The sequence below is a fragment of the Bacillus sp. BP-3 genome (genome assembly GCF_028401955.1).
GTDB lineage: Bacteria > Bacillota > Bacilli > Bacillales > Bacillaceae_G > Bacillus_A.
In genome coordinates, this window is the sequence record NZ_JAQOTJ010000001.1 from 276,809 (window position 1) to 334,479 (window position 57,671).

The window sequence follows — 57,671 nt, forward strand, 5'->3', positions numbered from 1 at the left end:
AATGGTGATTGAGAAGTATGTCGAAGCGTTAGGAGCGTCTAAAAGTGTTGGATGGGAAGGAAATGTTTTTCATACGACTTCATTTCGACAGCTTGTAGAGGAGAAAGAGGGAACGATTTGGCGTGATGAAAGAGATAAAAGCGTCCGAAAAGCAATTGCACAGACGGCAATCGGTCAAAAGGACGTCCGCTTATCACCGCTAGCTGTTGCGAATATGATGGCAACCATTGCAAGGGGCGGTGAAAAGAAAGAGATTAAAGCTGTTCGGGACATTACATATAAAAATGGAACGAAAGTATTTCGTTTTGAAGATCATGTATTACATGGGAAAACACTGAAAAGAAATACGATTAAGAAAGTACAGCAATTGTTAAGAAGTGTTGTAACGGCACCGAATGGTACAGGATATGTGTATCAATCATTACCATTTACAATAGCGGGAAAATCAGGAACTGCACAAACAGGGAAAGGGAATGATGAAAATCGTTGGTTTGCTGGTTATTTTCCGTATGAAAATCCTCGGTATGCGTTAGTTGTCGTGGATTTAGAAACGAATAGGAAAGACAATGTGGTAACACGCATTTTTACTGATTATGTGAAGGCGATTGCTAAGAGGGAACAATAGCGAAAGTGATAAGAAATATTTTCATTTTGAGAAAAAGTGGTCCTACTCCTTCAACCTTTGGGCATTTGATGTTACAATAACAAGTATGAAAATTGTCATGGAGGTTTGAATAATGGCAGGAACTAGATTTCAACAAAAACAACAAAGGCGTCGCCAAAATGGTATATTGAATATTGCAATTGGTATCGTGTTATTAGCGGTAGTAATTGTAGCATATCAACTATTCTTTACTTCTGATAATACAGAGCAGGCTGCTTCTAGTGATAAAAAAGTAACGCAGCAAACTGAAAAAGAAAAAGAAGCCGTGAAAAAGAAAGAGAAAGAAGAAGCAAAAGCAGCGGAACAAAAGAAAAAAGAAGAAGAAGCTAAGAAGAAAGAGGAAGAAGAAGCGAAAGCAAAAGAGAACGAAAAAGTATCCGCAGAGAAAACAATTCCACAAGCGAAAGAAGCATATACAAAACCAGCTTGGAAACCAGTTGGTACTGAGCAGGGGCAATCACCTGCAATGACATTCCAGAAAGGAAGCGTTGACTGGAATGAGATGAATAAAGCGATTGCTTATGCAATTGATATCCCAGTGGAACAGTTGGTAATTCAACGTATTGGAAATAACGGAAAACAGAAAGCATACGGCAGAGTAACAGATAAACAAACAGGAAACAAATATAATGTAAATATTGATTGGGTAGAGAATGAGGGCTGGAAACCAACGCTTGTTCAAACCCTGAACTAAAAAGGAGAGAGGTGATAAAGCCTCTCTCTTTTTTTAGCGTGATTTTTTCAATTTAAAGTGAACAACAGCGCTATAATATGGTCGTTTGCTTTCAGGATCCATCATCATTTGATACGAAACGTGATGCACCTCTAACATCAGTGCCTTATTATTATCAACTTGTTCATTAACTTTCTTTTCTAGCAATGCTAAGCTAGCTGCCTCAAAAAACTCAACTTTATCTTCTATCATTTCGAATGTAAACGACATGAAGAACACCTCTTTCTGCATGTTCATAGTATAGTTTATCAAAGAAAACTAAGAAATACCATGTGCATTTTTGTTGACTTTTTGACGGATCAGGAATATTATACTGATAAATCCGATAAGAAAAAGGGGGATTTTCTATGGGGACAGAATTTAATGAACTATTTGATCAATGGGCTCATACGTACGATTCTTTCGTACAGGGCGAAGATATACAATATAAAGAAGTTTTCGCTCATTATGAGGAGATTTTAGAGGATGTTGTAAATAAATCTTTTGGTAATGTTTTAGAGTTTGGTGTTGGTACCGGCAACTTAACAAATAGATTATTAGCTGCTGGTCGCACTGTTTACGGGATAGAGCCATCAAAAGAAATGCGTACGATTGCCAAGCAGAAGCTTCCGAAAGAAGTATCGATTACAGAAGGTGATTTTTTGAACTTTGTCACTCCTTCGCATGTGGATACAATCGTCAGCACATATGCGTTTCACCACTTGCTTGATGAAGAAAAAAATGTAGCAATTGCGAAGTATAGTCAATTGCTAAACAAAGGTGGTAAAATAGTGTTTGCTGACACGATATTTGTAGATCAGGAAGCATATGATAAAACTATTGAGGTTGCACAGCAGCGAGGGTTTTATGAGCTAGCAAATGATCTACAAACGGAATATTATACGCGTATTCCAGTCATGCAATCTATTTTTGAAAACAATGGCTTTCATGTCTCATTTACTCGCATGAATCATTATGTTTGGGTAATGGAGGCAACGAAGCAATAGAAAGAGGGATTAGATTGAGAATTGCTGTAATTGGAGCAATGGAAGAAGAAGTACGTATTTTACGTGACAAGTTAGAACAAGCGGAAACAGAAACAGTTGCGGGTTGTGAATTTACGAAAGGTACATTAGCAGGACATGAAGTAATCTTGTTGAAATCTGGTATTGGTAAAGTAAATGCAGCGATGTCCACGACGATTTTATTAGAACGTTATCAGCCGGAAAAAATTATTAATACAGGTTCAGCTGGTGGATTCCATCATTCTTTAAACGTGGGCGATGTTGTCATTTCAACAGAAGTTCGTCATCATGACGTAGATGTAACAGCATTTAACTATGAATACGGTCAAGTACCAGGAATGCCAGCAGGATTTCCAGCTGATGAAGAACTTGTTGCATTAGCTGAAAAATGTATGCAAACAGCAGAAGGAATTCAAGTTGTTAAAGGTATGATCGCAACAGGTGATTCTTTCATGAGCGATCCAAACCGCGTTTCATTTATTCGTGAGAAGTTTACTGATCTGTATGCAGTAGAAATGGAAGCTGCGGCAGTTGCACAAGTATGTTATCAATATCAAGTGCCATTTGTTATCATTCGTGCACTTTCTGATATTGCTGGTAAAGAATCAGATGTTTCGTTCGAGCAGTTTTTAGATCAAGCAGCTCTTCATTCTACAAACTTTATCGTAAAGGTATTAGAAGAATTAAAGTAATGTAGCAAAAAGGCAACTGTTTCATATAAAGAAAATACATACAGTTGCCTTTTTCTTTTGAGGGGTTAGGTAAGGAGGAAATACGATGAAAGTGTATCGCAGTATTCACGACCTAATCGGACATACACCACTCGTTGAGATTACGCGCTTTTTACTTCCAGAAGGTGTTCGGATTTTTGCAAAGCTTGAATTTTTCAATCCAGGCGGCAGTGTGAAAGATCGATTAGGGCGAGAATTAATTGAGGATGCTCTTGCCAAAGGGCTTGTAAAGCCAGGGGGAACCATTATTGAACCGACTGCTGGCAATACAGGAATCGGACTGGCACTGGCAGCACTTGAGCATGATTTACAGGTTATCGTTTGCGTTCCAAAAAAATTTAGTATTGAAAAACAAGAACTTATGAAGGCTCTTGGTGCAACAATTGTTCATACACCAACGTCACAAGGAATGACAGGTGCTATTGCAAAAGCAGAAGAACTTCTAAAAGAAATTCCAAATTCGTATTCTCCATGTCAATTTGCAAATGAAGCAAATCCACGTGCATACTATAAAACATTAGGGCCTGAACTGTGGGAGGCACTAGATGGGCATATTGATATATTTGTCGCTGGTGCTGGAACAGGCGGAACATTTATGGGAACAGCATCATATTTGAAAGAGCAAAATCAACAAATTAAAACAGTCATTGTTGAACCAGAAGGCTCTATTTTAAATGGGGGCGAAGCCGGTTCTCATGAGACAGAAGGAATTGGGCTTGAGTTTATACCACCATTTCTTATTCCAACATATTTTGATGCCATTCATACGATTTCAGATCGTGATGCGTTTTCACTTGTGAAACAACTGGCGCAAAAGGAAGGGCTCCTCGTTGGCAGTTCTTCGGGAGCAGCACTACATGCAAGCTTATTAGAAGCTGAGAAAGCAAAGCCAGGAACAAATATTGTAACTATTTTTCCAGATAGCAGCGAACGTTATTTGAGTAAGAACATATACAAAGGATGGGAATAAAATGAGAACAAAAGCAAAGTTAATTCAAGGTATTCACATCGGATAACGTAACTAAGATAGGAACAAATATTGTAACCATTTTTCCAGATAGCAGTGAATGCTATTTGAGTAAGGATATATACAAAGGATGGGAATAAAATGAGAACAAAAACAAAATTAATTCATGGTATTCATATCGGAGAACCTTCAACTGGAGCTGTAACCGTACCGATTTATCAAACGAGTACGTACAAACAAGAAGGTGTAGGAAATCATAAGGGATATGAATATTCACGTACAGGAAATCCAACTCGTTCAGCTCTTGAAGAAACAATTGCTGTTCTTGAAAATGGTTATGCGGGATTTGCATTCGGATCAGGCATGGCAGCAATTACAGCAGTAATGATGCTTTTCTCTAAAGGAGATCACGTTGTTTTAACTGATGATGTGTACGGCGGAACGTACCGCGTCATGTCAAAAGTATTAAATCGCTTTGGGATTGCACATACATTTGCTGATACAACAAACTTAGAAGAAGTAAAAGCAGCGCTTCTTCCAAACACAAAAGCAATTTATGTTGAAACACCGACAAACCCGCTTTTAAAAATTACGGATATTAAACAAATTGCAGCACTTGCTAAAGAACAAGGTTTATTAACAATTGTTGATAATACATTTATGACACCGTATTGGCAAACACCAATCTCTCTTGGTGCAGACATTGTACTTCATAGTGCAACAAAATATTTAGGCGGTCATAGCGATGTTGTTGCTGGGGTAGTAGCTGTAAATAGTGCAGAGTTAGCAGAAGATCTTCACTTTGTACAAAATTCAACAGGTGGTATTTTAGGACCACAGGATAGCTTTTTATTACTACGTGGCTTAAAAACATTAGGAGTGCGTATGGAGGAGCATGAAGTAAATGCGCGTGCAATTGCTGAGTTTTTACAAAATCATCCGAAAGTAAATAAAGTGTATTATCCAGGGCTTAGCACTCACCATAACCACAACTTAGCAGCAGAACAAGCAAAGGGATTCGGTGCAATTATTTCATTTGATGTGGATAGTCAAGAAACATTAAACACTGTACTTGAGAAGGTACAATACTTTACACTTGCTGAAAGCTTAGGAGCAGTAGAAAGCTTAATTTCTATTCCTTCGCAAATGACGCACGCTTCTATTCCAGCAGAACGCCGTGCAGAGCTAGGAATTACAGATACATTAATTCGTATTTCAGTGGGAATTGAGGACGGGGAAGATTTAATTGAAGATTTAGCACGAGCGTTAGCATAAGGGAACAAGCACTACGAAATAAAGTAGTGCTTGTGCTATATAATTTCAAATAAAAAAACAATATAAAACCATTTTTTTAGATGGTCGAGAGCATCTGGTCATGCATAGAAGTGGTTAGGGCCTTTTTCTGCTACATGCGCAGTTAAAACCAAAGAGAGCAAGTGAGTGCAGTTTCCTTTTTTCTGCATAACAGCAAATTATATCTTGAAAGATGAACACATATAATTTGTGAAACATTTCACAAATTTGACACACACATATATAAATATCTGGTGTATAGTAAAACACAGGAAGCGAGATGCTTCGCATAAAATTATGTGAAATATTTCACAAACAATGAGATTCATGTAGAAAAGGTAGTTCTATTTTTTTAAGCTAATAGGGACACATTTAGACCCCTAGGGACTGTAAAAGTCCAACAGCAGAATAGGAGGAAATTACATGGTAGTCAAAGAGAAAGTTGTAAATGAAATGCAAGAAGTAACAGACATGATTGAAGCGTTAGCAAAGAACGGTCAAAAGGCTTTACAAGCATTAGAAGGGTTTACACAAGAACAAATTGACAACATTGTACATCAAATGGCACTTGCGGGTGTGGATCAACATATGCCACTTGCAAAAATGGCTGTTGAAGAAACGGGCCGCGGTGTATATGAGGATAAATGTATTAAAAATATTTTCGCAACTGAATATATTTGGAATAGTATAAAAAATGATAAAACAGTGGGGATTATTCGTGAGGATCCACATGAGGAAGTAATAGAAATTGCAGAACCAGTCGGTGTAGTTGCTGGGGTAACGCCAGTAACAAATCCAACTTCAACAACGATGTTTAAAGCGATCATTGCGATAAAAACGAGAAACCCAATTATTTTTGCATTCCACCCTTCAGCGCAAAAATGTTCTATCGCAGCTGCAAAAACAGTACGCGATGCTGCAGTAAAAGCTGGTGCACCAGAGAATTGTATTCAATGGATTGAAAAGCCTTCTGTGGAGGCAACAAAACAATTAATGAATCATGAAGGGATAGCACTTGTTCTAGCGACGGGAGGAGCTGGAATGGTAAAATCAGCATATTCTACTGGTAAACCAGCCTTAGGGGTAGGTCCAGGTAACGTTCCATGCTATATGGAAAAATCAGCGAATGTAAAACGCTCTGTAAATGATGTGATTTTATCAAAAACGTTTGACAACGGTATGATTTGTGCTTCTGAACAGGCAATTATTGTAGATAAAGAAATCTATAATGATGTGAAACAAGAAATGATTGCAAATAATTGTTACTTTGTAACAGAAGAGGAACGAAAAAAATTAGAGAAGCTTGTTATTAATGAGAATACATGTGCAGTAAATAGTGATATTGTTGGGAAATCCGCACATTACATTGCAGCATTAGCAGGGATTACAGTGCCTGAAGACACAAAGATGCTTGTAGCTGAAATTAAAGGAGTCGGTGCAGCTTATCCGTTATCTCGTGAAAAATTAAGTCCAGTATTAGCTTGTCTAAAAGCGAATTCATTAGAAGAAGGATTACAGCATTGTGAAAATATGTTAGAGCTTGGCGGGTTAGGACATTCTGCTGTAATTCATTCTACAAATAAAGAAGTACAAAAACAGTTTGGATTACGTATGAAAGCATGTCGTCTTATTATAAATGCTCCGTCAGCACAAGGTGGAATTGGTGATATATATAACGCTTTCATTCCATCGCTTACACTTGGATGCGGATCATACGGAAAGAACTCTGTTTCTCAAAACGTAACGGCAACACATTTAATGAACGTAAAGAGACTTGCAAATAGAAAAAAGAATATGCAGTGGTTCAAGTTGCCACCAAAAATTTATTTTGAAAAACACGCTACGCAATATTTAGCAAGTATGCCGAACATTTCACGCGCATTCATTGTAACAGATCCTGGAATGGTGCAGCTTGGGTATATTGATGTAGTGACGCAATATTTAGCTCAACATAGAAATGATGTAAAAGTAGAAATATTCTCTGAAGTAGAACCAGATCCGTCAGATGAAACTGTATTTAAAGGTGCAGAAATGATGAGAAGCTTCAAACCAGACGTGATTATTGCTCTTGGTGGCGGATCGGCGATGGATGCAGCGAAAGGAATGTGGCTCTTTTATGAGCACCCAGAAACAGAATTCTTTGGTATAAAACAAAAGTTTTTAGATATTAGAAAACGTACATGTAAATATCCAAAACTAGGAGACAAGGCGCAGTTTGTTGCGATTCCGACAACATCTGGAACAGGTTCAGAAGTGACACCATTTGCGGTTATTACAGATAAAAAGAACAATATCAAATATCCGCTCGCTGATTATGAATTAACACCAGATGTTGCCATTGTGGATCCGCAGTTTGTTATGACAGTACCGCCGCATATCACTGCTGACACAGGAATGGATGTTTTAACACATGCAATTGAAGCGTATGTATCGATTATGGCAAATGATTATACAGATGGATTAGCCTTAAAAGCAATGGAGCTTGTGTTTAAATATTTACCACGTGCATATAAAGATGGCAATGATGAAGAGGCTCGTGAAAAAATGCACAATGCATCAGCAATGGCTGGTATGGCATTTGCAAATGCATTTCTTGGTATTAACCACAGCTTAGCACATAAATTAGGACCGGAATTCCATATTCCGCACGGACGTGCCAATGCCATTTTAATGCCGCATGTTATTCGCTATAATGCAATCAAACCAAGAAAACATGCACTATTCCCAAAATACGAGTACTTTGTTGCAGATGAGCGCTATGCACATATTGCAAGAATGCTTGGACTTCCAGCGCGTACAGTGGAAGAAGGCGTAGAATCATTAGTACAAGCTATTATCGCCCTTGGAAAAGAATTAAATATTAATATGAGTATCGCTGGCCAAGGTGTTGAAAAAGAAGCATTTGAAGCAGTTGTGGATGTACTTTCTGAACGAGCATTTGAAGATCAATGTACAACAGCAAATCCAAAATTACCGCTTATTTCAGAATTAAAAGAAGTGTATATGCAAGCATATAAAGGTGTGTAAGTTAGAAAGAGCCGTACTATTACGGCTCTTTTTCTTTTCAACATTTAAGCCACTGCTATACAGAACAAAAAGTGACTTGTACTCGCTTTCTTTGTCTTCATATAGCACGTGGCAGGAAAAGGAATTGACCGCTTCTCTGCATGGCTAGATACTCTCGCCCCTTAAAAAGAAAAGGTTTTTATCCCTTTTTTTCAATTTGTATTCATGGAAAACTTCCCCCTCATTGGCTGTATTTACTTGCCTACGAAACGATGAAAATATGATACAGTGAAAAGGAGGAGTGAGTGAAGAATGAAAGAATTACAGCAAAAAATTGCTGATTATATTCGTTTCGGTCAAGTCATGTTAGCACTAAGTGGATTTTTAATGCTCGGTTTAATACTCCCAAATGGACAAAAAGAAGCGGTGCAAATGTTTGCTATGATGGGTGTGATTGCTGCTTTTTTAGGCGGCTCATTTTATTTTTTCTACCGCGTGAAAGAGCTGCGTGACAAGTTAGAGGAGAACGAGCATGAACAGCCACTATAAATAGAAACGTTACTTAAAGAGTGTCTTTGAGTAACGTTTTTTTAGTTAACACTTGAATGTCGGCGTAAGATGTAATGATAAAATCAGCATACGGTGTTAACTCTTCTATTGCATGTTTGTGATTTGCAATCCCTACAGCAATACTCCCTGCCTCTTTGGCCATTTTTACATCTACAACAGTATCCCCAATCATAATAAGTTCATTTGTCTCAATGCCAAGTTGTGTACATGTTTTTATAATCATCTCTTGGTTCGGTTTTCCGCATGTTACATCTTCTGGAGTAAGGAGAAAATGCAGAGATGGCACGTCAAGAAGTTCAATACACTTTTTTGTTCGTAATTTATTATCTGATGTTAAAATGCCTGTATAAATTCCTTCGCTTTGCAAGGAACTTATACAATCAGCTGCTCCTTGAATCGGATGAAAAGCTTTTTCGATACATAACTCTTCATCGCTTTCTTTAAAAATAGCAGCGGCAAGTTCTTTACAGCGATGCCATGGATATTTTGTAATTTGATATAACAAGCTCGCGGTAACAATGATTTCATCACTTTCAGGGGCAACTGCTAATAATCCTTTAAAATCAACTTGATCAGGATGTACGAAACCAACTGCTTTTTCCCAAAGTGACTCGTATCCCTCTCCGGCGATTTGTGAAAATTTATGTTTTCTCAGTCTATCAATTTCATACCAAAACGGGATAGCTTGAAATAACGTACCGTCCTTATCAAAAGCAACAGCTTTTGCACGAATAATTTCTCCTGAAATTTGAATTTTTCCCATATTTAAGGTCACTCCATTTATAATAGATATATAACTTACTATATACTGTACATTCTGAAATGCGTTACAGGTCAAGGGGGAGATTCAAAATTTCTACAATTGAAGATATCGCCAAATTAGCTGGGGTTTCGAAAGCGACCGTTTCTCGTGTAATCAATCGTCATCCGTATGTTCGAACAGAATTAAGAGAAAGAGTGCAAGCGATTATTGATGAAAAAAAATATGTCCCTGTAGCGGTAGCAAAAGATTTACGACGCCTTCAAACGAATTTAATCGGTGTAGTAGTACCGAATTTATACCATCCATTCTTTAGTCAATTCATTCAAGAAGTAAGTAATGTTTTAAAAGAAGATTGTTATGACGTTGTGATATTACAATCAAATTATGCACCAGAGAGGGAAAGAGAATTTATCCATTACGTAAGAACGAAGAAGCTAGATGGGCTTATTTTTGCGACACTTTCTTTGCCGGTAGAGGAGGTCGAATGTGTAAGTACTTCAGGTGCGATTATTATATGTAATGAGCATATAGAAACAGAATTGATATCAACAGTTCAATTTGATGAAGAACGGGCGGGGTATTTAGGAACAAAGCATCTTTTAGAGAAAGGATATACACGCATTGGATTTTGTTACGATACATTAAAAAGTAAGGCGCAGCGAAAAAGGTATAAAGGATATAAAAGAGCTTTATGTGAGCATCATCTATCATTGCGACAGGAATGGATATTTCCTAATTGTTATGGATTAAAAGATGGGAAACGGGTGCTACAGATGATGCAATCTATGAAAAATGCCCCCGATGCGATTTTTACAGGTAGTGACGAAATAGCTGCCGGAATGATTATGGAAGCACAGCGAATGGGAATTTGTATTCCGAAAGATTTTGGTGTGATTGGATTTGATAATCAAGAAATTTCGATGATGATGAATCCGAGTATAACAACTATTTCTACCTCGATTGCAAGTATGGCAAGGTATTCTATTATTTTATTGCATAAACAATTACAGGGAAAACATGTGCAACAGATACAATTACCTATTTTAGTTATAGAAAGAGAATCGACAAGAAGGGAGGAAGGATATGTTTCATACAGACCGTGTACAGTTTCGTAAATATACAATGGAAGATTTAGATTTTTACGCTTCTTTATGGGGGAATGATCAAGTAATTCGTTACATCGGGAAAGGGACTCCCAAAACGTATGAACAATGTAAAAAAAGTCTTGAGAGCTGGGTTTTACCAGGATACGAATGTGGAATTGGTTTATTTTTAATGTTACATAGAGAAACGGGAGAACCAATGGGACATGCGGGACTTGTTAAGCAACGCGTTGATGGAAAAGAAGAGATTGAAGTTGGCTATTGGCTTCTTCCAGAGTACTGGGGAAATGGATTTGCGAAAGAAGCGGCAGCAGCTTTTCGTGATTATGGCTTTCAAGTATTAAAGCTTCAGAAACTTATTTCTCTTATTAATCCGAATCACCCAGCTTCTATTTTTGTAGCAAGAAAGACAGGTATGGTTTATGAGAAGACAGTTGTATTCCATGATATGGATGTTCTCGTATATGCAATGAAACGAGCAGGTGAGTGAAAGAACAACCTGCTCGTTTTATGCTATTTATAAAAAGCGCTGCAAACAAATTTGTTTACAATGCCTCAATATACATGTTTTCGATTTTCAGTATGGCTTGAAATAAGGAGAAGTGCAGCTTCATCACCAATATTACGAACGATATGTGGTACACATGCGCTCCAAGAAAACGAATCTCCTTCTTCAATGATGGCAATGTCCTCTCCATGTTGTACTTCTAATTTTCCGCGCAAGACAAGATGGCATTCTTCACCTTCATGAGCATTCGGTGTGTTTTCTTTCGGAAAGCCGACAGGAATTTCTACTAATGATAAACGCAGTCCGCCTTGCTCGGCTACATGTTCAATTTTTTGTTGATCTTTTCCATAAATACTATATTTCCGTTCTTCTTTTTTTACAATTTTCATCCGATCTTTTTGCTCTAACAATAAATAAGGAAGAGGAACATTTAAAAAATGAGCGATTGTTTCAAGAGTAAGAATAGACGGAGATGTTTTATTGTTTTCCACTTGACTCATAAATCCTTTAGAAAGCCCTGTTCCTTCACATATTTGCGCAATTGTAATTCCTCTGCGCTGGCGAATTTCACGTATTGTCGAACCGATATTCATAAAAACCGTGCTCCTTTTTAATAACAGATATTTGTATCATAGCAAATCTTTTTTATTTTTTCTCAATAAAAATTAATTGACGAATAAAAAAAATTATTGTATGTTTTGTAATGTAAATAAAAGTTTTATATAATGAAACAAAAGGAGAGTAAAGATGAATCAATATATTGGTAATGTAATTATTCGAGTTGTATTAGGAATTATATTTTTTGCTCATGGTTTAAAAAAGTTTCAAGCAGGAATCGATAATATTGCAGGTTGGTTTACAAGCATTGGTTTACCAGGTGGTCTTGCATATGGCGTTGCAACAGTCGAGGTAGTTGGCGGTGCGTTATTAATTATCGGCTTAGGTGTAAGATACGTAGGATTATTATTTGCACTTATTTTAGTTGGAGCAATTGTAAAAGTGAACGGACCATTTGGCTTATTAGGCGATGGGAAACATCCAGGATATGAATTAGACTTAGCGTTATTAACAATGGGTCTTTATTTATTTGTTGTAAAAGCAGAAGGTTTTGTGGATCGCTACTTAAAAGCTAAGATTTTGAAAAAAGACTAATTTAAACTAGAAAATAGTATAAATTTTTGATGTTACCTTAATACAGAAATTTGTAGTGTAATTTGGTCATCATATTCTGTTCATTATGAAATGTCGAAAAGGAAGCATGAGGTAGGCTTCCTTTTCAACATTCTCTTATCGTACTATCGCTTTTTCATTCTGTAAAAACATCTCATCAAACTGCTTTGCCATTTCAAAATCGAGTGTTGTTAATCCTTTTGCATTCCAGGATGACAATGTGATAATAACTGCTTTATACTGAATTAAGATAAATGGATGGTGATTGCGTTCTTCTGATAGTTTGGCGGCTTCAGAAACAAATTCGACACCTTTTAAGTAGTCGGAGAACATGTATTTTCGTTCAATCCATTTTTCGTCCTTTATTGTCCATTTATCCAACTTCATTAACTCTTCTTGTACTTCTTCATTAGTTAGTCGTTGCATTATTTTTCACATCCTTTATTGGGAGTAAGGCAAGTCCGTTATTAATTAATCGCTGCACCGCTTCATTATTTGTAAAGGAAGAAAGTTGTTGTAATAATGTTGCGCGTTCTGGGATCTCTACTTTATGCCCCGCTAACAACTCTAAAATTTCAAGGCGCAGTAGCCATTCTTGTTTATAAAATCGTTCTAGTGCGTGATAAATGGCTGCAAGCTGTTCTATATGCTGTTCATGTAGTGAACTTTCACCCCGAATGTTGCGAACTGTTTCGTACATGTTTTCTAGTTCTGATTGCATACGCGGTGCGGGTGTTGCTTCTTCTTCGTCATCCACCGGGAAGAATGCTGCTGGATCTGCTGCCCCGGGGAATACAGAAGCAATAGCCGAACCAACTGCCATGTCAAATGTACCCCATGATGTATCAAATAATAAGCGGTCTTTCAGTGTTACAGTACAGTTTGTAAACGAAATGACAGCGACTTTTTCTTTATTTCTAATCATATCGCTTACTATTCCTGTGACATGTACACCGCTTTTAAAAATAAGCTCGGCTTTATGACCAATAACGATTCCTAATGCACGTAATTCTTCATCTGTACAAGATTCTAATGCAATATCATGTTGTAATAGTCCAATTGGTGTACCGAAGCCGTCTTGATGTACAGCTGTGGAATGATTTTGTAATTGCGCATGGTGAATTGCTAATGCAGTTGGACTATTTGTTTTCATATAAATTGCTTCGCCGTTTTCATCTTTTACGATTTCAGCGAGCGTTCCTGTAATTTGTAATCCACTGTTTAGCTCGACTGTTGCTGTATTTTCAGAGCGGAGCGCTTTATCTAAACTCTCTGTACCGCCTAGTTTGAATGCCATCGTTTCTGAGAATGCTTCAATTGAATCAATAAGCTCTTCAAACGATTGACAAACAAAGAGTTGCGGCTGCATTTTCGTTACATCGTAAGTCGTTTGAATGCATGCTTCAATTGAGAAAGGTACTTTTTTGACTGCATCAGTTAAACAATACTTACTTTCACCAACAGAAGAAAGGAGACCGGCGCCGTAAATTTTCGGGTTTTGTAGATCGCCAATTAGCCCGTATTCTACTGTCCACCAAAATAGACGTGAAATTTGTTCTGCTTCTGATAGGCCGGAAATATGTTTTTGTTTTTCTACTACTTCTTTTTCCGCTGCCACAATTTCTTCTTGTGTAGATGTTCTGCTTTCTTTTACAATCGTTAATTGGCGAACTGCTTCAAATAATTCGTGTTCTTCTTTTGTAGAAAAAGCTTTAGCTCCAATCATTCCAAATAATTTCACGTACTTTGCATATGTAGGGTCGAGTAAAATTGGGGCGTGACCAGCTGCTTCATGAACGATATCTGGAGCCGGTGTATACTCAATATTTTCCACTTTACGAATATCTGTCGCGATGGGCAGAAGTCCGTGTCCTTGGAAGTCAAAGAATGCTACGCCAGGAATCAATCCGTCAATTGTAACAGCGCCCCAACCACTCGGTGCTAAACAATCATTCATTTCTTCTACTTTTGGAATGGCATCTATGTTAATCCCGGAAGATTGCAATCCATTTACATAAGCTGGATGTGCAACGTCTTTTAAAAAGTTATGATTTTGTCTCATAATGTAGCGCCATACGGCATGATCAACTGGTGTGTATTGATCGTAATGCTGCTTTGATACATACGGTTTTAAATGTGATGGAATTTCTGTTTTTTTTGTCATATATACATCCTCCTTTTAAGTGAAAAAATAAGATGTTACATGTTGTACACGCATCGATCCTTTCAAAATGATGTAAGCGCTTTTAATTTTATCACAAGATTCCGAATTGTTTAACATTTCTTTTGGTGCAAATAAAAAAATTGTAGTACTAACCCACTTGTGATTTTTTAGGTGAACGTGATAAAGAGTTGTTTTTAATAAATTTTGTATACTCTTCGGTTGAGTAGCGAAATGCTATAAGAAAAAGGTAGGGGATAATTATGGCAATGGAGCAAGAGATAGTAGCATTATTAATACACGGGGCAACAATCTTTTTATTGTTATCTTTTGTTATTGCTGCACTGTTATGGTGGAAAACAAAATGTAGTGTATATGGCTGGTTTTTTAGTCATCTTATATTTCTAAGTTTTGGGATTGCAGCTTGGGTACATATTTTACAAGAACCGTCTGTTGGAGAGGGGAGGGGAGTCGGAATATAATTCACTTTATATTGGACTTGCCGGCTCATCATGGGGAATTAGTATGCTATTTTTCATAAAAGGAATGCAGAGAATTGCAAAGCTTATAAAGTGAGGTATTCATATGCTTAAGAGTATGTTTCAGTTTTTTATATTTGTTTTTGTTTTCTTTGGCGCGGTTTCAAGTAGTTATGCGGAAAGTGTGCCAGTACAAGTTGCTTTTATTCGTAATCATAATCTTTGGATAAAAATAAACGGAAAAGAAAAGCAGGTAACAAAAGGAGAACATATCGCGAATCCAGAGTGGTCATATGATGGGAAGTGGCTTGCTTATGTAAAAGGAAAAGAGGCAAACCGGCTTGAATTATATCGAATTTCAGATGGGAAAAAGGTGATACCTTTCCAAGCGGATGCAACAAACCATCAATGGTCACCAAAGCAAAATATCATCGCTTTTCAATTTGGCAGTGTTTTGAATATATACGATGTAGAAAAAACACAACAGGGTTTTGAGAATGTATCAGTAGGGGTTGGAGATTATGGCTGGTATCCTGATGGGAAGAAATTTCTCGTTTCTTCTATGTCTCATTTACTACCAACAGGATGGACAGGTGCTGAGTTATTTCAAGTACCACTTAATGCAAATTTAGATCGAAGTAAGATTAAACACTTTTACACCTTACCGAAAGAATCACCACAATTTTTTGCAATTGTAGCAAGTTTATTCCAATGGTCACCTGATAGAAAATGGATTTCCTTTTTAGCAACACCAACTGCCTCTTGGTCAATGGATAGTAATACTTTATGTATAATCGGAGCAGATGGAAGTCGGTTTGAAGCAGTTGATCACATGTTGATTCAACCAAAATGGTTTCAATGGGCCCCATCAAAAAATATTCTTGCATACATAGAAGGAGAGGGGCGTTTTATCGTCGAAAATAAACATTTAAAATTAAAAGAACTTCCTGCTTTTAAGCAAATTACTTTTACTCCAAAAGGTTATGTTGATTGGGATTTTATTTGGAATAATAATACTTTGATTACAATTTCCAGAGCAAAGGAAGCGAAGTGGTCCAATGATCCAAAAAAACGTCCCAAGCCTTCACTATATCAAATCAATGTTACGAATGCACAGCAACTTCAAATAACAACCCCATCAAAAGGATACGGAGATTATTATCCATACTATATTACACACACAAATCAAATCATATGGATACGCTCTAACGGAGAGCAATCTGATATGTGGATTGCCAATGCAGACGGTTCACGAGCGAGAAAATGGATTCACAATATAGACGAAGCAGCAAACTATTATGAGAAACGAGATTGGGAACATGTTGTATCGGTACAAGAATAAAATATGCGTTCTCTGTTTGCAGAGACGCATATTAAAAGAGTGTATAGTTTGGCATAGATTTTTCGGCATTTATGCAGCGTTGTATCCATTGAACTTCATATTGTGAATGAGGTAAAATCCGATGCTGTAAATGACCGATATGAAAGATCTTTTCTGATAGACACCAATTTACACATAATTTGTATAAGTCATAATGTAATGGATCATCATCCCAATACACAGGAATCTCTTTTATATTTGCTTGCCAATATAAATATGCACGGGTATGACCATCTGTAAAAATAATTTTATTTTCTAATTTTTTTACGGGTAATGGTGTATGAAAAGCAAATGCCGATGGTGAAAAAGTCTGTTGCAATCTCATGATTTTGTCATTGCTTAGAAACAATTGACTCGGCTGTACTTTACATATATCGATAAAAAAAGAATTCATTTCGCATCACCTAAGTCTATTATAAGATTTTCGCCATATAGTATTCATTTCTCGGCTGTCCATCAACAACTACACCATGCGCAGCTTCACCTTCAATCACAAACCCCATCTTTTTATATAGTGCAATCGCTATCTCGTTATGAGACATGACAGTTAATTCAAGACGCAGTAATTGTTGTGTGCGAGCCCACATTTCAATTTCGTGAAGTAATTGTTTGCCGATTCCTTGACCTGCATACTGCTGGAGCACACCAATGACTAAATATGCAGTGTGTTGCTTTCGCCTTACTGCTCCGCCGCGAGCGATTATATATCCAACAAGTTGCTCATCTTTCTCAGCTACTAAAAGTGTTGAATTATATGGAGAGAGAAGAGATTGAATCATAGATTTTTGCTTCTCAATCGTAAAGTTCCGCTCATCCGGCTCAAATAACATAAAATCTGTTTCTTGATCAATGGTTTGACATAGTTTCAAAAAGGGAGCTGCGTCTGCTTCTGTAATTTCGCGAATCATTGTTATCACTCATTTCTATTTTTATGTAACGTATTACATTCGTTGGATAGATGGTAAACTCCTATGAGAATGGAACGATCTAACTATGTTTCTCCTTTAAATTTGTATATACGTTGATCCTCTCTTTTATATAAAGAGAGGATTTTTTTGTAAAGAGGAGAAGGATAACAGTGAAGAAGGGAGTTCATTTCAATACGAGAAAGGGATTTTAATATGAATATTATTTTTGTAAGGCACGGAGAAGGAGAGCATACAAACGATCTGCTAGATAGTTTGCGAATAGAGCATCCATCTCTTACGGACAAAGGGAGAGAACAAGCATTAGCACTGCGGGAAAAACTTCCCCTACATGAGAATGATATATTGATTGCAAGTCCGGCAGTCCGAACATTACAGACAGCTGCGCTATGGAGTGAGCAAGTTGCTTGTAGGAGAGTTGTTCATCCGTATATTTCGCCGCGTATCTTCCCATATCGAAAAGGAGCAAGAACGTTACCTTGTGATAAGATGTTAAGTCAAAAGAACGTTCAGCATTTATTTCCGCAATTTTTATTAGCAGAAGAACATGATGAAGAGTTATGGAAAAACGGGATTAATACGATTACAGAGCCTGCATTTTGTACAGCTGCTCATAGTTTCATGGAATGGTGTAAAACGTTAAAATCTTCACGTGTGATAATCGTGTCTCATGATGGAACGATTACATCATATAGGCAATATGTGATGAAACAAGCATTAACAAGGGAAGACTTTTTAGAGGAAACAGGGATATATGAAATTCAATTATAGTAGAAATAAATGTTGCATGAACAAGAGGAGATAACTGTGTTTTATATTTGAGTTATCCCTCTCTAGGGGTAGTAAGACCCCCACCTCAAAATAGAAAGAAACAGAAAAAGGTAGGTGAGGGGTAAGTGTTTATAAGATCTTTTTCATGGAATAAGAAAATTTTGCATTGAGAAAATAATTTTTTGTAAATAGTAATGAAAATCATTATCGTTTGTGTTATTATAGGTTCAAGTTTTTATTTGCAAATAAAAGTAGTTATATAGCGTACGTTTAAAGTATTTTGTCAAAATTGATAAAAAGCATTCATAATGAATGAACCAAAAACTAGTTACGAATGTTGTTGTATTCATGTAACGTATTTAATTACAAAAATCAGGAGGACTGTATGGTTATTCAGTTTTTAAGAGAGAATAAAGCCGTTTCCTTTTTATTAGCAGTAGTGCGTATTTATGTTGGATATACGTGGCTTATGGCAGGGATGAAAAAGTTAACAGGTGGTGGATTTGACGCAACAGGTTATTTAAAAGGAGCAATTGAAAAAGCATCAGGAGCTCAGCCAGCAGTGCAATCATGGTGGGCATCCTTTCTAAAAGAAGTAGCAATTCCAAATGTAGAGCTATTTAATTTTTTAGTTACATGGGGAGAAATTTTAGTTGGAATAGGGTTAATTGTTGGTTGTTTAACGAAAACAGCTGTATTTTTTGGTCTTGTAATGAACTTTTCCTATATGTTTAGTGGGTCAACGGGCGTGAATCCGCAATTAGTAATTTTGTCTATGTTGATTCTAGTTGCAGGTTATAATGCTGGCAAATTTGGTGTAGATGGATTTATTTTATCAAAAATTTTCAATAAAAAATCACGCAATTATAAAAATCAAGCCGCCTAGTATATAAAAGGGTATCTCATCATGAGATACCCTTTTAACGCGTTTGTGGTGATTTTGCTATAAATAAACTAAGAAGGAGCATCGTAATTGCTGATAGAAAGAAAATGATGATTCCTAAAAAGGCTGAACCGAAACAAGAGTCATCGTTTGGAAGACTCATAAAGTAGCCGAAAAAAAAGAGGTTTGGAATTACGCCAATTAAACCGATAATAAACATACTCCAAATCGGCTTGTGGGTAACATATTGGCGGTACTTCTGTAATAATCGAATCCATAATATAAAGTAACCGATCCCTGATAGGAATAAGAAGAGTATTATAATCGGACCAAATAAAAGAGTGAAACTACCTTTTATTTCAATGGAACTAAATATCCAAACAAATCCAATTAATAGAGCACCTGATCCAAGCATATAGCATAAGTTATAAATGCTTAAATACAATCCATTTTTATATGAATTATTTTTAGTGGATCTCAGCAATACATCTCCTCCTTTTTCCCCCGATTGTATCACAAGTTTTCTTTTGTTAGGAATTTTTGTAAAAAATTATAACTTAGTAGGATACTTCGTGAAAAACTCATCAACATACTGTATAAACTCCTTCGGCTGTTGACGAAACGGTGCATGTTCGCCTTCTTCGATAATATGAAATGTACTGTTTTTTAAGAATTGGTGATATGTTTCGCCTTTTTGCCAGGCAACGCTTTGATCATGTCTTCCCCAAATAAGTAACGTTGGTAATTGGATTTCATCTGCGTTAATGCGTAAACGACGCGGCCACATTTTACCGAGTTCATCATGGTGTGCTGTATCGTCACGATTGTTCTTTACTTCTCCTTCGCGAAATTCTTTCGGAGTAGAAACTGTACTTAAATCATTTGATAATTTTGGTTTTGGAGATCCTTTCCCGTGTTGTAAAGTTTCTGCTCCTATTGCATCCGATAAAATAAGGTGAGTTACTGCATCTGGATATAAGTATGTTAAATTTAAAGAAATTTCTCCGCCCATAGAGTGTCCTAATATAGCGAATGTATCATAGCCTAATTTTTTCATTAATTTATAATATAAGTTTGCTTGGTTTGGGAAGGAGTAGCGAAAATCCATCGGTTTTGAAGAATGACCGAAACCTAAAATATCAACAGCGATAACGGTATGATTTTTTCCTAAATCGGGATAAATATCACTAAATCCATTTGATGAACCTCCAAAGCCGTGAAGCATAAGTAAAGGTGGTTTATTTTTACCGATTTGTTTAAAGTAAATAGTTTGTCCGTCAATTTCAATCATTTTTTCTTTCGTTTCTAGTTTTGTTTCAATTGTTTCTTTTACTTGTGTTGCTTTTTCTGTTTGTTTTTCGATTGTACTGCAGCTCGTTAATGTTGTGAGGACAAAACAGCTGAGCATGTAAAGCTTCCATCGTTTCAAAATGTTTTCCCCTTTCTAGCATAGCGCTGCATCCATCATGGCATATATAAAATCTCGCTTACCAGGGAGGGTTTCTCCGTTTTTTATCATGAAAGGAGAGAGCAGCGTTTCTTCAAACTCAAATGGTAACAGTTTATCTCTAAAGCTTTTTTGTATATGTGGAACATCAATGCGAACAGTTCCATTCCATTGGTTACATATGGATAGCAGTAAATACAAGGCGTCCTCTTCGTTGCTAGCGATAAGTGGAGTAACACATAACGTATCTCCTTTTCGGATACATAACGCGAAAGCTTCAAGTCTATCATTTCTTTCGACTTTTAATGAAAGGTGTGCTCTATGTAACAGCTTTGAATATAGATCAGGGCGATAAGCGCCGCTTGCTTCGTAATCGAATTGAATAAGTGTATTAAGGTCCTCACTTGTGATTGTACGAGTAGCAAAGGAACCAGGTTTTGCTGTTGTTCTATTTCGTTCCAATCGATGAATGGAAGTAACTGTGTTAAATCCGTATGTATGATATAAAGGCGTACCAGCATCCGTTGCAATGAGTGTAACAGGTTGCAATGGGGGAGCATTTTTTATACAAATATCTAGTAAAGAACGTCCTAATCCCCTTCGCTGAAAATCCGGATGAACAATAAGCATACCAATAGAAGTAAACCCTGTTTTATATGGAAAAACAGCAATACAAGAGACGAGCTGTCCTTCGTTATCATGACCAAATAAATTACCGACGGAAAGGTACGTCTCGAATTGCCCCTTCATAAATGAAATATTGTGTAACCATCCTACAGCATCGCAAAGAGATAAAAGCTGTGATATATCAGAGTGATTTAATATTTTTACTTTCATATATCATCCCCCCTTAAATTTCCATATGTTAATCCATTTTAGCATATGAATTCAAAACATTCCGTTTACATGAAAAAATAATGCTAGGCAAAGAAATAAAACGACAAAGAAATGCACATTGTAACGATAATCACCAACAATTAACAAAACATTTACATTTTTCTAATTTCCCCTTAACAGTTTTCCTTTACATTAGGTAATGGGGATTGAATTAACTAATTAGGGGGACTTATAAAGTGAAAAAATTTATGAAGAAAGCATGGCCATTTGCAGTTGTTTCATCGTTAGCACTTACTTCGGTTGTTACATGGAATATGACACGTTCAGAGGTCATTAAAGCAGACGAAAAAGAGAGTGATGCAAAGATTAAAAATGTAATTGTCTTAATAGGAGATGGGATGGGCCCTTCTTATATGACAGCACATCGTTATATGAAAGATAACCCAAAAACATTTGAGATGGAGCAAACGGAATTTGATAAACACCTTGTAGGAACACAGGTTACATATCCAGAAGACGAGCATCAAAATATTACAGACTCAGCTTCTGCTGCTACTGCAATGTCATCAGGGATTAAAACATATAATGCAGCTATAGCGGTGGATAATGACAAAACAAACGTAAAGACAGTACTAGAGCAAGCGAAAGAACGCGGGAAATCTACAGGTTTAGTTGCAACTTCTGAAATTACGCATGCAACACCAGCAGCTTTCGGTGCACATGATGTAAGTCGGAAAAACATGGATGCCATTGCAAATGATTACCTCGATGAAAAAATTAATGGTAAGCATAAAGTAGACGTTCTTCTTGGTGGCGGTGTAAATAACTTTGTAAGAAAAGATCGCAATCTTACAGAAGAATTTAAAAAAGATGGTTATAGCTATGTAACGGATCGTCAGCAATTATTAAATGATAAGAGTGACCAAATTCTTGGTTTATTTGCACCAGGCGGTTTTGATAAAATGATTGATCGCAATGATAAAGCGCCTTCTTTAGCAGAAATGACGAACACAGCGATTGAGCGTTTAAATAAAAACAAAAATGGTTTCTTTTTAATGGTAGAAGGTAGCCAAATTGACTGGGCTGGTCATGATAATGATGTTGTTGCAGCGATGAGTGAAATGGAAGACTTTGAAAGAGCATTTAAGGCAGCGATTGAGTTTGCGAAAAAAGATAAACATACATTAGTTATAGCAACTGCTGATCATTCTACTGGCGGCTTCTCTCTTGGAACAAAAGGCGAGTACAATTTTGATGTAAAACCAATTAAAGCAGCAAAACGTACACCTGACTTTATGGCGGCTGAAATCGCTAAAGGGGCAAGTGTTGAAGAAACATTGAAAAAGTATATTGATTTAGAATTAACAGCAGAAGAAATTAAATCAGTAAATGATGTAGCGCCGTCAAAAGATGCAACAAAAATTGACAATGCAATTGAAGCAATCTTTAATAAGCGTTCTTATACAGGATGGACAACAGAGGGTCATACTGGTGAAGATGTTGGTGTCTATGCATTTGGACCAGGGAAATATTTATTTGCTGGCGTTCAAGAAAATACAAACTTAGCAAAACGTGTATTTGATATTATTGGCGGCGGTGACCCAAATAAAGGTCGACGCTAATATGGAGAAAAAGCGGGGCTTCTTTGCCTTGCTTTTTCTTTTTTATTTTGGAGGAGAGAGATATGAAACGAATACTAAAGAGATTAGGAATTGTAGGGATCATAAGTCTTCAATTATGCGGATGCAGCTCACAAGAAAAAGTGCAAGATACAATGAAAAAGGAAGAAAGGGTTTATAAAGAAGAGAAAAATAAAAAGGTGACAAATCCTATACCAGAAAAAGAAGAACAAGCAATTAAAAAGTTAATAGATTCCTATATTCAAACAATAAATGAGAAAGATTTTGAGGGACATATGGCACTCTTTTCAACGAAATCATTAGGATTAGAAGATACAAAAGCACAAAAACAAGCAGAGTTTAAAAATAAGAATAAAAAAATCGACCTATTGGATTTTAATGTAGAAAACTTTGAAGGAGAGTATGCTGTTATAAAAACAAAAGAGAAAGAAGAATCCATTCAAAGGAAATTGCGTTACACCGTAGGAAAAGAAAATGGTGTATGGAAGATAGAAGATGTTCGTGTAATGGGGGAAGGATAAAGTGAAACTTCCATCAGTGGGGGATCTTACTGCACACGAATAGCGGGATAAAAAGAAGTTCTCCAAATAGAGAACTTCTTTTACACAGGTAATAAAATGCGCTCGGAACACGCTTCGATTTCATCGATATCTTGACGGATAGATGCCATCTTATTATCAAGTTCTTCAGCTTTCATAGCAGCATCATGTAATTCGTTTTTTAAATACTCAGGGATATTTCCTTCATATTTATAGTACATTTTATGTTCTAAACTCGCCCAGAAATCCATTGCTAGCGTACGTAATTGAATTTCTGCAAAAACATCTTGTGTTCCAGAATTTAATGCTAATGGATACTTAATAATCATATGGAGACTTTTATAGCCATTTGGTTTTGGCGTATTAATATAATCTTTAACTTCTACGATTTCCATATCTGTTCGTTTTTCAATCAATTTTTTTAAATAATAAATATCTTCCACGAAACAACATGTAATTCGAATGCCAATGATATCGAATAAATGCTGTTGAGCGTTTTCAACAGTTGGTGTTAAGTGTTTTCGTTCTAGCTTTTTAATAATACTTTTTGGTTGCTTTAATCGTGTTTTTATATGTTCAAACGGGTTGTAGTCTTCTAGAAACTGAGCTTCCCGGTTCATAATTTCGAATTTTGTTTTCAGTTCTTCAAGAGCAAATGTATAAGGTAATACAAATGCTTTCCAGTAATTAACTGTTGTTTGGTTATAATCCATTTTCTACACACCTTTTTCTTATTTGGAAAATAAGGTTGCTTACACTAAATACCATATCATATACGCACATGCTGCGAATGATGAGATCATAAAGCGATAACGTGTTTTCATGAGAGGTCCCTCCTTTGTTATGGAATTTATTGTATGTAAACTCTGTATACTCTTATACTAATCGATTGATGTGAATTTCGTATGAACAAATTGTTTCAGTTTGTTGTCTTTTTTGAATCGTTTACAAAAAAATAAGGAGAATGGTGTTTTTTTAATATGGAATTGACAAAGCGTATAATAAAGTTTGTGATATAAATCATAACGATTTCGTTTTACGAAACGGAATGAAATTTTTAGGAGTCACACACTTATGCGCGTAAATATTACATTAGCTTGTACAGAATGCGGTGCCCGCAATTATATTACAAAGAAAAATAAACGAAATAACCTAGAATGTATTGAACTAAAAAAGTACTGTCCACAATTAAAACGAGTAACATTGCATCGTGAAACGAAGTAAACGACTAGGGATTTTAGTCATTTTTTTGTTGGATAGGGATTACGACCTTTATTAGGTAATCAGCTATAATTTCGCAAATTCCTACTAATCCCATTTATACAAAATAAAGATAATTTCGTGTGATATGATATAGATGTATTTTTTACCATAGGGGGAATATGATGAATCAAGTAGATAGGAAAAGAATACAACAGGTAGCACATATTGTTGAAATTCCACATGATTATACACTTGTTGTTGATGATGAAAGCGTAAATGAAGATGTTCATTTATTATGGTGGGAGAAACAGGAGAATCCTGAAGAATACATTCAAGTTTGTTTCCGAAAAGAAACAGGAGAGTTAATGGAATTATCTATCCATAAAGAAGGTGTTACAAAGCAGCTAAGTATAAGTAAAGAGCAAGGAAAAGGCATTGCGGATGCATTCTTGCAGCAGCATGCACCGCATACATATAAAGAATGTACGGTTATTTATATAAATGAAAGAAAGGCAAGTATAGTGATTGAATATAGGCAGGAAGTAAATGGCTATTCGTTGCCTCGAACAGGTTTTGTAGTAGAAGTTGATTTAGATGGGAATGTTAGGAAATTTAGAAACAATGGCATAAAGGAAAAACCATTGTGGCCTAGTTCTATTGTAGAGAAAGAAGTTGTGACAAAGCAGTTGAAGCAAAGGCAGAGTATGGAGCCTGTCTTTATCCAGCTTTCGAATTCGTTGTTTGAGTGGGAGGATGGCGAAATAGAACAAGGTTATTATCTTGTATATGAACCGATTCCTGCACATGCTTTTATTGATGTACATACTGGAGAAGACTGGCATGATCGTAATCATTATGTGATTGAAACAAAAGAATTGCCAGCTTTAAGTGAGAAACCGCAACTAGCAGCAAATATCGATCGTTTATTTCATATAGATAAGAACGTTATGAAGAAAGTACACGAAGAAGAGGGAGAAACAGATAAGAAAATTATTTGGGCAAAGGTACCAGATCAACAAGAGGATGCAGAAGAAGATGACAAATCTTTTGATGCGTACTGGAAGAAAACGTTTCATATATTCCAGTATGAAACGTCAATTACTGTGAAAGTGGATAAAGAAACAAATGAGTTGCTTGGATATTATGAACGGGGAAACGACGTAGGAAACCCTGTATTAACTCGTGAGCAGTGTTTTGAAAAGGCGCTACAATTTTTAGGGAAGGTATTTCCAAATTACGAACAATATCTTCGTGTTTGGAGTAATCAAGATGATCCTGATGAAGAAGATCCAGGGCACTTTCATTTTTACGTATATGTAAATGATGTTCGAATAGAAGGTGAGTTGGTACGCGTCGTTGTGGACGGAGAAACCGGCCACATAAGAGCGTATAGTGGTACGTCGCAAAGTCTTATTCAAAAGCTGCTCACTTATGACAAGGAAGTGAAAGTGAGTGGAAAGCAAGCGTTAGAGCGGTATTGTCAATCGCTTCGGGCAGAATTAAGGTGGTTTGAGGAAAGTGAACAAGAGCCTCCACAGTATCGACTTATTTATAGTCAAACAACGGCAGAAAACAATAAAGAATATAATGGGGATTATAGCAATAGACGAGAAATTCGCTATATAGATGCGAGTACGGGAAAAGCAATTTGGTGGAAAGTTTGAAACAAATGCATTTAAATAATGAATGTTTTTCGCTTTGTCTATAAAGCTGTACAGACACAAACAACCACTCGCCCACATACATATAGTAAAGACCACTATTTTTGCGGGGGTGAAGAGGTTGAGTCTGTTCGCCGCAATTGGATATATGATTCGTGAAATGTTTGTATTCGTATCGTATGTCAAAAATAATGCATTTCCACAGCCATTGTCGCCTGATGAGGAAAGGAAGTACCTGGAGCTTATGGAGCAAGGGGATGCGCACGCAAGAAATCTCCTCATCGAACATAATCTGCGTCTTGTAGCACATATTGTGAAAAAATTTGAAAATACAGGAGAAGATTCAGAAGATTTAATTTCCATCGGTACGATTGGCTTAATTAAGGCAATCGAAAGCTATTCGCAAGGAAAGGGAACGAAACTAGCAACATATGCAGCTCGTTGTATTGAAAATGAAATCTTAATGCATTTACGGGTATTAAAGAAAACGAAAAAAGACGTTTCTCTTCATGACCCAATTGGACAGGACAAGGAAGGGAATGAGATTTCCTTAATCGATATTTTAAAATCAGAATCAGAAGATGTAATCGATACGATTCAACTAAGTATGGAGCTTGAGAAAATTAAAGAGTATATTGACATATTAGATGAACGAGAAAAAGAAGTGATTGTAAACAGATTTGGTCTTGGTATGGAGAAAGAGAAAACGCAGCGCGAGATTGCGAAAGCACTTGGTATATCAAGGAGCTACGTATCACGTATCGAGAAGCGGGCATTAATGAAGATGTTTCATGAATTTGTTCGTGCAGAGAAGGAGAAGAAGGGGAAATAGTAAAGAAGAAAAGTGCTTGCTTTTATTCGAAAGCAGGCACTTTTCTTATTGGATAAAACGAAACTCCTATGATAAATCCATGTTCACGGTTGAAAATGATGGGTTCTATCTGTAATATTAAAAGGTGCTAATAATTTATGATATAGAAATAAGAATAGGAAAAACTACATGTAAGGGTCTTATTACAACATTATATATCATGGTAGGGGGTTTCGCAGTTTGCGACGTACGTTATATCGATTATTGATTGAACTTACAAACGGTCGTTTTACGTCCTATATATTGCGTAAATTTGCACAGTCTCGTTTAAGCTCAATGATTATTCCATCTTATGCGAAGGTATTTCAAATTAAACAAGATGAGATGGAGAGGGGTTTAAAAGAGTATCAAACGCTTCATGAATTATTTACGCGTAAATTAAAAGAGGGCAAACGATCAATTGATACAGAAGAGTCTGCTATTGTGAGTCCGGTTGATGGCGTTTTTGCAGATCATGGTCCCATTAATGAGACAAAAATGTTTGAGATTAAAGGAAAACAGTATTCAATTGTAGACATGCTTGGTACGGATGAAAGGGCAACGCGTTACGCAGGTGGTACATACATGGTGATTTATTTAAGCCCAAGCCACTACCATCGTATTCATAGTCCGCTTTCTGGTACAGTGACAGAGCGTTTTGTACTTGGAAGGAAGTCATATCCTGTTAATGCAGCAGGTATGAAATATGGAAAAGATACGTTGTCTAAAAACTATCGCTCTGTAACAGAAATAGAGAGCGAAGGCGAGCGGATGGCGCTTGTTAAAGTAGGTGCAATGTTTGTAAATAGTATTGAACTGTTGCATGAGAGAGAAACTATGCAAAAAGGTGAAGAGATGGCCTATTTTACATTTGGCTCGACAGTCGTGCTATTATTTGAAAAAGGTATGGTTGAAGTCATTCAATCATTAGCTAGTGGACAAGAGGTTCGTGTTGGTGAGAAAGTGGCAACTCGATTATAAAAGAGCCGTCTTATAAGATGGCTCTTTTTACAGGTGAAGCAGTATCTATTTTTCTCACGTAATAAAGGGGAGCTTGTTCAACTAATTATCAGTGGTTAAATGTGACCGACGGAAGTTTTACTGTATATATGCTTAAGACGATTTTAAAAGCTTGTCCTCTAATGAGCGTCTAATGATTTCTTGTTTAATAAGTAAAATGAAGTCAGGATTTAATTTTAGTTCTTTTGCTTTATAATAAGACTCAGTGAGTAATTCAGTAGATAACTGTTCCATATGTTTCGCCGTCAAGGCGGTTCACCTCCTGCGAAAAAGGAAATTTGTCTCATTTAATGTACCAAAAATTGTCTTATGTCACAATCTGTTGGTTATCCACACTCTATCGTGGATAAGGTGTGTAAGAATTGTTGATAATTTTTGAATTAACTGAATTTGACAAGAGGGAAATTGTGTACAAGTTTATCCACAGATGCATAATCGAAAAATGCTGTCGAAAAATTTTCTCCAATTTTAACGGACAGTAGCTGTTAGATGATTTATCCTGCTTTAACAGAAAATCATGAGAAGAATGACTTCCTGTAAGAGCCCGATAAGTTCAGTTAACCATTTTGAGAGAAAATCGTTCTCAAAATGGAAGTTGAACTATATAAAACTCCTCAAAGAGGTGAAAGAGATTGAGTTTATTTTTACCGAATGAATACGTGAAAAACGTGTATCATATTCAGCCTGAAGAATTGAAAAACCGAGGTGTAAAAGGAATCATTACTGATTTAGATAATACCTTGATTGAATGGGATCGTCCAAATGCGACACCGCAATTGGAAGAATGGTTTGCGAAAATGAAGGAACACGACATTCAAGTGACAGTTGTTTCGAATAATAACGAACAACGTGTAAAAGATTTTGCTGATCCACTAGGTATTCCGTTTATTCATAGCGCCCGTAAGCCACTTGTTCGTGCTTTTAAACAAGCGCTAATGAAAATGAATCTACGTGCGGAAGAAGTAGTTGTAATTGGAGATCAAGTATTAACAGATGTGCTTGGTGGCAATCGTGTTGGGTTGCATACGATTTTAGTTGTTCCAGTTGCAAAAACAGATGGATTTATGACGCGCTTTAATCGGAAAATTGAGCGTAGAATTATGCGTAACATGAAGAAAAAAGGTTTAATTAATTGGGAGGAATAAAGTTTGACTGAGACGTTTAAATGTATTGGATGCGGCGTTGCCATCCAAACAGAAAATAAAAATGAAGTTGGTTATGCACCCGCTTCTTCGTTAGAGAAAGAACATATCATTTGTCAGCGTTGTTTTCGCTTAAAGCATTACAATGAAATCCAAGATGTGTCATTAACAGATGATGATTTTTTACGCATTTTAAATGGGATTGGACAATCGGATGCATTAGTTGTTAAAATTGTTGATATTTTTGACTTTAGTGGAAGCTGGCTTCCTGGCCTGCATCGCTTTGTTGGAAATAATAAAGTACTTCTTGTCGGTAACAAAGCAGATTTAATTCCAAAATCAGTAAAGAAGGAAAAGCTTACACATTGGATGCGATATAGTGCAAAGCAACTGGGCCTAATGCCAGAAGATGTTTTCTTAATTAGTGCAGCAAAAGGTCAAGGTATTGAGGAGCTTGCAAGTGCAATTGAACAATATCGTAATGGGAAAGATGTTTATGTTGTTGGATGTACAAACGTTGGGAAATCAACGTTTATTAACCGTATTATTAAAACGTTTAGCGAGGAAACGGAAAATGTCATTACGACATCACATTTCCCAGGTACAACGCTGGACTTAATTGATATTCCGCTTGATGAAACGTCATCTTTATATGATACACCAGGTATTATTAATCATCATCAAATGGCGCATTACGTTGGGAAACAAAGCTTAAAAATAATTACGCCAACAAAAGAAATTAAGCCGATGGTCTTTCAACTGAATGAAGAACAAACGTTATTCTTCGGTGGACTAGCACGATTTGATTATATAAGTGGCGGTCGTCGTTCGTTTACTTGTCATTTATCTAATCGTCTTACGATTCATCGTACGAAGCTTGAAAAAGCAGATGCATTGTATGAAAAGCATGCCGGAGAATTATTAAATCCGCCAACACCAGAAGAACTTGAAAACATGCCTGAGCTTATAAAGTATGAGTTTACCATTCGTGAACCCAAAACAGATGTTGTATTTTCAGGTTTAGGATGGGTGACGGTGAATGAAGCTGGTGCAAAAATTGCAGCACATGTACCAAAAGGAGTTAGTGTTTCATTACGTAAATCTTTAATTTAAAGTGGTGAGGACTTGTGAAACAATTATATGGTGTAATTGGAAACCCAATTGGACATTCCTTATCACCGCTTATGCATAATGATGCATTTGCTCATTTAGAAATGGATGCACATTATCATGCTTTTCTCGTTCAAGAGAGTGAATTAGGCGAAGCGGTGAAAGGATTGAAGGCACTTGGAGTTGTTGGATTTAATGTGACAACACCGCACAAAGTTTCGATTATGCAGCATTTAGACGAAATTGATCCTTTGGCAGAACAAATCGGTGCGGTAAACACAGTACTTCATAAAGAAGGAAAATTAATTGGCTATAATACAGATGGAATAGGGTATGTTCGTTCATTGCAATCTATTAGTAAAGAGCCATTAACGAACAAACGTATTTTACTGCTCGGAGCTGGCGGGGCGTGCCGTGCAATTTATTATTCACTTGCAGATGCTGGTGTGAAAGAGATTGACATTGCAAATCGTACAGTAGAGAAAGCAGAGCAGCTTATTGCAGATTGTAGAAGTGAAGTCGTGTCTTTGGCACTTTCCTTAGAAGAAGCAACAGATAAGCAAGCACTGTATGATATTATCATCCATACAACGACAGTAGGGATGCATCCTCATGTCGAAGATACACCGCTACGCATTCGGAATTTGAAAAAAGGAAGCATTGTATCTGACATTATTTATAATCCGTTTAAAACAAAGTTATTGCAAGACGCGAAGGCACATGGAGCGATTGTACAAAACGGCATTGATATGTTTGTTTTTCAAGGCGCACTTGCATTTGAAATTTGGACGGGACGTTTGCCAGATATAGAACGAATGAAACAAATAGTAATGAAAAAGCTTGGAGGCTAAACACATGTTAACAGGAAAACAAAAACGATTTTTACGTGCAGAGGCGCATCATTTAACGCCAATTTTTCAAGTTGGTAAAGGCGGCGTAAATGAAAATATGGTAAAACAAATTGCAGAAGCGCTAGAAGTACGCGAGTTGATAAAGGTTAGTGTACTGCAAAACTGCGAATTTGATCGCCATGAAGTAGCAGAAGAACTTTCGCAAGGTGCAAACGCTGAACTTGTACAGGTTATCGGAAGTACAATCGTCTTATATAAAGAATCAAAAGAAAATAAACGTATTGTGTTACCAAAAACAAAGTAACGATTTCTAAAAGTTAGTTGAACCAATCGAGTTCGTATAGGCTTCTCATTTTGTCATAAATGAGAACTACCACTTATAAGGACGAGGTAAAGGGGCGTTTTCTTTGAAGAGAATCGGGATTATTGGCGGGACATTTGACCCGCCGCATAATGGACATTTGTTAATTGCAAATGAAGTGTATGATGCATTGGGACTTGATGAGGTCTGGTTTTTACCAAATCAAGTCCCCCCTCATAAACGAGATAAGGATGTTACAAGTGTACGTAATCGTTTAGAAATGATTCATTTAGCAGTTGAACAAGACAGGTATTTCTCTATTTGTTTAGCGGAACTGGAACGAGAAGGTCCGTCTTACACATATGACACTATGTTACAATTGACAAAGGAGCATCCAGACGTTCAATTTTATTTTATTATTGGCGGGGATATGGTGGAGTATTTACCAAAATGGTATAACATCGATGAATTGTTAAAGCTCGTTACATTTGTCGGTGTTGCTCGGCCTGGTTATACACTTTCTACGCCTTATGACATTGTAACGATAGAAATTCCGGAATTTGCTATTTCTTCTTCGCTTCTTCGCGAACGTTTTACAAAGAAGAAGACGTGCAAATACTTGCTTCCTAAAGGGGTACAGGAATATATTGAGAGGAATGGGCTATATGGATCGTAAACGGGCACTTGAAATTGTGAAACAGCAAATGCATGAAAAGCGTTATATTCATACAATTGGTGTTATGGAAACGGCTATTGAACTTGCAAAGCAATATGGTGTTGATGAAAAAAAGGCAGAAATGGCAGCGATTTTTCACGATTATGCAAAGTGTAGACCGATTTCAGAAATGGAAGAGATTATTAAGCGAGAAAATTTGCCAAAAGATTTATTACTTTATAATAAAGAATTATGGCATGCGCCAGTTGGGGCATATTTAGTAGAACGAGAAGTCGGTATTACAGATGCTGACATACTACAAGCTATTACGTATCATACGAGTGGACATGAACAGATGACGAATCTTGATAAAGTGATTTACGTGGCGGATTATATTGAACCTGGTCGTAAGTTTCCAGGTGTTGAAGAAGCACGGAAGCTAGCACGAGAAGATCTCAATCAAGCGTTATTATATGCTTTAAAGCATACGATACAATTTTTAATGGAAAAGAATCAAACGATTTATCCATTAACATTTCAAACGTATAATGCAGTCATTAAGGAGGACCTTACGAAATGAAGGACAGAGAATTATTAATATTGGCAGCGCGAGCAGCTGATGATAAAAGAGCAGAAGATATTGTTGTGTTGAACATGCAAGGGATTTCCCCGCTTGCTGATTATTTTGTAATTTGTCATGGTAACTCAGATAAACAAGTACAAGCAATTGCTCGTGAAGTAAAAGAACAAGCACATGAAGTACAAGTTGATGTAAAACGTATGGAAGGCTTTGAAGAGGCACGTTGGGTACTTGTTGATCTTGGTGATGTTGTTGTACACGTATTCCATAAAGATGAGCGTGATTATTATAATTTAGAGCGTCTATGGGGCGATGTACCGCGCGAAGATGTTACAGAAGAGTTAGGTCAATGAGATACGAACAATTTGCATTGTTATACGATGAACTAATGAATGATGTCCCATATGAAAAGTGGGTGGAATTTACGGAACAAAGCTTGGGGCAAATTGGTAAAACAGATGCGAAAATTCTTGATGTTGCTTGCGGAACAGGGAATGTTACGTTACCTCTTGTACAAAAAGGATACGATGTAACAGGGGTAGATTTATCAGAAGAAATGTTAACAATTGCTCAACAAAAGTTAGGTGAAGAAGGACAATTTATTCCTTTTTATCAACAAGATATGCGTGAGTTAGATGTTCCAGGCGAGTTCGATTGTGTAACAATTTTTTGTGATTCGTTAAATTATGTACTAGAAGAAGAGGGCATCCAAGAGACATTCCGACGTGTGTATCATCATTTGCGTCCAGATGGTTTGTTTTTGTTTGATGTGCACTCTCTTTATAAAATTCATCACGTATTTCAAAATGAAACGTATACAATGAATGAAGATGAAATCTCTCTTATTTGGAACTGTTTCCCAGGTGAAGGGCCAAATAGTGTGGAGCATGATTTGACATTTTTTGTACGAGATGAAGAAGAGGATGTGTATCATCGGTTTGATGAATTGCATATGCAGCGTACATATCCTGTTGAAGAACTGACGAAGTGGCTTGAAAACGCCGGTTTTACTGTTCTCCGTGTAACAGGAGACTTCGAAAGAATAGAAGTCACAGAACAAACAGAGCGAATCTTCTTTGTCGCTACAAAAAATGCATAATAAAAAAGCAACCATTCTCGGTTGCTTTTTTATTAATAGCAAAAAATAAAATATTTTATGAAGGAATATAGTTGTTTCTGTCGTAAAAGATATATTAATGTTTATTAAATTGCTGTTCTATGTGCTCTACATCCTCTTCATACTTTTCATGTGTTCGTTTTAACACCTTGTTAAACAAATCTCCAATATGTTCGTCTAAGACACGAATCCCTTCTCCTGTTATACCTCCTTTTACGCAAACTTTCTCCTGTAAAGTTGGTAAGGTGAAAATTTGCTTTTCTAGCAGTTTTCCCATCCCGATAATCATTTCACTCGCTAAAATAGTAGCTTCTTCACGTGTAATATTTGTTTCCTCTACAGATGCGTCAATAAAACGTTGTAATAAGTAACTGAAAAATGCTGGGCCGCAGCTTGCGATATCGGATGCTACTCTTGTGATATTTTCTTCAATGATGATAGGTTTAGAGATTTTTTGAAACAAGTTCAATATACATCTTTGCCATTCTTGTGAGCAGTTTTTTCCGAATGTGCATAAAGAGCCCCCAGCTAATGCGCGATTTGTAATACTCGGAATAATACGAGCAACGTGACAAGATACAATCGTTTCTAATTGCTCGGTAGATATGGGACTTGTAATAGAGATTAGACATTTATCGTTGGTAAGAATTGAAGCGTGCTTTGTCAAAATAGTGTGTATGTCTAATGGTTTTACACAAATAAAAATGAGTTCAGAGCGTTCGATTACTTCTTGGATTGTTTTTGCTATATGAATAGAAGGATACTTCTCTTTTATATGATATGCTTTTGCGAAAGTACGATTAATGATGGTAAGACACGAAGGTTTGACAGCACGGGCTTCGATACATGCATCAATAAGTATATTCCCCATATTTCCTGTTCCTATTATTCCTATGTTCAATGTTTCATCCCCTCCTTCGTAACATCTTTCTCCTAAACAATATGAAGTTTATATTGAATTTATGAATTAGAGGTGCAAAATGATGATGATGAATTTGCCCAGAAAGTGGCTCGTTTTGTTTGCGGTAATTTGTGTTGTCAGTATTTTATTTGTATGGCAAACAAAAGGAGGACAAGAACAATCGACAGTGAAAGTGGAAGCAAAATCGAAAATAGAAGAAAGAAAGGAGAAAACAAAGGTAACAGAATCTAAATTGCAGTCGAAAACGATTATTATTGATACGAAAGGAGCTGTGCATCGTGAAGGAGTATATGAATTACAAAGTGGAGCGCGGGTGAAAGATGCCGTTGAAAAGGCAGGAGGATTTTTACCAGAAGCAGATGTAACAAAAGTAAATTTAGCACAGCTTGTACAGGATCAAATGGTGATTTATGTGCCGAAAAAAGGAGAGCAAAATTCCACTGTGAATGAAGCACCTTTGTCAGAAGGGAAAATACAAATAAACACAGCGACAAAGGAACAGCTTGAAAAAATATCGGGCATTGGTCCTAGGAAAGCAGAAAATATTATCAAGTATCGTGAGCAGCATGGCCTCTTTCAAAAAGTAGAAGATTTATTAGAAGTCGATGGAATTGGTGAAAAATCACTGGAAAAAATGAAAGGTGAGATAATTGTTCATTAAATAAACATTGACGACTTTTTTCTTATTTCGCTACACTATAAACAGATTTTAAAAGTAGGTGAAGATAATGGAACGAGTTTCTTGGGATCAATATTTTATGACACAAAGTCATTTATTATCACTTCGCAGCACGTGCACAAGACTTGCGGTTGGCGCGACAATTGTGCGGGATAAACGTATTATTGCTGGGGGTTATAATGGGTCGATTGCCGGCGGTGTGCATTGTATAGATGAAGGCTGCTATGTCATTGATAATCATTGTGTGCGTACAATTCATGCTGAAATGAATGCGCTATTGCAATGCGCGAAATTTGGTGCGAAAACAGACGGAGCGGAAATTTATGTTACCCATTTTCCGTGTTTGCATTGCTGTAAAGCGATTATTCAAAGTGGTATTACAGCCGTGTATTACGCGCAAGATTATAAAAATCATCCGTATGCGCTTGAGTTATTTGAACAAGCAAATGTAAGGATAAAACATGTTCCTCTTGCATTTGACGTAACAACATTAGAAGAACAACAAAAAATGCGAGAGTTAAAACAGTTTTTGTCTTCGATACAAACTGATGAAATGACGTTAGAGCAGTTGCAACAAGTATTACTACAGGCAAAAAATATGGTGTAAACCGTGAGGTGAGTACGTGTTGCGCGGGCAATGGATTTGCGTTGCAATCTCAGTTATCTTTGGGGTTGCAACAGCTTATTCCTCTTTTACTATCGTCCCTTTTCTTATCTTTGGTTGTTATTGTGTAGTTTGTTTTTCACGTACCTCTCTTCGGATGCTCTCCTTGATTATCCTCGCGTTTGGTCTTACCTATGTATACGCGACTTATGTAGATGCGCAAAATGATTCGGTGCTTTCTTTTCGGGAAGCAGATGTAATAGGTACAATTCAAAGTACCCCGATTATAAATGGAAATCGTCTTTCTTTCCAGTTGCAAATGGACAATGATAAAACAGTTCAGTTGTTTTACAAAATTCCTTCTCGTGAATTAAAAGAAAAATTGAAACAGTTAACCCCTGGTATGTTGTGTACGTTTACTGGTACGTTGAAAGAACCACCATCTCCTCGCAATTTTTATGCGTTTGATTATAAGGATTATTTATATAAACAGCATATTCATGCCCTTTTTGAAGTGAAATCGCTTTCGAATTGTGTGCAAAAAGATATGTCGTTTGTTCATTGGTTATTTTCGATGCGACAAGCAACTGTTTCTTATATAGGAGAGACTTTTTCGGGGCAGTCAGCAGCTTTTATGAATGCTTTATTGTTTGGTGATCGTCAATATATGGCGTTTGAAGTAGAAGAACAGTATCAACAGTTTGGACTTGTTCATTTATTAGCGATATCAGGATCGCACATTGTCTTGTTAACTGCAATATGTTATTTTGTATCCCTTCGAATTGGTATGACGCGTGAAAGCACAACGATGCTTCTGCTTGTTTGTATTCCGTTATATACGTTTTGTGCAGGGGCTTCACCATCTATTGTTCGGGCATCTATAGCAGCTGTTATTGTGTTTGGAGCTCTTACGCGAGCAGTGAGAGTGTCCGGGATGGATGCTTTAAGTATGACAGTAATAATTATGCTTTTTTATGATCCGTATGTATTGTTTGACATTGGGTTTCAATTTTCATTTGTTGGAAGTTTTTCTCTTTTATTATCTTCATCACGTTTGTTGGCTAATGAAAATGGTATAGTGAAAAATTCTATATACCTTTCCGTTATTTCTCAATTGACAAGTATACCTATTTTACTTTATCACTTCGGTTATGTATCTCCTTACAGTATCCTTCTTAATATGATTTATGTCCCGTTTTTATCTTTACTTGTTTTACCGGTTTGTATCGTCATTCTTGTATGTCTTATATGTCTTCCTATTGTGTCTCAATGGTTAGCAGATTTGTTGTCCCTATGTATAAACGTATCGAATATAATGCTGAAAATGTGCGAAGCCTTACCGTTTGTACGCCTTATCTTTGGACAAACCCAGCCATTTCTCGTTGCTTTATATTGTATAAGTATTGTAACCGTTCTTTTATCATGGGAAGGGCTAATGTGGAGAAAATATCGCCTACTGTTTCTATCGAGTTTTTTTCTCCTTAGTACATGCCACTATGCCTTTCCGTTTGTAAATGCAAACGGAAGTGTTACTTATATTGATGTCGGACAAGGGGATGCTATTTTGATTCGCCTTCCATATAATCAGGGGACGTACTTAATCGATACTGGTGGAACACTTCCGGTAAAGAAAGAAGAATGGCAGCAGAAAAAACATGAATTTTCTGTTGGGCATGATATTCTCGTTCCTTTTTTACAAAAAGAGGGTGTGAGAATGATTGATAAATTAATTGTGACACATGGAGATATGGATCACATGGGAGCAGTGCAAGAGGTAATACAATCTATTGCGGTAAAAGAAGTAGTGTTAGGGAAGAAAATAAAATTCTCTTTGCTTGAACAACAAATACAGCAGTTTGCTATGCAAAAGAATGTGCCTGTTCGAATTGTAGAAAAGGGAGATAGCTGGAAGGCGGGAGAGACGGTGTTTTCAGTATTATCACCAGAAGGAGAGGAAAAAGAAGATAATAATCAATCTATTGTACTTTGGACAAAAATAGGGGGATTAACATGGTTGTTTACGGGTGATTTAGAAGAAGCTGGTGAGAAGCGCCTTATACAATGGTATCCAGAGCTGCATGCAGACGTTTTAAAGGTTGGGCATCACGGAAGTAAAACGTCATCTTCAGGGCAGTTTTTAGATGCTGTTCAGCCGAAAAAAGCCATTATTTCTATTGGAGAAAAAAATCGTTATGGACATCCGCATATTGAAGTGTTAGAGCGTTTAAAGGAACGTGGAATTGAAGTGTGGAGAACTGATGAACAAGGGGCGATTTCTTATGTTTTTCGAGGCGATGCGGGAACATTTCACAGTAAGTTAACATATGATGAAACACAGAAAAAAAGAAGACTGCCACATGCAGCCTTTAAGAACCGATAAATTTAACGACTGTTGCGATGATAAATAAGGTGGTAAAAAATCCGAATGAAACGATAAAGCCTACCCCTGAGTCGACAGCGTCATTACGCTTACTTTGAACGTTTTTTTCAAATTCATTCATCTCTGAATCCCTCCCAACATTCCACTATAGTATAAAATATTGTCAGAAAAAAATCTACAATTTATCCAGTTATTCGTAACTCGTAATCTTGCTATTGATTTAAAATTCTAAATATTTAACTTTGATAGTTGGTAAAGTCTCTTTTCAAGATTTTGAGCGGTGGGATAATTCCGATTCAAGCTTGATTGGTTCAATGCTTTTCCAAGTGTGCTAACAGTTGTCATTCATAACTCGCAAGGAAGGTGCAAACAATAAAATTAAGGTGGTCACCGTTATGAAATAAGGTTCCCGGGGCTTATTTTGTAACGTTTTATATAGATCAAGGAACGGGTGGCTGCCTGTTCCTTTGGACTTGTAAAACAGCAGTTGTCACATTACTATAAGTATATAAAGTGTTAGGGAGTAGGAAATGACATGAGTGATATACATAAAAAAATAAAGAAAAAGCAATTTGCTTCGTTATACTTGTTATATGGAACAGAGGCATATTTTATAAATGAAACACTTCGGCTTTTGACATCAGAAGCGTTAGCTGAGGAGGATCGTGAGTTTAATGTCGTTACGTATGACTTGGAAGAATCATATATAGAGGAAGTTGTTGAGGACGCAAGGACGCTTCCTTTTTTTGGAGAACGTAAAATTATCGTTGTAAAATCACCGTTGTTTTTAACATCACAAAAAGCCAAAATTGAGCAAAACGTCAAAGTGCTAGAAGAATATATTGCTGAACCTTCGCCATTTTCGATCCTTGTGTTTATTGCTCCGTTTGAAAAATTGGACGAGCGTAAAAAAGTTACGAAGCTCTTGAAAAAAACAGCGGATGTAGTAGAAGCAAATGCTATGCAAGTGCAAGATGTACGTAAATGGATTATAAGCCGTACGGAAGAAATGCATATTCAAATAGAAGAAGCGGCAGTTAGTTTGTTATTAGAGTTTGTTGGAAGTAATGTAACGATGCTTGCTAAGGAAATGGATAAACTAACATTATATGTGGGAACAGGCGGTGAAATTACGGCAAAGCTTGTCGCAGAACTCGTTCCAAAGTCTGTTGAACAAAATGTATTTTCTTTAACAGAAAAGGTAGTAAAAAAAGATATTGCAGGTGCGATGCGTATTTTAGAAGGGTTATTCACACAACAAGAAGAACCGATTAAACTGCTTGCGCTTCTTGTGAGTCAATTTCGTTTATTATATCAAGTGAAAGAACTTCAGCAGCGTGGTTATGGGCAAAATCAAATTGCATCTCACATCGGTGTACATCCGTATCGTGTGAAGCTGGCTATGAATCAAACAAATTTTTTCTCGTTTGAAGCGTTAAAACGAGTGATTCACGAACTTGCTGAGGCAGATTACAATATGAAGACAGGAAGAATGGATAAACGTCTTGTGCTAGAATTTTTTCTTATGCGTTTAAATCATATTGGATAGTGGAAAAATGTTCATGTAAACATCTGCATGAACATTTTTTTGTAAATAAAAAACGACCCATACGGATCGTTTTTAAACGCCTTACGCGTTTACTTGTTTCGCTAAGCGAGATTTTTGACGAGATGCAACGTTTTGGTGGATAAGACCTTTACGAGCTGCTTTGTCAAGTTTTTTAGAAGCTACTTTGTATGCTTCTTTTGCTGTTTCAAGATCGTTATTGTTAACTAAAGCTTCTACAGTTTTAACAGCTGTACGCATGTCAGACTTGATAGAAGCGTTATGTGCACGACGCTCTTCACTAAGTTTAGCACGTTTGATAGCAGATTTAATGTTTGCCATATATTTCACCTCCCTGGTGCAATCGAGTGACTCGATTCTTACATAGAACAAGTGATATTCTATCAAACGGAGAAGAGAATTGCAATAGTGAGATCGATGAAATTTCAATATAGGAAAAGAATGTCTGAAAATAAATTGGGGAATTCTATATAAATCCAAATTAAAAAAACGGCATAAAACCTTCCTCTTTTTAGTTGGTCGAGAGCATCTGACCATGCATAGAAGCGGTCAAGTCCTTTTTCTGCCACGTGCAAAATTCAAACAAAGGGAGCAAGAAAGTAGCAGATTCCTTTGTTTCTGCACAGCAGCAATCTATATGTCGAAAATTTGTGGGGGATGAAGAAAACTCTCGCTGATGGAAGTTTCATTTTAATATGAATAGTGGAGGAGATTGTATGAGTGAACCGCTTGATTTAAGTAAATATGGGATTCGAACAGATCTTGCATTAGAAGCCCACCAAATGCTGCAAGAGAAGCAAGAAGAAAAAACAGCGATTCAAGGTGTAATTGTAAAAGAGCGCGAAGAAGAAGGGATTACAATTACAAAGGTGACAATCGATGAAAGTGCCGCTCCGACGATGGGAAAGAAACCAGGGAATTATTTAACTTTAGAAGTGCAAGGAATTCGTCAGCAAGATACAGCGCTGCAACAAAAAGTAGAAGGGATTTTTGCAAAGGAATTTTCGCACTTTCTAAAAGAAATTGGAATAAGTGAAGAAGCAAGTTGCTTAATTGTTGGTCTAGGTAATTGGAATGTAACGCCGGATGCTTTAGGTCCAATTGTTGTAGAGAATGTCCTTGTTACGCGCCATTTATTTCAGCTGCAGCCGGAAAGTGTTGAGGAAGGGTTTCGGCCTGTCAGTGCAATTAGGCCGGGGGTTATGGGGATTACAGGTATTGAAACGAGCGATATGATTTATGGTGTCATTGAAAAGACGAAACCAGATTTTGTAATTGCGATTGATGCGCTTGCTGCTCGTTCTATTGAACGAGTAAATAGTACCATCCAAATTTCAGATACTGGTATTCATCCTGGTTCTGGTGTTGGGAATAAACGAAAAGAATTGAGTAAGGATACGCTAGGTATACCGGTGATTGCAATTGGCGTTCCGACCGTTGTAGATGCAGTTTCAATTACAAGTGACACAATTGATTTTATCTTAAAGCATTTTGGGCGTGAGATGCGTGAGGGTGTAAAACCATCTCGTTCTTTACTCCCAGCCGGTTTTACATTTGGTGAAAAGAAGAAGCTGACAGAAGAAGATATGCCAGATGAAAAAAGCCGCACTATGTTTTTGGGAGCGGTTGGTACGCTAGAAGAAGAAGAGAAGAGAAAGCTAATTTATGAAGTGCTAGCCCCACTAGGACATAATTTAATGGTAACACCTAAAGAAGTGGATGCGTTTATTGAAGATATGGCGAATTTAATTGCGAGTGGCTTGAACGCAGCTCTTCATCATCAAGTTGATCAAGACAACACAGGGGCATATACGCATTGATTGGAAAAGGAGAAATAAGAAGTGGGGCAGTTTACACGCAAATGCATCATTGTCGTTGTGAGTGCATTTTTTATAACGTTAGCCGGGATGCAAGTTGCCAACAGTGGATTGAAACGAATGAAGGGCTATAATAATCCCACATATGAGCAAATTGCTCACATAACAGGAACAAACTACGGGGATATAGAAAAAATAATTCCTGGAAATGCATTTTCCGTTGAAGAAAAACAAGCGCAACTAGAAAAATTAAAAAGCTTTAATATGTTCGAAAGTATGGGAAGAGGATTGACTTCTTTGGTGCAAAATGTTATTCGTAGCATAACATGTACCATAGTTGATAAAATAAAAGGTGTATTTCATTAATTTAAAGTATAAAAAAGCGGCTATCTTACGTACGAGTAAGATAGCTTTTTGGATTTTTAGGAAAGGTTTGTCTATTGTTTACAAATTGCATATGATAATAGTAAGAGTACTTGCTTATATCGTAACACCAGTTTTCATTGAATCTTTTTCCTTGTATTGATATAATCAGTGCTAGTGTATATTGGCGAGATTAGTAGGAGTGATAAATAGATGAACAAAGAAGAAAGAGCAAAAAGGCAGTCTAAAATTCGTAACTTTTCCATTATTGCTCACATTGACCATGGGAAGTCCACGTTGGCAGACCGTATTTTGGAGAAAACAAATGCGTTAGCACAACGCGAGATGAAAGCACAGTTGCTTGACTCCATGGATTTAGAGCGTGAGCGCGGGATTACAATTAAATTAAATGCAGTCCAATTAACGTATAAAGCGAAAGATGGAGAAGAATATATTCTTCACTTAATTGATACACCAGGACACGTCGACTTTACGTATGAAGTATCTCGTAGTTTAGCGGCTTGTGAAGGTGCGATCCTTGTTGTGGATGCGGCGCAAGGAATTGAGGCTCAAACATTAGCAAACGTATATTTAGCACTTGATAATAACTTAGAAATTTTACCGGTTATTAACAAGATTGACTTACCAAGCGCTGATCCAGAACGTGTTCGTCAAGAGGTAGAAGATGTAATTGGATTAGATGCGTCTGAAGCGGTTCTTGCTTCTGCAAAAGCGGGTATTGGTATTGAGGAGATTTTAGAGCAAATCGTTGAAAAAGTACCAGCTCCAGCAGGTGATTCGGAAGAACCATTACAATGTATGATTTTCGACTCTTTATATGATCCATATCGCGGTGTAATTGCTTATATCCGTGTTGTAAATGGAACGGTAAAAGTTGGCGATAAAGTACGCATGATGGCAACGGGTAAAGAGTTTGAAGTAACAGAAGTTGGTGTATTCACACCGAAAACAACACAACGTAAAGAGTTAACAGTAGGTGATGTAGGGTTCTTAGCAGCATCGATTAAAAATGTTGGCGACACGCGTGTAGGTGATACGATTACGCATGCAAAACGTCCAGCAGCAGAACCTTTGCCGGGGTATCGTAAATTAAACCCAATGGTATTCTGTGGTTTATATCCAATTGATTCGGCACGTTATAATGATTTACGTGATGCATTAGAAAAGTTAGAATTAAATGACTCTGCTCTTGAATTTGAACCAGAAACGTCTCAAGCACTTGGATTTGGTTTCCGCTGTGGATTTTTAGGCTTACTTCATATGGAAATTATTCAAGAACGTATTGAACGTGAATTTAAAATTGATTTAATTACAACAGCACCAAGTGTTATTTATAAAGTATATTTAACAAACGGTGAAGACATGATAGTTGATAACCCATCTAACATGCCAGATCCGCAATCTATTGATCGTGTAGAAGAACCGTATGTAAAAGCATCTATTATGGTTCCAAACGATTATGTTGGAGCAGTTATGGAAATTTGCCAAGGAAAACGCGGAACATTTATTGATATGCAATATTTAGATGAAACACGCGTTACTTTGACATACGAAATTCCGCTTTCTGAAATCGTATATGATTTCTTCGATCAATTAAAGTCGAATACGAAAGGATATGCATCCTTTGATTACGAGTTAATTGGCTATAAACCATCTAAGCTTGTGAAGATGGATATTTTATTGAATGGTGAGCAAGTTGATGCACTATCCTTTATTGTGCATCGTGATTCAGCATATGACCGCGGAAAAGTGATTGTAGAAAAGTTAAAAGAGTTAATTCCAAGACAACAGTTTGAAGTGCCTATACAAGCGACAATCGGAAATAAAGTTGTGGCGCGTTCTACAATTAAAGCGATGCGTAAAAACGTATTAGCGAAATGTTACGGCGGTGACATTTCTCGTAAACGTAAACTTCTTGAAAAACAAAAAGAAGGTAAGAAGCGTATGAAGTCTGTTGGTTCTGTAGAAGTACCACAAGAGGCATTCATGGCTGTACTGAAAATGGATGATAACTAATAAAAAGAAGCCGTACAAACGGCTTCTTTTTATTTAGGGAGCAGAAATCAAAGTATTTAAAGTTTTGGTTAATATTTAGACATCTTTGTATCTCTCCTTTACAATAGTGATGAAGCTTTTGATTGTAAGAAGAAAAGTTATTTGGGGAAGAATGCGAATAGATAAAGTTCGCATAGGATTACAGAAGTAAATAAACCTCCGAAATGCGGAGGTTTTCTTTTTAGAAAGGTAGGAACAGAATTTGATACAAGCTGCATATATTCATATTCCGTTTTGTCAGCATATTTGTCACTATTGTGATTTTAATAAAGTGTTTATTGAACGTCAGCCAGTTGAACAATACTTGCAATATTTAGAGAAAGAAATTGTGAATACAATCAACAAAACGTCTTTTAAAGAAATGAAAACGATTTTTGTTGGTGGAGGAACGCCAACAGCGCTAAATATGGAACAGACAAAGCAATTGCTAGACATTATTAATCGTCGTTTACGTCCGTTTGCGCCAAATTGTGAACTAACTTTTGAAGCGAATCCAGGAGATTTACCAAAAGAGAAATTAAATCTTCTACTAGAAGGCGGTGTAAACCGGATTAGTTTTGGTGTTCAAACATTTCGTGATGAATTATTGGAAAAGATTGGACGCAGGCATACGAGAGAAGATGCGTTTATAGCGATTCGTGAGGCGAAGGAAATAGGTTTTGCAAATATTAATGTTGATTTAATTTATGCATTGCCGGGTCAAACGATAGAAGATGTGAAAGAAACGTTAGAGATTGCATTTACACTTGGGGTTCAACATTTCTCTGCGTATTCTTTAATTGTTGAACCGAAAACGGTCTTTTATAATTTAATGAACAAAGGAAAGTTGAGACTTCCAGGTGAAGACAGTGAAGCTAAAATGTATGAAATTGTGATGGATGCCATGGAAAAGCATGGTTACCAGCAGTATGAAATTAGTAATTTTTCGAAAGAGGGCTATGAAAGTAGACATAACCTCACTTATTGGAATAATGAAGAATACTACGGTTTCGGAGCGGGTGCTCATAGTTACGTAAATGGCGAGCGGATTCAAAATGTAGGTCCACTAAAGCAATATTTTACGAAAATTGATGAGACAGGTTTGCCCTATTTAGATGTTCATACAGTAACGACACAAGAAAAAATGGAAGAAGAGTTATTTTTAGGGCTTCGAAAAACAGCAGGTGTTTCAAAAGTAGAATTTAGCAAAAAATTCGGCGTAGAGATGAACGACATCTTTGCAAAACAATTACGTTATAATAAAGAACATGAATTGCTTCAAGAAACAAACACTCATGTCTGTTTAACAAGAAAAGGGAAGTTATTAGGAAATGAAGTCTTTCAATCATTCTTGGTGGATTAAACGCTGTATCGGGCTCAAACAGACGGTACATAGAGGTAAATCGAGAAGAGAAACCGTCTGTTTGAGCCCGATTGGCAGGGCTAATTAGTAGCAAAAAAAAACGCTGCTAAAAGTTTCACCTTATCTCATCACGTTTCCGTTGACAATTCAATAGCAACTTTGGTAAGTTAGTAATAGATTTAGCACTCGAAACATAAGAGTGCTAACAGAGGTGATGATGAAATGCTTACGGAACGTCAGCTCTTAATTTTACAGACGATAATTGACGATTTTATCGGATCAGCACAACCTGTTGGATCAAGAACATTATCTAAGAAAGAAGTAATTACATTTAGCTCAGCAACAATTCGAAATGAAATGGCTGACTTAGAAGAATTAGGGTTTATTGAAAAAACACATAGTTCTTCAGGGCGCGTTCCTTCTGAAAAAGGGTATCGCTTTTATGTAGATCATCTTCTTGCACCGCAACATTTGCCTAGTGAAGATGTTGTACAAATTAAAGACTTGTTCGCTCAAAGAGTTTTTGAAGCAGAAAAGCTTGCGCAGCAATCCGCGCAAATCTTGTCAGAACTCACGAGTTATACGGCAATTGTTCTTGGGCCAAAAGTTAGTGCGAATAAGCTGAGAAATGTACAAATTCTTCCACTTGGTCATCAAACAGCGGTTGCAATTATTGTAACTGATACAGGACATGTGCAAAGTAAAACCATCACAGTTCCAGAATCTGTTGATTTGCAAGATTTGGAAAAAATGGTTAACATTTTGAATGACAAGTTGTCTGGTGTACCGATTTCAGAACTGCATAATAAAATCTTTAAAGAAATTGTAATGGTTTTGCGTCAGTACGTTCATAATTATGATAGTGTCATGAAGATGTTAGACGGTACATTCCAATTTCCGTTATCTGAAAAAGTATATTTTGGTGGAAAAACAAATATGCTTGCGCAGCCAGAATTCCATGATATTCAAAAGGTCCGATCATTACTCAATATGATTGAAAATGAAGATGCTTTTTATGACATCTTAAAGAGTAAACAAATTGGCATTCAAGTGAAAATTGGCCGTGAGAATTCTTCTGCTGCAATGGAAAATTGTAGTTTAATTTCTGCGACATACTCAATTGGAGATGAGCAGCTCGGAACAATTGCGATTTTAGGACCGACAAGAATGCAATATTCTCGTGTTATTAGTTTGTTGCAATTGTTTACAAAACAATTTACAGATGGCCTCAACGGTTTGTATAAACCGAAATAATAAGAAACTTTCATTTGTAGCGGAGATATCTCCCGCTGCTGATGATTAGTTGAATATAAGAAATTAGATGGCTTGGTTCGTGCTGATTTGTGCCTGCCCTGCCTTTTTAAGGAGGTGAAAGTTGTGGAAGAGCGTAATGAACAAGTGGTAGAAGAAGTAAAAGAAGCGCAAACAGAAGAAGCTGTAGCACCAGAAAATAGCGAAGAAACTGTTGAAGAAAAAAGTGAAGCTGCTCTTTTACAAGAAAAAGTAGATGAATTACAAGCGAAATTGACGGAAACGGAAGGTCGCATGCTTCGTCTACAAGCTGATTTTGAAAACCATAAGCGCCGCGTTCAACTAGATAAGCAAGCGGCTGAAAAATATAGATCACAAAGCCTTGTGTCAGATATTTTGCCGGCTCTTGATAATTTTGAAAGAGCAATGCAAGTAGAAGCAAATGATGAGCAGATGAAATCTTTATTACAAGGGATGGAAATGGTATATCGTCAGTTGCAAGAGGCGCTAGTAAAAGAAGGTGTTGAAGCGATTGAAGCTGTTGGAAAGCAGTTTGATCCACATGAACATCAAGCTGTTATGCAAGTAGAAGACAGTGAATTTGAATCAAATGCGGTTGTGGAGGAATTCCAAAAAGGCTATAAGCTAAAAGATCGTGTGATTCGACCATCAATGGTAAAAGTAAATCAATAATTACATAAATGTAGGAGGTTTCCCCATGAGTAAAATCATCGGTATTGACTTAGGTACAACAAACTCTTGTGTAGCTGTTATGGAAGGCGGAGAGCCAAAAGTTATTCCAAATCCAGAAGGTAACCGTACAACTCCTTCTGTTGTAGCTTTCAAAAATGAAGAGCGTCAAGTAGGGGAAGTAGCGAAGCGTCAAGCGATTACGAACCCAAATACAATCATGTCTGTTAAACGTCATATGGGTACAGATTACAAAGTAGAAGTTGAAGGTAAAAACTATACACCTCAAGAAATTTCTGCAATCATTTTACAAAACTTAAAAGCTTCTGCTGAAGCATACTTAGGTGAAACAGTAACAAAAGCTGTTATCACAGTACCAGCATATTTTAACGATGCAGAACGCCAAGCGACAAAAGACGCTGGCCGTATTGCTGGTTTAGAAGTAGAACGTATTATTAACGAGCCAACAGCAGCTGCACTTGCTTACGGTTTAGAAAAACAAGACGAAGAGCAAAAAATTCTAGTATATGACTTAGGTGGCGGTACATTCGACGTATCTATCCTTGAATTAGCAGATGGAACATTTGAAGTTATTTCAACTGCTGGTGACAACCGTCTTGGTGGTGACGACTTTGACCAAGTTATTATCGATCATTTAGTAGCTGAATTCAAAAAAGAAAACAATATTGACTTAAGTCAAGACAAAATGGCACTTCAACGTTTGAAAGACGCTGCTGAAAAAGCGAAAAAAGATCTTTCTGGTGTAACACAAACACAAATTTCATTACCGTTCATTAGTGCTGGAGCTGCTGGTCCATTACACTTAGAATTAAACTTAACAAGAGCGAAATTCGAAGAGCTTTCAGCTAACCTTGTTGAAAGAACACTAGAACCAACTCGTCGTGCGTTAAAAGACGCTGGTCTTTCTGCAAGCGAGTTAGACAAAGTAATTCTTGTTGGTGGTTCTACTCGTATCCCAGCTGTACAAGAAGCGATTAAACGTGAAACTGGTAAAGAGCCATATAAAGGAGTAAACCCTGATGAAGTTGTAGCTTTAGGAGCTGCAGTTCAAGGCGGCGTACTTACAGGTGATGTAAAAGGCGTTCTATTATTAGACGTGACTCCACTTTCTTTAGGTATCGAAACTATGGGTGGCGTATTCACAAAATTAATTGAGCGTAATACAACAATTCCGACAAGTAAGTCACAAGTATTCTCAACTGCGGCTGATAACCAACCTGCAGTTGACATTCACGTACTACAAGGTGAGCGTCCAATGTCAGCGGACAACAAAACACTAGGTCGCTTCCAATTAACAGATATTCCACCAGCACCACGTGGTATCCCGCAAATCGAAGTAACATTTGATATTGATGCGAACGGTATCGTTAATGTACGTGCGAAAGACTTAGGAACAAGTAAAGAACAAGCAATTACAATCCAATCTTCTTCAGGTCTTTCTGATGAAGAGGTAGATCGTATGGTAAAAGAAGCAGAAGCAAATGCTGATGCTGATCAAAAACGTAAAGAAGAAGTTGAACTTCGTAACGAAGCTGACCAACTTGTATTCCAAACAGATAAAGTTGTAAAAGATTTAGAAGGCAAAGTAGATGCATCTGAAGTAGCGAAGGCAACAGAAGCGAAAGATGCATTACAAGCGGCAATCGAGAAAAATGATCTTGATGAAATTCGTGCGAAAAAAGATGCACTTCAGGAAATCGTACAACAATTAACTGTAAAATTATATGAGCAAGCTCAAGCTGCTGCAGGAGCACAGCAAGCAGAAGGCGCACAAGACAATGCGGGCGCGAAAAACGACAATGTAGTCGATGCTGAGTTTGAAGAAGTTAAAGAAGATAAGTAATAAAATAAGTAAGATGACAAAAAGTCAAAGTCAAGCGTGCCTTGGCTTTGGCTTTTTTCACGAGTGAAGAAAAGACTGAGGGTACGCGAAGACTTTCGCGTGGGAGTCCAATGTTTTTCTTTTTGCATACTGTAAGTGAGGAAACAGTGTTGCAAAGCACTTTCTTTCGATGTTAAAATTACGTTTATGTGAAAGGATTCGGGGGTTGCAAACTTATGAATAAACGAGATTACTATGAGGTGCTCGGCGTTAGCAAGGGTGCTTCAAAAGATGAGATTAAAAAAGCATATCGTCGTTTGGCGAAAAAGTATCATCCAGATGTAAGTACTGAAGAAAATGCAATTGAAAAGTTTAAAGAAGTGCAAGAAGCATATGAAGTATTAAGTGATGATTCAAAACGTGCGCAGTACGATCAATTTGGTCATGCTAATCCAAATCAAGGATTTGGCGGAGGCGACTTTGGTGGTGGCTTTGGCTTTGAAGACATCTTCAGTTCATTCTTTGGTGGTGGAGGCGGTAGACGTCGTGATCCAAATGCACCGCGTCAAGGGGCAGACCTTCAATATCAAGTTACTTTAAATTTTGAAGAAGCAATTTCTGGTAAGGAAATGGATATTGAAATTCCTGCTGAAGATCCTTGTAATACATGTAACGGTAGCGGAGCAAAACCTGGAACTTCTAAGGATACATGTTCACATTGTTCTGGAACAGGTCAAGTTAGCGTGGAGCAAAACACACCATTTGGTCGTATTGTGAATCGTCAAACTTGTAGACACTGCTCTGGAGCAGGTCAAATTATTAAAGAGAAATGTACAACATGTCATGGATCTGGAAAAGTACGCAAACGCAAAAAAATTAATGTTAAAATTCCAGCAGGTATTGATAACGGTCAACAAATTCGCGTTACTGGTAAAGGGGAAGCTGGCATCAACGGCGGCCCGGCAGGAGATCTATATGTAGTTGTTCGTGTGAAAGATCACGAATTCTTCCATCGCGAAGGTGATGATATTATTTGCGAAATGCCATTCACATTTGCGCAAGTAGCACTTGGGGATGAAGTGGAAGTTCCGACTGTGCAGGGGAAAGTGAAATTGAAAATCCCAGCAGGAACACAAACAGGAACAGAATTCCGTTTAAAAGGAAAAGGTGCGCCAAATGTACGCGGCTATGGGCAGGGTGATCAATACGTAGTGGTACGTGTTGTTACACCAACGAAATTAACATCGCACCAAAAAGATTTATTAAAAGAATTTACAGGTCAAGAGGATAAAGATGATAGCCTATTTGGAAAGCTTAAGCGAGCTTTTAAAGGGGAATAATGGAAATAAAAAATGGAGTTGGTAAATTGTGAAATGGTCAGAAATTAGTATTCATACAGCAGAGGAAGCAGTAGAAGCAATCTCGCATATTTTACACGAAGCAGGTGCAAGTGGTGTTGCGATTGAAGATCCTGCGGAATTAACGAAAGAGCGTGAACAACAATTTGGCGAGATTTATGCATTAAATCCAGCTGAATATCCAGCGGAAGGTGTACTTGTAAAAGCGTATTTCCCAAAGAATGATGCCCTGCAAGAAACAATTACAAATGTAAAATCATCCATTGATTTGCTACCTTCTTATGGAATCGAGATTGGAGCAGCAACTGTATCTGTTAATGAAGTAGATGAAGAGGATTGGGCTACTGCTTGGAAAAAATATTACCATCCGGTGAAAATTTCTGATACATTTACAATTGTGCCAACATGGGAAGAGTATACGCCTTCCTCACCTGAAGAAAAAATTATCGAATTAGATCCAGGAATGGCATTTGGTACGGGAACGCATCCGACAACAACGATGTGCATCCGCGCTTTGGAGAAAACTGTTCAACCGGGAGATACTGTCATTGACGTTGGAACGGGTTCTGGTGTATTAAGTATTGCTGCAGCTAAATTAGGTGCTGCTTCTGTTCAAGCATACGACTTAGATCCGGTTGCAGTAGAGAGTGCGGAAATGAATGTACGATTAAATCATACAGAAAATGTTGTAACTGTTGGACAAAACAGCTTACTAGAGGGCATTGAAGGGCCTGTAGATTTAATTGTTGCAAATTTACTAGCGGAAATTATTTTACTATTCCCAGAAGATGCAGCGAAAGTTGTGAAGCAAGGTGGATTGTTCATAACATCTGGTATTATTGCTGCAAAAGAAAAAATTGTAACAGAAGCGTTAGTGAATGCTGGTTTTACAGTAGAAGAAGTGTTAACGATGGAAGATTGGGTAGCAATTATTGCACGTAGAGGATAAGCTAAAGTTTTCCTAATCAAGTGTTTATTACCCGTTTGTACGGGAGATGTAAGCGGAAAGTCTCTCGCTGAAAGCAGTGAGGGACTTACCGTTTGTTTCGTCCAAATTATACCGTTTGGCTCTTTTCGTAAGCATTTGTTTACGAAAAGAGCTAAACTTTACTAAGGTGATAAAATGCAACGTTATTTTGTAGAAGAACAAAATGTAAATGAAATGGCGATTCGTATTGTAGGAGATGATGTGCATCACATCGGAAGAGTAATGCGTATGACGCCTGGTGATCGAATTTATTGTTGTACAAATGGGAAGACGGCAATTTGTACAATTGCTGAAATTACCAATGAATTTGTAAATGCGACTATTGTAGAATGGGTAGAGATGTCAACTGAGCTACCTGTTTTTGTGACAATTGCAAGCGGATTGCCTAAAGGAGATAAGCTTGAGTTGATTTTACAAAAAGGAACTGAGCTTGGAGCAACGGCCTTTTTACCGTTCCAAGCATCGCGATCTATTGTGAAATGGGATGCGAAAAAAGCTGGAAAAAAGGTAGAGCGTTTTAATAAAATTGTCAAAGAGGCAGCTGAGCAGTCTCATCGCAGTAAGATTCCGACTGTGTATGCACCTGTTTCTTTTAAAGAGCTTCTTGCGATGAGTAAAGAATATGATAGCTGCCTTGTTGCGTATGAAGAGGAAGCGAAACAAGGTGAAAAATCAAACTTCGCTAAGGCTTTAACAAAATTAATGCCAGGACAAAAGGTGCTTATTGTATTTGGACCAGAAGGTGGTTTAACGGAAGAAGAAGTATCTTCTCTTTCTGAGCATGCTTTTGTACCTTGTAGTTTAGGACCAAGAATATTGCGGACAGAAACAGCGCCTTTATACGCGCTAAGTGCCGCTTCTTATCATTTTGAATTAATGGGGTGAGTATATGGCAACTGTTGCGTTTCATACGTTAGGTTGTAAAGTAAACCACTACGAGACAGAAGCAATTTGGCAACTGTTTAAACAAGGTGGTTATGAGCGAACTGAATTTGAAAAAACAGCTGATGTGTATGTAATTAATACATGTACTGTAACAAATACAGGGGATAAAAAAAGCCGTCAAGTTATTCGTCGTGCCGTTCGTCAAAATCCTGATGCGGTAATTTGTGTAACGGGATGTTATGCACAAACATCTCCAGCGGAAATTATGGCAATTCCAGGTGTAGATATTGTAGTAGGAACGCAAGACCGTGAGAAAATGCTTGGCTATATTGAAGAGTACCGGAATGAGCGTCAGCCAATTAATGCTGTACGTAACATTATGAAAACGCGTGTATACGAAGAGCTAGACGTACCATATTTTACAGATCGTACGCGTGCATCTTTAAAAATTCAAGAAGGATGTAACAACTTCTGTACGTTCTGTATTATTCCATGGGCTCGTGGTTTAATGCGCTCTCGTGATGGGAAAGAAGTTATTCGCCAAGCGCAGCAATTAGTAGATGCTGGCTATAAAGAAATCGTCTTAACAGGTATTCATACAGGTGGATACGGTGAAGATATGAAGGATTATAATTTAGCTGGACTACTTCGAGATATGGAAGCGCAAGTAGAAGGGTTAAAACGCCTTCGCATTTCTTCTATTGAAGCAAGTCAAATTACAGACGAAGTAATTGAAGTGTTGCGCGATTCTAAAGTTGTTGTCCGTCATTTACACATTCCGCTTCAATCTGGATCTAATACAGTATTGAAACGTATGCGTCGTAAATATACAATGGAGTTTTTCCAAGAGCGTTTAGACCGCTTAAAAGAAGCGTTGCCAGGACTTGCAATTACATCTGATGTTATCGTCGGTTTCCCTGGTGAAACAGAAGAAGAATTCATGGAAACGTTCAATTTCATTAAAGATAATCGTTTCTCTGAACTTCATGTATTCCCATACTCAAAACGTACAGGAACACCAGCAGCACGTATGGATGATCAAGTACTAGAAGAAATTAAGAATGAGCGCGTACACCGCTTAATTGCATTATCAGATCAATTAGCGAAAGAATATGCATCACAGTTTGAAGGTGAAGTACTTGAAATTATTCCAGAAGAATCATTTAAAGAAGCTGATCGTGAAGGGTTATTTGTAGGATATACAGATAATTACTTAAAAGTTGTCTTTGAAGGTTCTGAGGAATTAATTGGTAAATTAATTAAAGTAAAAATTACGAAAGCTGGTTATCCTTACAATGAAGCACAATTTGTTCGTGTGCTAGAAAATGCATCGCCAAAAGAATCAGCAAGCGCGTAACAGAAAAGCATGCAAACAGTTTTGTTTGTATGCTTTTTTATTTGCTGGAGAAGTTAAAATATGAAAACGCTATACGTTATGATATAATGCTGAAGATTAAGGTTGTCAGACAATCGGTGAGCAAAAAATTCACTACGTATAAGTTGAGGAAGGGGCAATTTTAAAATGAACTATGCAAAGTTAATTGATCATACGGCATTAAAACCAGATACAAAAAAGGAAGCAATCGTAACTTTATGTCAAGAGGCAAAACAACATGATTTTGCTTCTGTATGTGTAAATCCAACGTGGATTGAAACGGCAGCAGAATTGCTAAAAGGGACAGATGTAAAAGTTTGTACAGTAATTGGTTTCCCTCTTGGAGCAAATACACCAGAAACAAAAGCATTTGAAACAACAGATGCGATTGCAAAAGGTGCAACAGAGGTTGATATGGTAATTAACATCGGTGCGTTAAAAGATAAAAATGATGCGTTAGTAGAGCGTGATGTTCGCGCTGTTGTAGAGGCAGCAAAAGGAAAAGCGCTTGTGAAAATAATTATTGAAACATGCTTACTTACAGAAGAAGAAAAAGTTCGTGCTTGTGAATTGTCTGTAAAAGCAGGCGTTGATTTCGTAAAAACATCAACAGGATTTTCAACAGGCGGTGCAACAGTAGAAGATGTTGCGTTGATGAGAAAAACGGTAGGACCAAATATCGGTGTAAAAGCATCAGGAGGGGTTCGTGACGAAAAAGGCATGGATGCAATGATCGAAGCAGGTGCAACGCGCATCGGTACAAGCTCTGGTGTAGCGCTAGTAAGTGGGAAAACAGCAACAACTGATTATTAATTTAAAAGCGGAAGCCGCTCGTATAGAACATGAGGACGTTGGAACTCTTGACGTAGAGGCGCTATTTGCCTCGTAGGAAAGAGTGAAGCGACCGATTGTTCTAGCGGCTGCAGCTGGATAAAATAAAAGCGGAAGCCGACTGTTTAGCCCTGTCGGCTAAGGTTATTTCACGTAGAAGGTGCTCTTTACCTTCTCGCGTGGAAGGTTCTTAGACGTGAGGGGGCTAGGAGGCGCAGCTGGATAAAAAATAAAAGCGGAAGCCGACTGTTTAGTCCTGTTGGCTAAGGTTATTTGACACGAAAAACTAGAGATATTGTATCCAGATGATGAAAAGTAGAAGTAAACATTTTGGTAAAATAGTGTTGCATTGATATAGAAAAATATATCAAAAATGTACGTTTCATGAAAAAAGAAGAGCAAGTGCTCTTCTTTTCTTTTATCAGATAGTTGACCTAAAAGTATAAAATGTATTATAATCGTAAAAGACATGCTGAGAAAGTGTTTACTTTTTGCATGCTGAAATTAGGATGTAAGTGGATGTTTCGGAGGGAGGGAAAGAGAATGTCAAAAACAGTCGTTCGTAAAAACGAGTCTTTGGAGGATGCACTTCGCCGTTTTAAAAGATCAACTTCTAAAGCTGGTACGCTTGCTGAAGCAAGAAAACGCGAGTTCTATGAAAAGCCAAGTGTAAAACGTAAGAAGAAATCTGAAGCGGCAAGAAAGCGTAAATTCTAAGAGAGGGTGTAATTTATGAGTCTTCTCGGTCGTTTAAACGATGATATGAAACAAGCGATGAAGAATAAAGAAAAAAATAAATTAACCGTTATTCGTATGGTTAAGGCTGCTTTACAAAATGAAGAAATTAAACTACAGAACCCTCTTACAGAAGAAGAGGAACTAACAGTTTTAACTCGTGAAGTAAAACAGTATAAAGACTCCCTCCTTGAGTTTGAAAAAGCGGGTCGTGAAGACCTTGTCGATAAACTGAAAAGCGAAATTCAGATTTTAGAAACATATTTGCCAGAGCAATTGACAGAAGAAGAATTGCTTGCTGTTATTCAGCAATCTATCTCTGAAGTTGGTGCAGCTTCTAAAGCTGATATGGGCAAAGTGATGGGTGCTGTTTTGCCGAAAGTAAAAGGTAAAGCAGATGGCTCACAAGTAAATAGGCTTGTTTCACAACTATTAGCATAAAAAAGCGTCTCATTATAATGAGACGCTTTTTTATGTTTTTTTTCGAATTGGACGTGATATTACAAGCTTTTTTTTCATACATATGGGATGAGAGGGGGGTCTTCGATGAGAAAGTTGCAGCAAATGAAAAATTGGATTACGAAGCAGATAGACCTACCTGCAGATGTATTCATGGATCTGCCGAGAATTACACTTGTTGGGCAGGTGCATATTTATATAGAAAATCATCGTGGATTATTGGTATTTAGTGATAAAGAGGTACGACTTTTATTAAAACAAGGGCAATTATTAATAAAAGGAGATTCATTTGTAATTAAGACAATTCTGCCAGAAGAGCTTTTACTTGAAGGAACCATTGAGCAAGTCTTATTTTTAGAAGATGAAAAAGAAGGGAAATAAAATGGAATTGTTATTCGTGTGAGGGCGTATGGAACAAATCAGGGGCAAGTGGTTAGGGAATATTTAGTTCTTAGTCCTCCTACTACTGACTGTATAAGCGGAGTAAAGTCATAGAGGTGGTGCGCAGATCTCTTAAGGGGCTGCGCCTTTTTTAGAAAGCTGATGGAGGCGAGCTATGAAAAATAAGTGGTTTACAAAATGGATTGGGTATGTAAAAGTGCGAATTCAAGGAAGAGGAGCAGAACGGTTTATTAACGAATGTGTACGAAGAGATATCCTAGTTTGGGACGTCAAGAAAGTTGCAGATGATACAATTGTATTCTGTATATTGCTTCGAGATGTGAAACGATTACGCCCGATTTACCGTAAAAATGAATGCAATCTATATTTTATTGGACGTTACGGAGTTCCGTTTTGGAATAAGCGCTTACTTCGAAATAGTGGTTTTCTTATTGGCTTTCTCTTATTTTTCTTAAGTGTCATTGCCTTATCAAATATGGTATGGAAAATAGAGATCACAGGGGCGAAGCCAGAGACGGAATATATCATGATGAAAGAATTAGATAAAATGGGTATTAAAAAAGGGAAGCTTCAATTTCAAATGCCGAGTGTAGAAAATATACAGCGCTATTTGACTGATAATATTAACGCCATTACATGGGTTGGTTTGGACGTAAAAGGAACGACGTATCATTTTAAAATAGTTGAAAAAAATGAGCCGAAAAAAGACGAAGAACAGGTGCCGCAACATTTAGTCGCCAAAAAAGAAGCGATTGTTACAAAAATGTTTGTAGAGATAGGAAAACCAATAGTTATGAAAAATGATTATGTGCAAAAAGGACAACTTCTTGTGTCAGGAATGTATGGGAAAGAAGAGAGTCCTACAATTGTTTCAGCTAAAGGTGTTGTATTTGGTGAAACTTGGTACAAGTCTGAAGTGGAAGTACCTCTAAAAACGAAATTTCAAGTTTATACAGGGGATTCGTACAAAGAACATTATCTTATTTTTGGAAACATGAAAATAAAAATATGGGGATTTCAGCATGATAAGTATAAGCA

General features: G+C 37.1%; 64 protein-coding genes (2 of these 64 running past the window's edge). 49 read left to right on the forward strand and 15 right to left on the reverse strand.

All coding sequences use genetic code 11. The annotated features are described in order from the left end of the window. A protein-coding gene (locus PLX19_RS01435; protein WP_272186734.1) for a penicillin-binding transpeptidase domain-containing protein crosses the window boundary here: on the forward strand, positions 1 to 625 show its 3' end. The gene continues 1,124 nt to the left of window position 1, outside the view; only the last 625 of its 1,749 coding nucleotides appear in the window; its start codon lies beyond the left edge, outside the window; the stop codon is at positions 623 to 625. 109 nt (positions 626 to 734) lie between these two features. Then, entirely contained in the window at positions 735 to 1,358 is a 624-nt protein-coding gene (locus PLX19_RS01440; protein ID WP_272186995.1) for a YrrS family protein, read from the forward strand. Between the two features lie 33 nt (positions 1,359 to 1,391). On the opposite strand, the gene PLX19_RS01445 is transcribed toward PLX19_RS01440, so the two are convergent. Beyond that, the gene (locus PLX19_RS01445; protein ID WP_272186735.1) at positions 1,392 to 1,607 is read right to left on the reverse strand and encodes a YrzA family protein; all 216 of its coding nucleotides are present in this window, start codon (positions 1,605 to 1,607) and stop codon (positions 1,392 to 1,394) included. Positions 1,608 to 1,744: 137 nt separating this feature from the next. On the opposite strand from PLX19_RS01445, the gene PLX19_RS01450 reads away from it, so the two are divergent. From PLX19_RS01450 to PLX19_RS01475, 6 genes are all read left to right on the forward strand, one after another. After that, positions 1,745 to 2,383, forward strand: coding sequence for a class I SAM-dependent DNA methyltransferase (locus PLX19_RS01450; protein ID WP_272186736.1), 639 nt, complete (start codon positions 1,745 to 1,747; stop codon positions 2,381 to 2,383). A gap of 14 nt (positions 2,384 to 2,397) precedes the next feature. Further along, positions 2,398 to 3,093 carry a 5'-methylthioadenosine/S-adenosylhomocysteine nucleosidase gene (mtnN, locus tag PLX19_RS01455; RefSeq protein WP_272186737.1) on the forward strand — a complete coding sequence of 232 codons (696 nt, stop codon included), beginning with the start codon at positions 2,398 to 2,400 and terminating at the stop codon, positions 3,091 to 3,093. A gap of 85 nt (positions 3,094 to 3,178) precedes the next feature. Then, positions 3,179 to 4,102, forward strand: a complete 924-nt coding sequence (locus PLX19_RS01460) for an O-acetylserine dependent cystathionine beta-synthase (RefSeq protein ID WP_272186738.1) — start codon at positions 3,179 to 3,181, stop codon at positions 4,100 to 4,102. A gap of 138 nt (positions 4,103 to 4,240) precedes the next feature. Next, on the forward strand, positions 4,241 to 5,374 hold the full coding sequence (locus tag PLX19_RS01465) for a bifunctional cystathionine gamma-lyase/homocysteine desulfhydrase (protein WP_272186739.1): 1,134 nt from the start codon (positions 4,241 to 4,243) through the stop codon (positions 5,372 to 5,374). 441 nt (positions 5,375 to 5,815) lie between these two features. Beyond that, positions 5,816 to 8,419 (forward strand): bifunctional acetaldehyde-CoA/alcohol dehydrogenase, encoded by a 2,604-nt coding sequence (gene adhE, locus PLX19_RS01470; protein ID WP_272186740.1) that lies wholly within the window; start codon positions 5,816 to 5,818, stop codon positions 8,417 to 8,419. Between the two features lie 291 nt (positions 8,420 to 8,710). Next, entirely contained in the window at positions 8,711 to 8,947 is a 237-nt protein-coding gene (locus PLX19_RS01475; protein WP_272186741.1) for a YrhC family protein, read from the forward strand. A 13-nt stretch (positions 8,948 to 8,960) separates the two neighbouring features. Here PLX19_RS01475 and PLX19_RS01480 read toward each other — a convergent pair whose 3' ends face one another. Next, complete coding sequence (locus tag PLX19_RS01480) at positions 8,961 to 9,731, reverse strand: HAD family hydrolase (RefSeq protein WP_272186742.1); 771 nt, start codon at positions 9,729 to 9,731, stop codon at positions 8,961 to 8,963. Between the two features lie 59 nt (positions 9,732 to 9,790). On the opposite strand from PLX19_RS01480, the gene PLX19_RS01485 reads away from it, so the two are divergent. Next, positions 9,791 to 10,846: a LacI family DNA-binding transcriptional regulator gene (locus tag PLX19_RS01485; protein ID WP_272186743.1), complete on the forward strand. Its 1,056-nt coding sequence runs from the start codon at positions 9,791 to 9,793 to the stop codon at positions 10,844 to 10,846. Continuing rightward, positions 10,815 to 11,324, forward strand: coding sequence for a GNAT family N-acetyltransferase (locus PLX19_RS01490; protein WP_272186744.1), 510 nt, complete (start codon positions 10,815 to 10,817; stop codon positions 11,322 to 11,324). The genes PLX19_RS01485 and PLX19_RS01490 overlap by 32 nt, the downstream gene beginning before the upstream one ends. A 65-nt stretch (positions 11,325 to 11,389) precedes the next feature. On the opposite strand, the gene PLX19_RS01495 is transcribed toward PLX19_RS01490, so the two are convergent. After that, entirely contained in the window at positions 11,390 to 11,935 is a 546-nt protein-coding gene (locus tag PLX19_RS01495; RefSeq protein WP_272186745.1) for a helix-turn-helix domain-containing protein, read from the reverse strand. A 154-nt stretch (positions 11,936 to 12,089) separates the two neighbouring features. On the opposite strand from PLX19_RS01495, the gene PLX19_RS01500 reads away from it, so the two are divergent. After that, a complete protein-coding gene (locus tag PLX19_RS01500; protein WP_272186746.1) occupies positions 12,090 to 12,494 on the forward strand; it encodes a DoxX family protein in 405 nt (134 codons plus the stop codon). A gap of 135 nt (positions 12,495 to 12,629) precedes the next feature. On the opposite strand, the gene PLX19_RS01505 is transcribed toward PLX19_RS01500, so the two are convergent. Beyond that, positions 12,630 to 12,941, reverse strand: coding sequence for a 4a-hydroxytetrahydrobiopterin dehydratase (locus PLX19_RS01505; protein WP_272186996.1), 312 nt, complete (start codon positions 12,939 to 12,941; stop codon positions 12,630 to 12,632). Next, complete coding sequence (locus PLX19_RS01510; RefSeq protein ID WP_272186747.1) at positions 12,922 to 14,676, reverse strand: aromatic amino acid hydroxylase; 1,755 nt, start codon at positions 14,674 to 14,676, stop codon at positions 12,922 to 12,924. The genes PLX19_RS01505 and PLX19_RS01510 overlap by 20 nt, the downstream gene beginning before the upstream one ends. A gap of 260 nt (positions 14,677 to 14,936) precedes the next feature. Between PLX19_RS01510 and PLX19_RS01515 the strand changes: the two genes are divergently transcribed. Next, positions 14,937 to 15,155 (forward strand): hypothetical protein, encoded by a 219-nt coding sequence (locus PLX19_RS01515; RefSeq protein WP_272186748.1) that lies wholly within the window; start codon positions 14,937 to 14,939, stop codon positions 15,153 to 15,155. A 103-nt stretch (positions 15,156 to 15,258) separates the two neighbouring features. Continuing rightward, a complete protein-coding gene (locus tag PLX19_RS01520) occupies positions 15,259 to 16,494 on the forward strand; it encodes a TolB family protein (RefSeq protein ID WP_272186749.1) in 1,236 nt (411 codons plus the stop codon). Between the two features lie 31 nt (positions 16,495 to 16,525). On the opposite strand, the gene PLX19_RS01525 is transcribed toward PLX19_RS01520, so the two are convergent. Both PLX19_RS01525 and PLX19_RS01530 read right to left on the reverse strand, forming a co-directional pair. After that, positions 16,526 to 16,927: a hypothetical protein gene (locus PLX19_RS01525; RefSeq protein WP_272186750.1), complete on the reverse strand. Its 402-nt coding sequence runs from the start codon at positions 16,925 to 16,927 to the stop codon at positions 16,526 to 16,528. Between the two features lie 19 nt (positions 16,928 to 16,946). After that, positions 16,947 to 17,441, reverse strand: coding sequence for a GNAT family N-acetyltransferase (locus PLX19_RS01530; RefSeq protein WP_272186751.1), 495 nt, complete (start codon positions 17,439 to 17,441; stop codon positions 16,947 to 16,949). A gap of 213 nt (positions 17,442 to 17,654) precedes the next feature. On the opposite strand from PLX19_RS01530, the gene PLX19_RS01535 reads away from it, so the two are divergent. Both PLX19_RS01535 and PLX19_RS01540 read left to right on the forward strand, forming a co-directional pair. Then, positions 17,655 to 18,230: a histidine phosphatase family protein gene (locus PLX19_RS01535; protein WP_272186752.1), complete on the forward strand. Its 576-nt coding sequence runs from the start codon at positions 17,655 to 17,657 to the stop codon at positions 18,228 to 18,230. 385 nt (positions 18,231 to 18,615) lie between these two features. Continuing rightward, positions 18,616 to 19,116 (forward strand): DoxX family protein, encoded by a 501-nt coding sequence (locus tag PLX19_RS01540; protein WP_272186753.1) that lies wholly within the window; start codon positions 18,616 to 18,618, stop codon positions 19,114 to 19,116. Positions 19,117 to 19,150: 34 nt separating this feature from the next. Here PLX19_RS01540 and PLX19_RS01545 read toward each other — a convergent pair whose 3' ends face one another. The 3 genes from PLX19_RS01545 to PLX19_RS01555 form a co-directional block, all read right to left on the reverse strand. After that, entirely contained in the window at positions 19,151 to 19,597 is a 447-nt protein-coding gene (locus PLX19_RS01545; RefSeq protein WP_272186754.1) for a hypothetical protein, read from the reverse strand. 66 nt (positions 19,598 to 19,663) lie between these two features. Beyond that, entirely contained in the window at positions 19,664 to 20,542 is an 879-nt protein-coding gene (locus tag PLX19_RS01550) for an alpha/beta fold hydrolase (RefSeq protein WP_272186755.1), read from the reverse strand. A gap of 15 nt (positions 20,543 to 20,557) precedes the next feature. Beyond that, complete coding sequence (locus PLX19_RS01555) at positions 20,558 to 21,397, reverse strand: GNAT family N-acetyltransferase (RefSeq protein WP_272186756.1); 840 nt, start codon at positions 21,395 to 21,397, stop codon at positions 20,558 to 20,560. 236 nt (positions 21,398 to 21,633) lie between these two features. On the opposite strand from PLX19_RS01555, the gene PLX19_RS01560 reads away from it, so the two are divergent. Continuing rightward, positions 21,634 to 23,019 carry an alkaline phosphatase gene (locus PLX19_RS01560; RefSeq protein ID WP_272186757.1) on the forward strand — a complete coding sequence of 462 codons (1,386 nt, stop codon included), beginning with the start codon at positions 21,634 to 21,636 and terminating at the stop codon, positions 23,017 to 23,019. Positions 23,020 to 23,081: 62 nt separating this feature from the next. Next, positions 23,082 to 23,558 carry a hypothetical protein gene (locus PLX19_RS01565; protein ID WP_272186758.1) on the forward strand — a complete coding sequence of 159 codons (477 nt, stop codon included), beginning with the start codon at positions 23,082 to 23,084 and terminating at the stop codon, positions 23,556 to 23,558. An 80-nt stretch (positions 23,559 to 23,638) separates the two neighbouring features. Here the strand turns inward: PLX19_RS01565 and PLX19_RS01570 are convergent, their stop codons facing one another. Next, positions 23,639 to 24,289, reverse strand: a complete 651-nt coding sequence (locus tag PLX19_RS01570) for a GTP pyrophosphokinase (protein WP_272186759.1) — start codon at positions 24,287 to 24,289, stop codon at positions 23,639 to 23,641. A 361-nt stretch (positions 24,290 to 24,650) separates the two neighbouring features. Here PLX19_RS01570 and rpmG point away from each other — a divergent pair, with 361 nt between their 5' ends. From rpmG to PLX19_RS01590, 4 genes are all read left to right on the forward strand, one after another. Next, the gene (rpmG, locus tag PLX19_RS01575; protein WP_272186760.1) at positions 24,651 to 24,800 is read left to right on the forward strand and encodes a 50S ribosomal protein L33; all 150 of its coding nucleotides are present in this window, start codon (positions 24,651 to 24,653) and stop codon (positions 24,798 to 24,800) included. A gap of 161 nt (positions 24,801 to 24,961) precedes the next feature. After that, positions 24,962 to 26,443 (forward strand): YcdB/YcdC domain-containing protein, encoded by a 1,482-nt coding sequence (locus PLX19_RS01580; protein WP_272186761.1) that lies wholly within the window; start codon positions 24,962 to 24,964, stop codon positions 26,441 to 26,443. A 118-nt stretch (positions 26,444 to 26,561) separates the two neighbouring features. Next, positions 26,562 to 27,272 (forward strand): RNA polymerase sporulation sigma factor SigK, encoded by a 711-nt coding sequence (sigK, locus tag PLX19_RS01585; protein ID WP_272186762.1) that lies wholly within the window; start codon positions 26,562 to 26,564, stop codon positions 27,270 to 27,272. A 219-nt stretch (positions 27,273 to 27,491) separates the two neighbouring features. Continuing rightward, entirely contained in the window at positions 27,492 to 28,271 is a 780-nt protein-coding gene (locus PLX19_RS01590) for a phosphatidylserine decarboxylase (protein ID WP_272186763.1), read from the forward strand. A 132-nt stretch (positions 28,272 to 28,403) separates the two neighbouring features. On the opposite strand, the gene PLX19_RS01595 is transcribed toward PLX19_RS01590, so the two are convergent. Continuing rightward, positions 28,404 to 28,559, reverse strand: coding sequence for a sporulation histidine kinase inhibitor Sda (locus tag PLX19_RS01595; RefSeq protein ID WP_139207688.1), 156 nt, complete (start codon positions 28,557 to 28,559; stop codon positions 28,404 to 28,406). A 383-nt stretch (positions 28,560 to 28,942) separates the two neighbouring features. Here PLX19_RS01595 and PLX19_RS01600 point away from each other — a divergent pair, with 383 nt between their 5' ends. The 8 genes from PLX19_RS01600 to PLX19_RS01635 all read left to right on the forward strand — a co-directional run bounded on the left by PLX19_RS01600 (position 28,943) and on the right by PLX19_RS01635 (position 34,048). Further along, a complete protein-coding gene (locus tag PLX19_RS01600) occupies positions 28,943 to 29,455 on the forward strand; it encodes a YqeG family HAD IIIA-type phosphatase (protein WP_272186764.1) in 513 nt (170 codons plus the stop codon). A gap of 3 nt (positions 29,456 to 29,458) precedes the next feature. Further along, positions 29,459 to 30,565 (forward strand): ribosome biogenesis GTPase YqeH, encoded by a 1,107-nt coding sequence (gene yqeH / locus PLX19_RS01605; RefSeq protein ID WP_272186765.1) that lies wholly within the window; start codon positions 29,459 to 29,461, stop codon positions 30,563 to 30,565. Positions 30,566 to 30,579: 14 nt separating this feature from the next. After that, positions 30,580 to 31,413: a shikimate dehydrogenase gene (gene aroE, locus PLX19_RS01610; protein ID WP_272186766.1), complete on the forward strand. Its 834-nt coding sequence runs from the start codon at positions 30,580 to 30,582 to the stop codon at positions 31,411 to 31,413. 4 nt (positions 31,414 to 31,417) lie between these two features. Then, complete coding sequence (yhbY, locus tag PLX19_RS01615) at positions 31,418 to 31,717, forward strand: ribosome assembly RNA-binding protein YhbY (RefSeq protein WP_272186767.1); 300 nt, start codon at positions 31,418 to 31,420, stop codon at positions 31,715 to 31,717. Positions 31,718 to 31,820: 103 nt separating this feature from the next. Then, on the forward strand, positions 31,821 to 32,390 hold the full coding sequence (locus PLX19_RS01620; RefSeq protein WP_272186768.1) for a nicotinate-nucleotide adenylyltransferase: 570 nt from the start codon (positions 31,821 to 31,823) through the stop codon (positions 32,388 to 32,390). Continuing rightward, the gene (yqeK, locus tag PLX19_RS01625) at positions 32,380 to 32,949 is read left to right on the forward strand and encodes a bis(5'-nucleosyl)-tetraphosphatase (symmetrical) YqeK (protein ID WP_272186769.1); all 570 of its coding nucleotides are present in this window, start codon (positions 32,380 to 32,382) and stop codon (positions 32,947 to 32,949) included. The genes PLX19_RS01620 and yqeK overlap by 11 nt, the downstream gene beginning before the upstream one ends. Next, entirely contained in the window at positions 32,946 to 33,302 is a 357-nt protein-coding gene (gene rsfS, locus PLX19_RS01630) for a ribosome silencing factor (protein WP_272186770.1), read from the forward strand. Before yqeK ends, rsfS begins: the two co-directional genes overlap by 4 nt. Further along, positions 33,299 to 34,048 (forward strand): class I SAM-dependent DNA methyltransferase, encoded by a 750-nt coding sequence (locus PLX19_RS01635; RefSeq protein WP_272186771.1) that lies wholly within the window; start codon positions 33,299 to 33,301, stop codon positions 34,046 to 34,048. The genes rsfS and PLX19_RS01635 overlap by 4 nt, the downstream gene beginning before the upstream one ends. A 94-nt stretch (positions 34,049 to 34,142) precedes the next feature. On the opposite strand, the gene comER is transcribed toward PLX19_RS01635, so the two are convergent. Continuing rightward, positions 34,143 to 34,967, reverse strand: coding sequence for a late competence protein ComER (gene comER / locus PLX19_RS01640; RefSeq protein WP_272186772.1), 825 nt, complete (start codon positions 34,965 to 34,967; stop codon positions 34,143 to 34,145). 82 nt (positions 34,968 to 35,049) lie between these two features. Between comER and PLX19_RS01645 the strand changes: the two genes are divergently transcribed. From PLX19_RS01645 to PLX19_RS01655, 3 genes are all read left to right on the forward strand, one after another. Then, positions 35,050 to 35,649 carry a helix-hairpin-helix domain-containing protein gene (locus PLX19_RS01645; protein WP_272186773.1) on the forward strand — a complete coding sequence of 200 codons (600 nt, stop codon included), beginning with the start codon at positions 35,050 to 35,052 and terminating at the stop codon, positions 35,647 to 35,649. Between the two features lie 67 nt (positions 35,650 to 35,716). Further along, positions 35,717 to 36,274 carry a ComE operon protein 2 gene (locus tag PLX19_RS01650; RefSeq protein WP_272186774.1) on the forward strand — a complete coding sequence of 186 codons (558 nt, stop codon included), beginning with the start codon at positions 35,717 to 35,719 and terminating at the stop codon, positions 36,272 to 36,274. Between the two features lie 19 nt (positions 36,275 to 36,293). Next, a complete protein-coding gene (locus tag PLX19_RS01655) occupies positions 36,294 to 38,651 on the forward strand; it encodes a DNA internalization-related competence protein ComEC/Rec2 (RefSeq protein WP_272186775.1) in 2,358 nt (785 codons plus the stop codon). Here the strand turns inward: PLX19_RS01655 and PLX19_RS01660 are convergent. After that, a complete protein-coding gene (locus PLX19_RS01660) occupies positions 38,638 to 38,772 on the reverse strand; it encodes a YqzM family protein (RefSeq protein ID WP_020062228.1) in 135 nt (44 codons plus the stop codon). The two genes, PLX19_RS01655 and PLX19_RS01660, sit on opposite strands and share 14 nt — an antisense overlap. A gap of 414 nt (positions 38,773 to 39,186) precedes the next feature. Between PLX19_RS01660 and holA the strand changes: the two genes are divergently transcribed. Then, positions 39,187 to 40,200 (forward strand): DNA polymerase III subunit delta, encoded by a 1,014-nt coding sequence (holA, locus tag PLX19_RS01665; protein ID WP_272186776.1) that lies wholly within the window; start codon positions 39,187 to 39,189, stop codon positions 40,198 to 40,200. Between the two features lie 81 nt (positions 40,201 to 40,281). Here holA and rpsT read toward each other — a convergent pair whose 3' ends face one another. Then, on the reverse strand, positions 40,282 to 40,539 hold the full coding sequence (gene rpsT, locus PLX19_RS01670) for a 30S ribosomal protein S20 (RefSeq protein WP_020062230.1): 258 nt from the start codon (positions 40,537 to 40,539) through the stop codon (positions 40,282 to 40,284). 395 nt (positions 40,540 to 40,934) lie between these two features. On the opposite strand from rpsT, the gene gpr reads away from it, so the two are divergent. The 16 genes from gpr to yqfD all read left to right on the forward strand — a co-directional run. Beyond that, entirely contained in the window at positions 40,935 to 42,038 is a 1,104-nt protein-coding gene (gene gpr, locus PLX19_RS01675) for a GPR endopeptidase (protein ID WP_272186777.1), read from the forward strand. 21 nt (positions 42,039 to 42,059) lie between these two features. Continuing rightward, entirely contained in the window at positions 42,060 to 42,401 is a 342-nt protein-coding gene (locus PLX19_RS01680; RefSeq protein ID WP_272186778.1) for a DUF3679 domain-containing protein, read from the forward strand. A 210-nt stretch (positions 42,402 to 42,611) separates the two neighbouring features. Then, a complete protein-coding gene (lepA, locus tag PLX19_RS01685; protein WP_272186779.1) occupies positions 42,612 to 44,435 on the forward strand; it encodes an elongation factor 4 in 1,824 nt (607 codons plus the stop codon). A 241-nt stretch (positions 44,436 to 44,676) separates the two neighbouring features. Further along, a complete protein-coding gene (hemW, locus tag PLX19_RS01690; RefSeq protein ID WP_272186780.1) occupies positions 44,677 to 45,816 on the forward strand; it encodes a radical SAM family heme chaperone HemW in 1,140 nt (379 codons plus the stop codon). Between the two features lie 222 nt (positions 45,817 to 46,038). Next, entirely contained in the window at positions 46,039 to 47,070 is a 1,032-nt protein-coding gene (hrcA, locus tag PLX19_RS01695; RefSeq protein ID WP_272186781.1) for a heat-inducible transcriptional repressor HrcA, read from the forward strand. Positions 47,071 to 47,193: 123 nt separating this feature from the next. Further along, entirely contained in the window at positions 47,194 to 47,760 is a 567-nt protein-coding gene (gene grpE, locus PLX19_RS01700) for a nucleotide exchange factor GrpE (RefSeq protein ID WP_242222884.1), read from the forward strand. Positions 47,761 to 47,785: 25 nt separating this feature from the next. After that, positions 47,786 to 49,621 carry a chaperone protein DnaK gene (gene dnaK / locus PLX19_RS01705; RefSeq protein WP_272186782.1) on the forward strand — a complete coding sequence of 612 codons (1,836 nt, stop codon included), beginning with the start codon at positions 47,786 to 47,788 and terminating at the stop codon, positions 49,619 to 49,621. A 215-nt stretch (positions 49,622 to 49,836) separates the two neighbouring features. Continuing rightward, a complete protein-coding gene (gene dnaJ / locus PLX19_RS01710; protein ID WP_272186783.1) occupies positions 49,837 to 50,940 on the forward strand; it encodes a molecular chaperone DnaJ in 1,104 nt (367 codons plus the stop codon). Positions 50,941 to 50,968: 28 nt separating this feature from the next. After that, positions 50,969 to 51,907: a 50S ribosomal protein L11 methyltransferase gene (prmA, locus tag PLX19_RS01715; protein ID WP_272186784.1), complete on the forward strand. Its 939-nt coding sequence runs from the start codon at positions 50,969 to 50,971 to the stop codon at positions 51,905 to 51,907. A gap of 174 nt (positions 51,908 to 52,081) precedes the next feature. Beyond that, a complete protein-coding gene (locus tag PLX19_RS01720; RefSeq protein WP_272186785.1) occupies positions 52,082 to 52,831 on the forward strand; it encodes a 16S rRNA (uracil(1498)-N(3))-methyltransferase in 750 nt (249 codons plus the stop codon). 4 nt (positions 52,832 to 52,835) lie between these two features. Beyond that, positions 52,836 to 54,188, forward strand: a complete 1,353-nt coding sequence (gene mtaB, locus PLX19_RS01725; RefSeq protein WP_272186786.1) for a tRNA (N(6)-L-threonylcarbamoyladenosine(37)-C(2))-methylthiotransferase MtaB — start codon at positions 52,836 to 52,838, stop codon at positions 54,186 to 54,188. Positions 54,189 to 54,353: 165 nt separating this feature from the next. After that, on the forward strand, positions 54,354 to 55,019 hold the full coding sequence (gene deoC / locus PLX19_RS01730) for a deoxyribose-phosphate aldolase (protein WP_272186787.1): 666 nt from the start codon (positions 54,354 to 54,356) through the stop codon (positions 55,017 to 55,019). Between the two features lie 561 nt (positions 55,020 to 55,580). Continuing rightward, the gene (gene rpsU / locus PLX19_RS01735; RefSeq protein WP_020062243.1) at positions 55,581 to 55,754 is read left to right on the forward strand and encodes a 30S ribosomal protein S21; all 174 of its coding nucleotides are present in this window, start codon (positions 55,581 to 55,583) and stop codon (positions 55,752 to 55,754) included. A 15-nt stretch (positions 55,755 to 55,769) separates the two neighbouring features. Next, entirely contained in the window at positions 55,770 to 56,213 is a 444-nt protein-coding gene (locus PLX19_RS01740; RefSeq protein ID WP_272186789.1) for a GatB/YqeY domain-containing protein, read from the forward strand. A gap of 105 nt (positions 56,214 to 56,318) precedes the next feature. Continuing rightward, positions 56,319 to 56,612, forward strand: coding sequence for a sporulation protein YqfC (gene yqfC / locus PLX19_RS01745; protein WP_272186790.1), 294 nt, complete (start codon positions 56,319 to 56,321; stop codon positions 56,610 to 56,612). 175 nt (positions 56,613 to 56,787) lie between these two features. Beyond that, positions 56,788 to 57,671: the 5' portion of a sporulation protein YqfD gene (yqfD, locus tag PLX19_RS01750; protein WP_272186792.1), read on the forward strand. 316 nt of this gene lie beyond the right edge of the window; 884 of the gene's 1,200 nt are visible here — the first part of the coding sequence; it begins with the start codon at positions 56,788 to 56,790; its stop codon lies beyond the right edge, outside the window.

Coding starts and splice junctions, on each gene's coding strand:
- PLX19_RS01445 (WP_272186735.1), bottom strand. CDS start 1,607: ATGTCGTTTACATTCGAAATGATAGAAGATAAAGTTGAGTTTTTTGAG.
- PLX19_RS01450 (WP_272186736.1), top strand. CDS start 1,745: ATGGGGACAGAATTTAATGAACTATTTGATCAATGGGCTCATACGTAC.
- PLX19_RS01460 (WP_272186738.1), top strand. CDS start 3,179: ATGAAAGTGTATCGCAGTATTCACGACCTAATCGGACATACACCACTC.
- PLX19_RS01465 (WP_272186739.1), top strand. CDS start 4,241: ATGAGAACAAAAACAAAATTAATTCATGGTATTCATATCGGAGAACCT.
- adhE (WP_272186740.1), top strand. CDS start 5,816: ATGGTAGTCAAAGAGAAAGTTGTAAATGAAATGCAAGAAGTAACAGAC.
- PLX19_RS01475 (WP_272186741.1), top strand. CDS start 8,711: ATGAAAGAATTACAGCAAAAAATTGCTGATTATATTCGTTTCGGTCAA.
- PLX19_RS01480 (WP_272186742.1), bottom strand. CDS start 9,731: ATGGGAAAAATTCAAATTTCAGGAGAAATTATTCGTGCAAAAGCTGTT.
- PLX19_RS01485 (WP_272186743.1), top strand. CDS start 9,791: ATGCGTTACAGGTCAAGGGGGAGATTCAAAATTTCTACAATTGAAGAT.
- PLX19_RS01490 (WP_272186744.1), top strand. CDS start 10,815: ATGTTTCATACAGACCGTGTACAGTTTCGTAAATATACAATGGAAGAT.
- PLX19_RS01495 (WP_272186745.1), bottom strand. CDS start 11,935: ATGAATATCGGTTCGACAATACGTGAAATTCGCCAGCGCAGAGGAATT.
- PLX19_RS01500 (WP_272186746.1), top strand. CDS start 12,090: ATGAATCAATATATTGGTAATGTAATTATTCGAGTTGTATTAGGAATT.
- PLX19_RS01510 (WP_272186747.1), bottom strand. CDS start 14,676: ATGACAAAAAAAACAGAAATTCCATCACATTTAAAACCGTATGTATCA.
- PLX19_RS01515 (WP_272186748.1), top strand. CDS start 14,937: ATGGCAATGGAGCAAGAGATAGTAGCATTATTAATACACGGGGCAACA.
- PLX19_RS01520 (WP_272186749.1), top strand. CDS start 15,259: ATGCTTAAGAGTATGTTTCAGTTTTTTATATTTGTTTTTGTTTTCTTT.
- PLX19_RS01525 (WP_272186750.1), bottom strand. CDS start 16,927: ATGAATTCTTTTTTTATCGATATATGTAAAGTACAGCCGAGTCAATTG.
- PLX19_RS01530 (WP_272186751.1), bottom strand. CDS start 17,441: ATGATTCGCGAAATTACAGAAGCAGACGCAGCTCCCTTTTTGAAACTA.
- PLX19_RS01535 (WP_272186752.1), top strand. CDS start 17,655: ATGAATATTATTTTTGTAAGGCACGGAGAAGGAGAGCATACAAACGAT.
- PLX19_RS01540 (WP_272186753.1), top strand. CDS start 18,616: ATGGTTATTCAGTTTTTAAGAGAGAATAAAGCCGTTTCCTTTTTATTA.
- PLX19_RS01555 (WP_272186756.1), bottom strand. CDS start 21,397: ATGAAAGTAAAAATATTAAATCACTCTGATATATCACAGCTTTTATCT.
- PLX19_RS01565 (WP_272186758.1), top strand. CDS start 23,082: ATGAAACGAATACTAAAGAGATTAGGAATTGTAGGGATCATAAGTCTT.
- PLX19_RS01570 (WP_272186759.1), bottom strand. CDS start 24,289: ATGGATTATAACCAAACAACAGTTAATTACTGGAAAGCATTTGTATTA.
- rpmG (WP_272186760.1), top strand. CDS start 24,651: ATGCGCGTAAATATTACATTAGCTTGTACAGAATGCGGTGCCCGCAAT.
- PLX19_RS01580 (WP_272186761.1), top strand. CDS start 24,962: ATGAATCAAGTAGATAGGAAAAGAATACAACAGGTAGCACATATTGTT.
- yhbY (WP_272186767.1), top strand. CDS start 31,418: ATGTTAACAGGAAAACAAAAACGATTTTTACGTGCAGAGGCGCATCAT.
- yqeK (WP_272186769.1), top strand. CDS start 32,380: ATGGATCGTAAACGGGCACTTGAAATTGTGAAACAGCAAATGCATGAA.
- rsfS (WP_272186770.1), top strand. CDS start 32,946: ATGAAGGACAGAGAATTATTAATATTGGCAGCGCGAGCAGCTGATGAT.
- PLX19_RS01635 (WP_272186771.1), top strand. CDS start 33,299: ATGAGATACGAACAATTTGCATTGTTATACGATGAACTAATGAATGAT.
- PLX19_RS01645 (WP_272186773.1), top strand. CDS start 35,050: ATGATGATGAATTTGCCCAGAAAGTGGCTCGTTTTGTTTGCGGTAATT.
- PLX19_RS01650 (WP_272186774.1), top strand. CDS start 35,717: ATGGAACGAGTTTCTTGGGATCAATATTTTATGACACAAAGTCATTTA.
- PLX19_RS01660 (WP_020062228.1), bottom strand. CDS start 38,772: ATGAATGAATTTGAAAAAAACGTTCAAAGTAAGCGTAATGACGCTGTC.
- holA (WP_272186776.1), top strand. CDS start 39,187: ATGAGTGATATACATAAAAAAATAAAGAAAAAGCAATTTGCTTCGTTA.
- rpsT (WP_020062230.1), bottom strand. CDS start 40,539: ATGGCAAACATTAAATCTGCTATCAAACGTGCTAAACTTAGTGAAGAG.
- gpr (WP_272186777.1), top strand. CDS start 40,935: ATGAGTGAACCGCTTGATTTAAGTAAATATGGGATTCGAACAGATCTT.
- lepA (WP_272186779.1), top strand. CDS start 42,612: ATGAACAAAGAAGAAAGAGCAAAAAGGCAGTCTAAAATTCGTAACTTT.
- hrcA (WP_272186781.1), top strand. CDS start 46,039: ATGCTTACGGAACGTCAGCTCTTAATTTTACAGACGATAATTGACGAT.
- dnaK (WP_272186782.1), top strand. CDS start 47,786: ATGAGTAAAATCATCGGTATTGACTTAGGTACAACAAACTCTTGTGTA.
- dnaJ (WP_272186783.1), top strand. CDS start 49,837: ATGAATAAACGAGATTACTATGAGGTGCTCGGCGTTAGCAAGGGTGCT.
- PLX19_RS01720 (WP_272186785.1), top strand. CDS start 52,082: ATGCAACGTTATTTTGTAGAAGAACAAAATGTAAATGAAATGGCGATT.
- mtaB (WP_272186786.1), top strand. CDS start 52,836: ATGGCAACTGTTGCGTTTCATACGTTAGGTTGTAAAGTAAACCACTAC.
- deoC (WP_272186787.1), top strand. CDS start 54,354: ATGAACTATGCAAAGTTAATTGATCATACGGCATTAAAACCAGATACA.
- rpsU (WP_020062243.1), top strand. CDS start 55,581: ATGTCAAAAACAGTCGTTCGTAAAAACGAGTCTTTGGAGGATGCACTT.
- PLX19_RS01740 (WP_272186789.1), top strand. CDS start 55,770: ATGAGTCTTCTCGGTCGTTTAAACGATGATATGAAACAAGCGATGAAG.
- yqfC (WP_272186790.1), top strand. CDS start 56,319: ATGAGAAAGTTGCAGCAAATGAAAAATTGGATTACGAAGCAGATAGAC.